This window comes from Streptococcus cristatus (assembly GCF_003943535.1).
Lineage (GTDB): Bacteria > Bacillota > Bacilli > Lactobacillales > Streptococcaceae > Streptococcus > Streptococcus cristatus_L.
Genome location: NZ_RJPU01000002.1, coordinates 402998 through 460668 on the forward strand (window position 1 = coordinate 402998; position 57671 = coordinate 460668).

Annotated in this window: 58 protein-coding genes (2 of these 58 running past the window's edge); 28 read left to right on the forward strand and 30 right to left on the reverse strand. The window is 42.0% G+C overall.

Annotated elements, in window-relative coordinates:
- The 25 genes from D8790_RS05235 to D8790_RS05355 all read left to right on the forward strand — a co-directional run.
- Positions 1-132: the final stretch of an acetyl-CoA C-acetyltransferase gene (locus tag D8790_RS05235; RefSeq protein ID WP_125387827.1), read on the forward strand. The gene continues 1047 nt to the left of window position 1, outside the view; only the last 132 of its 1179 coding nucleotides appear in the window; its start codon lies beyond the left edge, outside the window; its stop codon occupies positions 130-132.
- A 283-nt stretch (positions 133-415) separates the two neighbouring features.
- Complete coding sequence (locus D8790_RS05240; protein WP_005590351.1) at positions 416-1195, forward strand: enoyl-CoA hydratase/isomerase family protein; 780 nt, start codon at positions 416-418, stop codon at positions 1193-1195.
- Between the two features lie 16 nt (positions 1196-1211).
- Positions 1212-1937, forward strand: coding sequence for a CoA transferase subunit A (locus D8790_RS05245; RefSeq protein ID WP_125387828.1), 726 nt, complete (start codon positions 1212-1214; stop codon positions 1935-1937).
- Between the two features lies 1 nt (position 1938).
- The gene (locus D8790_RS05250; protein WP_005590348.1) at positions 1939-2592 is read left to right on the forward strand and encodes a 3-oxoacid CoA-transferase subunit B; all 654 of its coding nucleotides are present in this window, start codon (positions 1939-1941) and stop codon (positions 2590-2592) included.
- 184 nt (positions 2593-2776) lie between these two features.
- Positions 2777-3691, forward strand: a complete 915-nt coding sequence (locus D8790_RS05255) for a LysR family transcriptional regulator (RefSeq protein ID WP_185761911.1) — start codon at positions 2777-2779, stop codon at positions 3689-3691.
- Positions 3692-3703: 12 nt separating this feature from the next.
- Positions 3704-4816 (forward strand): acyl-CoA dehydrogenase family protein, encoded by a 1113-nt coding sequence (locus D8790_RS05260; RefSeq protein WP_125387830.1) that lies wholly within the window; start codon positions 3704-3706, stop codon positions 4814-4816.
- A gap of 3 nt (positions 4817-4819) precedes the next feature.
- A complete protein-coding gene (locus tag D8790_RS05265; protein ID WP_125387831.1) occupies positions 4820-5734 on the forward strand; it encodes an MBL fold metallo-hydrolase in 915 nt (304 codons plus the stop codon).
- A 105-nt stretch (positions 5735-5839) separates the two neighbouring features.
- On the forward strand, positions 5840-6691 hold the full coding sequence (gene ylqF / locus D8790_RS05270; RefSeq protein WP_125387832.1) for a ribosome biogenesis GTPase YlqF: 852 nt from the start codon (positions 5840-5842) through the stop codon (positions 6689-6691).
- Complete coding sequence (gene rnhB, locus D8790_RS05275) at positions 6678-7445, forward strand: ribonuclease HII (protein ID WP_125387833.1); 768 nt, start codon at positions 6678-6680, stop codon at positions 7443-7445. Before ylqF ends, rnhB begins: the two co-directional genes overlap by 14 nt.
- A gap of 29 nt (positions 7446-7474) precedes the next feature.
- On the forward strand, positions 7475-8038 hold the full coding sequence (locus D8790_RS05280) for a sugar O-acetyltransferase (RefSeq protein ID WP_125387834.1): 564 nt from the start codon (positions 7475-7477) through the stop codon (positions 8036-8038).
- A 105-nt stretch (positions 8039-8143) separates the two neighbouring features.
- Positions 8144-8986: a DNA-processing protein DprA gene (gene dprA / locus D8790_RS05285; protein ID WP_125387835.1), complete on the forward strand. Its 843-nt coding sequence runs from the start codon at positions 8144-8146 to the stop codon at positions 8984-8986.
- Between the two features lie 84 nt (positions 8987-9070).
- A complete protein-coding gene (gene topA, locus D8790_RS05290; protein WP_125387836.1) occupies positions 9071-11164 on the forward strand; it encodes a type I DNA topoisomerase in 2094 nt (697 codons plus the stop codon).
- Between the two features lie 60 nt (positions 11165-11224).
- Positions 11225-11725 (forward strand): phosphoribosylanthranilate isomerase, encoded by a 501-nt coding sequence (locus tag D8790_RS05295; protein WP_125387837.1) that lies wholly within the window; start codon positions 11225-11227, stop codon positions 11723-11725.
- Positions 11722-12657 carry a hypothetical protein gene (locus D8790_RS05300; RefSeq protein WP_125387838.1) on the forward strand — a complete coding sequence of 312 codons (936 nt, stop codon included), beginning with the start codon at positions 11722-11724 and terminating at the stop codon, positions 12655-12657. Before D8790_RS05295 ends, D8790_RS05300 begins: the two co-directional genes overlap by 4 nt.
- A 100-nt stretch (positions 12658-12757) precedes the next feature.
- Complete coding sequence (gene trmFO / locus D8790_RS05305) at positions 12758-14092, forward strand: methylenetetrahydrofolate--tRNA-(uracil(54)-C(5))-methyltransferase (FADH(2)-oxidizing) TrmFO (RefSeq protein WP_125387839.1); 1335 nt, start codon at positions 12758-12760, stop codon at positions 14090-14092.
- Between the two features lie 115 nt (positions 14093-14207).
- Positions 14208-15032, forward strand: a complete 825-nt coding sequence (locus D8790_RS05310; RefSeq protein ID WP_125387840.1) for an alpha/beta hydrolase — start codon at positions 14208-14210, stop codon at positions 15030-15032.
- 26 nt (positions 15033-15058) lie between these two features.
- Positions 15059-15799, forward strand: coding sequence for an esterase family protein (locus D8790_RS05315; RefSeq protein WP_125387841.1), 741 nt, complete (start codon positions 15059-15061; stop codon positions 15797-15799).
- Positions 15800-15826: 27 nt separating this feature from the next.
- Positions 15827-16993, forward strand: coding sequence for an ATP-grasp domain-containing protein (locus tag D8790_RS05320; RefSeq protein ID WP_125387842.1), 1167 nt, complete (start codon positions 15827-15829; stop codon positions 16991-16993).
- A 392-nt stretch (positions 16994-17385) separates the two neighbouring features.
- Complete coding sequence (locus tag D8790_RS05325) at positions 17386-18354, forward strand: thiamine pyrophosphate-dependent dehydrogenase E1 component subunit alpha (RefSeq protein ID WP_125387843.1); 969 nt, start codon at positions 17386-17388, stop codon at positions 18352-18354.
- A 19-nt stretch (positions 18355-18373) separates the two neighbouring features.
- On the forward strand, positions 18374-19366 hold the full coding sequence (locus tag D8790_RS05330) for an alpha-ketoacid dehydrogenase subunit beta (RefSeq protein ID WP_125387844.1): 993 nt from the start codon (positions 18374-18376) through the stop codon (positions 19364-19366).
- Positions 19367-19593: 227 nt separating this feature from the next.
- Positions 19594-20637 carry a dihydrolipoamide acetyltransferase gene (locus tag D8790_RS05335; RefSeq protein ID WP_125387845.1) on the forward strand — a complete coding sequence of 348 codons (1044 nt, stop codon included), beginning with the start codon at positions 19594-19596 and terminating at the stop codon, positions 20635-20637.
- A 46-nt stretch (positions 20638-20683) separates the two neighbouring features.
- Positions 20684-22387 carry a dihydrolipoyl dehydrogenase gene (lpdA, locus tag D8790_RS05340; protein WP_125387846.1) on the forward strand — a complete coding sequence of 568 codons (1704 nt, stop codon included), beginning with the start codon at positions 20684-20686 and terminating at the stop codon, positions 22385-22387.
- A gap of 59 nt (positions 22388-22446) precedes the next feature.
- A complete protein-coding gene (gene lplA / locus D8790_RS05345; RefSeq protein ID WP_125387847.1) occupies positions 22447-23436 on the forward strand; it encodes a lipoate--protein ligase in 990 nt (329 codons plus the stop codon).
- A 147-nt stretch (positions 23437-23583) separates the two neighbouring features.
- A complete protein-coding gene (locus tag D8790_RS05350) occupies positions 23584-25593 on the forward strand; it encodes a DUF1430 domain-containing protein (protein ID WP_125387848.1) in 2010 nt (669 codons plus the stop codon).
- A gap of 1 nt (position 25594) precedes the next feature.
- The gene (locus tag D8790_RS05355; RefSeq protein ID WP_125387849.1) at positions 25595-26227 is read left to right on the forward strand and encodes an ABC transporter ATP-binding protein; all 633 of its coding nucleotides are present in this window, start codon (positions 25595-25597) and stop codon (positions 26225-26227) included.
- A 74-nt stretch (positions 26228-26301) separates the two neighbouring features.
- On the opposite strand, the gene xerS is transcribed toward D8790_RS05355, so the two are convergent.
- The 8 genes from xerS to D8790_RS05395 form a co-directional block, all read right to left on the reverse strand.
- Positions 26302-27372 (reverse strand): tyrosine recombinase XerS, encoded by a 1071-nt coding sequence (gene xerS / locus D8790_RS05360; RefSeq protein ID WP_125387850.1) that lies wholly within the window; start codon positions 27370-27372, stop codon positions 26302-26304.
- Positions 27373-27728: 356 nt separating this feature from the next.
- Complete coding sequence (locus tag D8790_RS05365; RefSeq protein WP_221765899.1) at positions 27729-28739, reverse strand: zinc-ribbon domain-containing protein; 1011 nt, start codon at positions 28737-28739, stop codon at positions 27729-27731.
- 11 nt (positions 28740-28750) lie between these two features.
- Complete coding sequence (locus D8790_RS05370; RefSeq protein ID WP_125387851.1) at positions 28751-29029, reverse strand: hypothetical protein; 279 nt, start codon at positions 29027-29029, stop codon at positions 28751-28753.
- 469 nt (positions 29030-29498) lie between these two features.
- Positions 29499-29942: a MepB family protein gene (locus D8790_RS05375; RefSeq protein ID WP_048763855.1), complete on the reverse strand. Its 444-nt coding sequence runs from the start codon at positions 29940-29942 to the stop codon at positions 29499-29501.
- A 53-nt stretch (positions 29943-29995) separates the two neighbouring features.
- On the reverse strand, positions 29996-30784 hold the full coding sequence (locus D8790_RS05380) for an alpha/beta hydrolase (protein WP_125387852.1): 789 nt from the start codon (positions 30782-30784) through the stop codon (positions 29996-29998).
- 60 nt (positions 30785-30844) lie between these two features.
- Positions 30845-32413, reverse strand: coding sequence for a signal recognition particle protein (gene ffh / locus D8790_RS05385; protein ID WP_125387853.1), 1569 nt, complete (start codon positions 32411-32413; stop codon positions 30845-30847).
- 55 nt (positions 32414-32468) lie between these two features.
- Positions 32469-32801 carry a putative DNA-binding protein gene (locus D8790_RS05390; protein WP_005590307.1) on the reverse strand — a complete coding sequence of 111 codons (333 nt, stop codon included), beginning with the start codon at positions 32799-32801 and terminating at the stop codon, positions 32469-32471.
- A 115-nt stretch (positions 32802-32916) separates the two neighbouring features.
- Positions 32917-33615: a GntR family transcriptional regulator gene (locus D8790_RS05395; protein ID WP_125387854.1), complete on the reverse strand. Its 699-nt coding sequence runs from the start codon at positions 33613-33615 to the stop codon at positions 32917-32919.
- 243 nt (positions 33616-33858) lie between these two features.
- Between D8790_RS05395 and guaA the strand changes: the two genes are divergently transcribed.
- Positions 33859-35418, forward strand: a complete 1560-nt coding sequence (gene guaA, locus D8790_RS05400; protein ID WP_125387855.1) for a glutamine-hydrolyzing GMP synthase — start codon at positions 33859-33861, stop codon at positions 35416-35418.
- Between the two features lie 60 nt (positions 35419-35478).
- Here the strand turns inward: guaA and D8790_RS05405 are convergent, their stop codons facing one another.
- The 19 genes from D8790_RS05405 to udk form a co-directional block, all read right to left on the reverse strand.
- On the reverse strand, positions 35479-36459 hold the full coding sequence (locus D8790_RS05405; RefSeq protein WP_125387856.1) for a DUF1002 domain-containing protein: 981 nt from the start codon (positions 36457-36459) through the stop codon (positions 35479-35481).
- Between the two features lie 169 nt (positions 36460-36628).
- A complete protein-coding gene (locus tag D8790_RS05410) occupies positions 36629-37480 on the reverse strand; it encodes an alpha/beta hydrolase (RefSeq protein WP_125387857.1) in 852 nt (283 codons plus the stop codon).
- A 180-nt stretch (positions 37481-37660) separates the two neighbouring features.
- Complete coding sequence (locus tag D8790_RS05415; RefSeq protein WP_125387858.1) at positions 37661-38242, reverse strand: GrpB family protein; 582 nt, start codon at positions 38240-38242, stop codon at positions 37661-37663.
- Between the two features lie 74 nt (positions 38243-38316).
- A complete protein-coding gene (locus D8790_RS05420; RefSeq protein ID WP_125387859.1) occupies positions 38317-39054 on the reverse strand; it encodes a DUF3307 domain-containing protein in 738 nt (245 codons plus the stop codon).
- Entirely contained in the window at positions 39051-39716 is a 666-nt protein-coding gene (locus tag D8790_RS05425; RefSeq protein ID WP_125387860.1) for a SatD family protein, read from the reverse strand. Before D8790_RS05425 ends, D8790_RS05420 begins: the two co-directional genes overlap by 4 nt.
- 91 nt (positions 39717-39807) lie before the next feature.
- Entirely contained in the window at positions 39808-40125 is a 318-nt protein-coding gene (locus tag D8790_RS05430; RefSeq protein ID WP_125387861.1) for a TfoX/Sxy family protein, read from the reverse strand.
- A 147-nt stretch (positions 40126-40272) separates the two neighbouring features.
- Positions 40273-41793, reverse strand: coding sequence for an ABC transporter permease/substrate-binding protein (locus D8790_RS05435; protein ID WP_125387862.1), 1521 nt, complete (start codon positions 41791-41793; stop codon positions 40273-40275).
- Positions 41786-42514, reverse strand: coding sequence for an ATP-binding cassette domain-containing protein (locus tag D8790_RS05440; RefSeq protein WP_125387863.1), 729 nt, complete (start codon positions 42512-42514; stop codon positions 41786-41788). Before D8790_RS05440 ends, D8790_RS05435 begins: the two co-directional genes overlap by 8 nt.
- Positions 42511-43473: a zinc-binding dehydrogenase gene (locus D8790_RS05445; protein WP_125387864.1), complete on the reverse strand. Its 963-nt coding sequence runs from the start codon at positions 43471-43473 to the stop codon at positions 42511-42513. Before D8790_RS05445 ends, D8790_RS05440 begins: the two co-directional genes overlap by 4 nt.
- Positions 43474-43487: 14 nt before the next feature.
- Positions 43488-44252: a nuclear transport factor 2 family protein gene (locus D8790_RS05450; protein WP_125387865.1), complete on the reverse strand. Its 765-nt coding sequence runs from the start codon at positions 44250-44252 to the stop codon at positions 43488-43490.
- 3 nt (positions 44253-44255) lie between these two features.
- Complete coding sequence (locus tag D8790_RS05455) at positions 44256-44693, reverse strand: MarR family winged helix-turn-helix transcriptional regulator (RefSeq protein ID WP_125387866.1); 438 nt, start codon at positions 44691-44693, stop codon at positions 44256-44258.
- A gap of 189 nt (positions 44694-44882) precedes the next feature.
- Positions 44883-45662, reverse strand: a complete 780-nt coding sequence (locus D8790_RS05460; protein ID WP_005590290.1) for an L-threonylcarbamoyladenylate synthase — start codon at positions 45660-45662, stop codon at positions 44883-44885.
- Positions 45663-45761: 99 nt separating this feature from the next.
- Entirely contained in the window at positions 45762-46352 is a 591-nt protein-coding gene (gene leuD / locus D8790_RS05465) for a 3-isopropylmalate dehydratase small subunit (RefSeq protein ID WP_125379510.1), read from the reverse strand.
- A 9-nt stretch (positions 46353-46361) separates the two neighbouring features.
- Positions 46362-47744 (reverse strand): 3-isopropylmalate dehydratase large subunit, encoded by a 1383-nt coding sequence (leuC, locus tag D8790_RS05470; RefSeq protein WP_125387867.1) that lies wholly within the window; start codon positions 47742-47744, stop codon positions 46362-46364.
- 1 nt (position 47745) lies between these two features.
- Entirely contained in the window at positions 47746-48012 is a 267-nt protein-coding gene (locus tag D8790_RS05475) for a DUF1294 domain-containing protein (RefSeq protein ID WP_125387868.1), read from the reverse strand.
- Positions 48009-49046, reverse strand: a complete 1038-nt coding sequence (leuB, locus tag D8790_RS05480) for a 3-isopropylmalate dehydrogenase (RefSeq protein ID WP_125387869.1) — start codon at positions 49044-49046, stop codon at positions 48009-48011. Before leuB ends, D8790_RS05475 begins: the two co-directional genes overlap by 4 nt.
- 12 nt (positions 49047-49058) lie before the next feature.
- The gene (locus D8790_RS05485; RefSeq protein ID WP_125387870.1) at positions 49059-50624 is read right to left on the reverse strand and encodes a 2-isopropylmalate synthase; all 1566 of its coding nucleotides are present in this window, start codon (positions 50622-50624) and stop codon (positions 49059-49061) included.
- A 495-nt stretch (positions 50625-51119) separates the two neighbouring features.
- On the reverse strand, positions 51120-51788 hold the full coding sequence (locus tag D8790_RS05490; protein WP_125387871.1) for a YoaK family protein: 669 nt from the start codon (positions 51786-51788) through the stop codon (positions 51120-51122).
- Between the two features lie 40 nt (positions 51789-51828).
- Positions 51829-52464: a uridine kinase gene (gene udk, locus D8790_RS05495; RefSeq protein WP_005591973.1), complete on the reverse strand. Its 636-nt coding sequence runs from the start codon at positions 52462-52464 to the stop codon at positions 51829-51831.
- A 104-nt stretch (positions 52465-52568) separates the two neighbouring features.
- Between udk and D8790_RS05500 the strand changes: the two genes are divergently transcribed.
- Together D8790_RS05500 and D8790_RS05505 are read left to right on the forward strand one after the other, a co-directional pair.
- The gene (locus D8790_RS05500) at positions 52569-53549 is read left to right on the forward strand and encodes a Gfo/Idh/MocA family protein (RefSeq protein WP_125387872.1); all 981 of its coding nucleotides are present in this window, start codon (positions 52569-52571) and stop codon (positions 53547-53549) included.
- Positions 53542-54630, forward strand: coding sequence for a DEAD/DEAH box helicase (locus D8790_RS05505; protein ID WP_312023747.1), 1089 nt, complete (start codon positions 53542-53544; stop codon positions 54628-54630). The genes D8790_RS05500 and D8790_RS05505 overlap by 8 nt, the downstream gene beginning before the upstream one ends.
- 81 nt (positions 54631-54711) lie before the next feature.
- Here the strand turns inward: D8790_RS05505 and D8790_RS05510 are convergent, their stop codons facing one another.
- The 3 genes from D8790_RS05510 to D8790_RS05520 all read right to left on the reverse strand — a co-directional run.
- Entirely contained in the window at positions 54712-56109 is a 1398-nt protein-coding gene (locus tag D8790_RS05510; RefSeq protein ID WP_125387874.1) for a polysaccharide deacetylase family protein, read from the reverse strand.
- Positions 56110-56198: 89 nt separating this feature from the next.
- Positions 56199-56585 carry a lactoylglutathione lyase gene (gene gloA, locus D8790_RS05515; protein WP_125371444.1) on the reverse strand — a complete coding sequence of 129 codons (387 nt, stop codon included), beginning with the start codon at positions 56583-56585 and terminating at the stop codon, positions 56199-56201.
- Positions 56586-56659: 74 nt separating this feature from the next.
- Positions 56660-57671, reverse strand: partial view of a sensor histidine kinase gene (locus D8790_RS05520; protein ID WP_125387875.1) — the 3' portion only. 368 nt of this gene lie beyond the right edge of the window; 1012 of the gene's 1380 nt are visible here — the last part of the coding sequence; its start codon lies off the right edge, out of view; the stop codon is at positions 56660-56662.

The following is a 57671-nucleotide window of genomic DNA, read 5'->3' on the forward strand; positions in this document are numbered from 1 at the left end:
CCAATCGGTGCTTCAGGTTGCCGTATTTTGGTAACACTTTTGCACGAAATGAAAAAACGTGACGTTAAACGTGGCCTTGCTACCCTTTGTATCGGTGGCGGTATGGGTACAGCGGTCATCGTAGAACGCTAGAATCTAGTTCATTTTTGAAGTTTTCCATTTGCTTCTACTATATAAACAAGTCCTATCGATGAGCTGTTTTTTGCAAACAAGCCTTGATAGGGCTTGTTTTATTTCTCGAAAAATTAATTTGAATATCAAAATTATAAGCTTAGCTTATCGATGTATAAATGATGATTAAGTAGACGAAGTGTGAGAAATGGTATATCATAATAATGTAAGCTCTTACATTTGTAGTTTAAGTATTTGTTGACACCATACTTAGTCATTCAATTTTATAAGTAGGAGCATAAAAATGAGTAAAACTGTTTTATTAGAAGTTAAAAATGGGATTGGATATATCACTATCAACCGTCCTGAAGCTTTGAACGCCTTGAGTTCTCAAGTTTTGGCTGATTTGAATGAAGTTCTTGATCAAGTTGAGAAAAGCGAAGAAATTCGCGTTGTCATCGTAACTGGAGCAGGAGAAAAAGCATTCGTCGCCGGAGCAGACATCAAGGAAATGGATTTGATGTCACCTATTCAAGCCTTTGAATACATGACATTTGCAAATGATACATTTACTCGCCTTTCAGATTTACGCCAACCAACGATTGCAGTCATCAATGGTTATGCACTCGGTGGTGGTATGGAGCTAGCACTTTCAACAGATATCCGTATTGGATTTGAAAAAACAGTGGTTGGCTTCCCAGAAGTTGGCTTGGGTATTATTCCGGGATTTGCTGGTACTCAACGGATGTCTCGCTTGATTGGAACTAGCCGTGCCAAAGAACTTATCTTCACTGCTCGTACAGTGAAAGGTCAAGAAGCCTATGACTTAGGTATTCTTAACAAACTGGTTCCTGCTGAAGAATTGTTGTCTTCAGCTGAAGAATTAGCCGCAGCCATCATGAAGAATGCACCGTTAGCTGTTGAAAAAGCAAAACATGTCATTCAAGTTGGTGCGGAACTTCCTCTTAAAAATGCAATCCGTCTGGAAACAGAAGCAGAAGCCTTGCTTTTCTCTACAGAAGACAAACTAGAAGGAATGCGTGCTTTTGTTGAAAAACGCAAAGCTGTTTTCAATCGTAAGTAAAAGAGGAGGTATCAGCATGAAATCAGTTGTATCATTATCAGAAGCTATTTCTAAAGTCAAATCTGGTGATATTGTTGGAATTTCTGGATTCCTCGGAGTCGGTGAACCTTTTGAATTGATTGAAGAATTAGTAAAACAAAACCAGCAAGACTTGACTTTGGTATCGGTGGTAACATCTCATCCTGGTAAAGAAGTTGGGGTTGGACGACTTTGTGAAAATCACCAAGTGAAAAAATATATTGCAGCCCACGTAGGAACATCTGCAGCAGCTCAACGTGAGTATTTTGAAAAGAAGATGGAAGTCGAATTTACACCGATGGGAACTGTTGTCGAGCGTCTCCATGCAGCTGGAGCTGGCTTAGGAGCTGTCTTGACCCCGACAGGAGTCGGAACAATCTTAGAAAAAGATTATGAAAAAGTAGAGCGTAATGGCCGTGAATACTTGGTCTATGATCCACTTAAAATTGATGTTGCCTTAATCAAAGCGACTAAAGCTGACAAATACGGCAACTTGTATATCGATGGCACTACGAAAAACATTTCCTTGCAATTAGCTCTCGCAGCAGATACTGTTATCGTTGAAGCGAATGAAATTGTTGAAGCTGGCGAAATTCATCCGAATGATATTTATATTCCGGGCATCCTTGTTGACTATGTCGTCCAAAGCTTGACTCCAGAAGAACACCATAAAATGATGGGTGATCTTTGGACAGAGACTAAAAAATTGGCGGGGGTGAACTAATATGAAAGCAAAAGAAATTATTGCAAGACGTGTTGCACAAGAATTTAAAGATGGAGATGTTGTCAATCTAGGATTTGGTATTCCAAACGCATCTGCTGACTATATTCCTGAGGGAGTAAACGTTATTCTTCAGGCCGAAAATGGAGCGCTTCGCTTTGGTGAAACACCAACGAAAGATACTTACAATCCAAACCTAGCAAACTCCGGTGGAGCGCCAATCACTCTCTTGCCTGGAGCAGCATTATTTGACTTACAGACTTCCTTCGCGATCATCCGTGGTGGACATGTTGATGCGACTGTTCTAGGAGCTTTGGAAGTCAGTCAAGATGGTAGTATTGCTAACTGGATTATTCCAGGTAAGTTTGCCCCAGGAATGGGTGGAGCGATGGACTTGTTGGTTGGAGCGAAGCGTGTTATCGGTGCAATCCAGCATACTACTGCTGATGGCCAATCTAAACTTCTGCCAGAGTGTACTTTGCCACTTTCTGCCAAAGGAGTTCTTGATTTAGTCATTACAGAGTTGGCTGTCTTTGGTTTCCAAGATGGTAAGTTCCTCTTGAAAGAGCTTGCTCCCGGTGTTACCCTAGAGGAAGTTCTTGAAAAGACAGCAGGAGAAGTAATTGTTTCAGAAGACTTGAAAACGATGTCAATCTAATAAGGTTAGTAAGCAATTAATCTCCTCTTTCTCTGAAAGTGTGTTACTATGTGTTTATAACAACTTGAGCGATGATTAGTTTTTAATCAGAATACTAGCAACTGGTCATCATGGTTTCGAGGACCAGTTGCTGTTTTATTTATGGCAAATTACCTCGTGAAATTTGAAAGATGGGAGACGAAAAGTGGATATAATTCAAATGACTTACTTTATCAATATCGTCGAATGTGGATGCAATCTTTCTATCGCAGCTAAGAAAATTCATATCAGCCAGTCAGCCTTGAGTCAGTTTGTCACAAATTTTGAATCAACGGAAGGAGTCCAGCTCTTCAATCGTAGAAATGGAAGATTAGAGAGTCTGACGGAAGCTGGTGGTAAGATTTACCGCTTTGCCACAGAGATTGTCAACCGGCATGAAGAGATGCAATCAATGATTCATATGGAAGCTCTTAAACAAAAAGGTACCTTTAACTTGGGCATTCCGTCATTGATTTTACGTGTATATTTTTCTAGTATTTTACCAAAGTTTTTACAAGACAATCCGCAAGTCAACATTCAGGTTACTGAGGATGGAAGTAATGAATTACGTCAAAAGCTGGTTGCAGGGGATCTGAATTTTGCAGTATTAATCGAACCTACCAATCTGGATCCTAAAAAATATGAACAGTATATCATTCAAGTTGATGAATACGTGGCCTATATGGACAAGAATCATCCCTTGGCAAACAAAGAATTGTTGAAATGGAAAGATATCGCTCAGTACGGTTTAGCAACCTTTAATAAATCATTTACAACCTACGATTTAATCACTGAAAAATTAAAGAGTAAAAAGATAAAAGCAAATTTTGCCTATTTATCATCGACATGGGATTTCTTGATAGAGTCAACTTATCAAAACGATATGATTGCACTGTTACCTCGTCCTTTAGAGTATTTTGTCGATAAGAATAAATTCAAGGTTGTGCGCTTTAAGGATCCGGTGCCTTTCAATATTTGGTTCTGCTGGCCTTATAAAGCAAGCTACAATGAGGTAGAAGCATACGTATATGAAGAGCTTTTAAAAGGTTATTATCAGCCTCTTTCTGAGCCACATCCATAGGGGGGAGAATTGATGATGAAGTCCAGTACCAAAACAGCAGCATTGAGTTCATATGTAAATACAGCCATCAGAGACTACATGAAAAATCATGATGAGTCAGTCGACTTTCCTCAGGAGATTTGGGAAGTAATGACGACGGATTTGGATATTTTTTCACCGATTTTGTCAGAAGGCGATCAGGCTTTGGCTTCTGATTTTATCAGCTCTATTCGAATGATTTCGAATGAATTTCCAGCTCTTTCAACTATATTGCTGACCCAAGGTTGTTATGGTGTTTATCCTATTTTGAAATTTGGTACGGGGCAACAGAAAGAGCGTTATCTGGATAAGTTGGTAAAGGGAACTTGTAAAGCAGGTCTTGGATTTTCTGAGTCTAAGCATCTAAATAGTTTGGCAGATTTGGAGACCTATGCGATCAAGACAGAGACAGGTTGGCAACTTTCGGGAGAAAAAGCCAAAGTGTCAAATAGCAGCATTGCGGATATTCTCTTGGTATTAGCTAAAGTAAGGGAAACTGGAAAGCCTGATTCCTACGGCTTCTTCATTGTGGAGACGAATGCCTCGGGTGTGCTCATTGGTGAGCAGATAGAAAAGCAAGGTTTACTAGGACTTCCACTAAGTTCTGTTACCTTAGATAATGTACACCTGCCGGAAACTGCCTTATTAGGCGGAGTCTTGGCTGGAAATGAGCAATTTAATGATATCATAAAGAATATGCAACTTGGCTTGAGTGCGGTTGCTTTAGGAGTTGCCGAAGGTGCTTTTCATAAGGGTCTTGAGTTTGCACGTGTAAAAAGAGGATTCGGCAAGCGATTGATGGATGTTGAGTTGCATCAGTACAAGTTCGCAGATCTGTACAATAAAATTTGTGCTGCAGATGCCTATTTCTCATCCTATCCTAATCAAATAGAAGAAGATTCCAAGTTTGTTGCACGGATAAAGCTATATATGACTAAGGTAGCGCTAGAGGTTACAGATGAAATTCTCCGTCTTATCGGGCCTTTACAAAAATTTGATCATGTGAATATCAAACGCTATTTTAAAGATGCTGAAATTATTGAGAATTATGGACGGTCAGGAAATTCGATCAGAAAAGAAATCGCAGAGAGATGGTTAAAGGAGTAAAAGATGACAGAACTCAAATTACAAGAGTATCAGTTTGGGGAAATGAAGCTGACTTGGTTGCGTGGAGCGGATAAGCTCACAGATGCAGGCACCTTGTTTGGCCCGGTACCAAAGGTTGTTTGGTCACGTTATTATCCAACAACAGAAGAAAATATGATGGCTGAACTGACAGATCCGATTTTGATTCAATACAAGGGGCAGAATTATCTAATTGATGCGAGTTTTGATACGGCTAAGCTTTCTGATAAACAACGCCGTAATCTCGGTATTCTTTCTGAGAGCCGCGTTGAAGAAAGCTTGGCACTCTTAGGATTACAACCAGAAGATATTTCCCATATTTTAATGACGCACATGCACCATGATCACTCTGGCGGTTTGACTAGACTAGATGCAAACAATCAGCTTGTTTCAAAATTCCCAAATGCAAAGATTTTTGTAAATGAGATAGAATGGTACGAAATGCGAAATCCCAATAGTCGGACAAGGGGAACTTATCTAAAGGAAAATTGGGAGCCAATCCAGGGTCAGGTTGAAACTTTTACTGAATATCTGAACGTCATTCCAGAAATTCAAATGGTTCATACAGGCGGTCACAGTAACGGTCACAGCATCATCTTACTGAAACAGGGCGAGGAAACCATGATTCATATGGCTGATTTGGTGCTGACTCATGCTCATCGGAAACCTCTGTGGGTTGCTGCAGTGGATGATTATCCGATGCGTTCAATCGTAGCCAAGGACAAATGGCTCAATGAAGCTTTTGAAAACCACTATAAGTTTTTCTTTTACCACGATCAATTTTTCGCAGTTGCTGAGTTTGATCAGACTGGCGAGGAATTTGTTGATTATGTGACTAGGATTCGTGAACCACGAGTTCCATTCACGGATAAACAGGATCGCAAACCGTCATTTTTATAAGAATAGAGAATCGCTTCTGACAGTTTGAGGGAGCGATTTTACTATTTTATTCTCTATTTTTTTGGTATAATGAGATACTAGAATAGTGTAAGAAAGAGGTTTTTAATGGCAACGATTCAATGGTTTCCGGGGCACATGTCCAAGGCTCGGAGACAGGTTCAAGAAAGTATTAAATTTGTAGACTTTGTGACGATTTTGGTGGATGCGAGATTGCCCTTGTCCAGTCAAAATCCCATGCTGACCAAAATTGTTGGAGATAAGCCTAAGTTGTTGATTTTAAATAAGGCCGACTTAGCGGATCCAAACTTAACCAAGGAATGGCAGGCCTATTTTGAAAGTCAGGGAATCAAAACGTTGGCTATTAACTCTAAGGAGCAATCTGCAGTCAAAAAAGTAACCGAAGCAGCTAAGAAATTAATGGCTGATAAACTAGCTCGCCAGCGGGAAAGAGGAATTCAAATCGAGACTCTGCGGACCATAATTATCGGGATTCCCAATGCTGGAAAGTCAACGCTGATGAACCGACTGGCTGGTAAGAAAATCGCGATAGTCGGCAATAAACCAGGGGTCACCAAAGGTCAGCAGTGGCTCAAGTCCAATAAGGATTTGGAAATTCTAGATACACCGGGGATTCTTTGGCCAAAATTTGAAGATGAAATGGTGGCTTTGAAACTCGCTTTGACGGGAGCTATCAAGGACAATTTGCTGCCCATGGATGAGGTCACGATTTTCGGACTCAATTATTTCAAAGAGCATTATCCCAAGGCATTGCAGGAGCGCTTTAAGCAGCTGGATTTAGAGCTGGAAGCGCCAGATATGATTATGGATATGACCAAAAAACTGGGCTTCAGAGAGGACTACGATCGTTTTTACAGTCTCTTTGTCAAGGAAGTGCGTGATGGGCGCTTAGGTCGCTATACACTGGATACGTTGGAGGAATTGGATGGCCACGATTAAGGAAATCCAAGAGCAACTGGCTCAAGTTTCTGACTTGCAGGATCCGCTTTTTCAGGCTTTAAAGCAGGATGAGCGATGCGGTGTTCAAAAGCTCTTACTCAAGCGCCAAAAAGAAATCCAAGCAGAGCTAGATGAAGACTTACGTCTAGAGTACATGCTACGCTATGAAAAAGAACTATACAGTCAGGGCTTCCAAGTCCTTGCTGGCATTGATGAAGTCGGACGAGGCCCCTTAGCTGGTCCAGTAGTCGCAGCAGCAGTCATTCTGCCCCCTAACTGCAAAATAAAAGGTCTGAATGACAGTAAAAAGATTCCCAAGAAAAAGCATGAGGAAATTTATCAAGCGGTGCTAGATCGGGCTTTAGCTGTTGGCTTAGGCATTATGGATAATCAAACGATTGACCGAGTCAATATCTATGAAGCGACCAAGCTAGCTATGATAGAAGCTATAGCCCAGCTAAAAATTAAGCCAAATTACCTCTTGATTGATGCGATGAAGTTAGACTTGCCCTTGCCTCAGCAGTCCATTATTAAGGGCGATGCTAATTCTCTGTCCATCGCTGCGGCTTCTATCGTAGCCAAGGTGACGAGGGACAAGATGATGGCAGATTTTGATCAGATTTATCCAGGCTATGACTTTGCCCAGAATGCTGGTTATGGTACCAAATTGCACCTGGAAGGACTGGACAAATACGGTATCACACCGATTCACCGCCGAAGCTTCGAACCGGTGAAATCCATGATAAATTTATAAGAAATCCTAATCGTTATGGGGAGACAAGTATGACTAGCGAATACCAAAAAATGAGTGCAGGAGAGAACTACAGCCCTCAAGATCCTGAATTGAGAGCATTGGCTGCTCGCTCGAGAGAGTTTCAGTATCGTTTTAACCAAGAACGAGATGTTGAAAAACGCAGCTCTATCGTCAAGGAGTGGTTCGGTAGTACAGGGGAGAATCTGTGGTTGCATCCAGATTTGGTCTGTGATTATGGAGTTAACATTCACTTGGGGGAGAATTTTTATTCCAACTGGAATTTGACCATGCTGGATGTCTGTCCTATTACTATTGGAAAGAATGCCATGCTGGGGCCAAATTGCCAGTTTCTGACACCGCTGCATCCGCTTGACCCTATGGAAAGAAATTCCGGTATTGAATACGGGGCGCCGATTAAGATTGGTGACAATTTCTGGGCTGGTGGTGGTGTAACCATTCTGCCAGGCGTGACGCTAGGAGATAATGTGGTAGTCGGAGCAGGTGCAGTTGTGACTAAATCATTCGGCGATAATGTAGTCCTAGCCGGCAATCCTGCTAAGATTATTAAGGAAATTCCTGTTCATGAAGAATAGAAGAACTCAACCATTTTCTCAATAATTAATCAAATAAGGAACAAGGAACTGTATTGCAGTTCTTTTTTTGAACTTTTTTACGAATAAGAAAGTGAGGTGATAAAAATGAATAATTTTGAAATTTATAAAATGAAAAAATCTGGCTTAACCAATCAACAGGTCTTAAATATCTTGAGATATGCAGAAAATAAAGAGGGAGAGCTATCTTTGCGAGGTAAGGCCGTCGTTTCTGAGTGCCGCAATCCCGCACTCTTTATGGAAAAGTACAAGCGACTTGATTTACCAGCTTTGAAAGAAGAGTTTGAACGTTTTCCGTCCTTTTCAATCTTGGATGATGTGTATCCTTGGGATCTATGCGAGATTTACGATGCACCGACTTTGCTATTTTATCAAGGAAATTTAAATTTGCTAGAAATGCCTAAGATAGCGGTTGTTGGCAGTCGAGACAGCAGTAAGCAGGGCAATGCTGCTGTGCAGAAAATCATCAAGGAATTGAATAATGAACTGGTTATCGTTAGCGGGCTGGCTCGTGGGATTGATACTGTGGCTCATATGGCTGCCCTGCAAAATGGTGCCCAAACTATTGCTGTCATCGGAACGGGACTAGATGTCTTCTATCCCAAGGCCAATCAAAAACTGCAGGCTTATATTGGCAAAAATCATCTATTGCTGACGGAGTATGGGCCGGGTGAGCAACCCTTGAAATTCCATTTTCCAGAGCGAAATCGTATCATCGCTGGTCTCTGTCGAGGAGTCATTGTGGCGGAAGCCAAGATGCGCTCGGGCAGTCTGATTACTTGTGAGCGGGCAATGGAAGAGGGGCGGGATGTCTTTGCCATTCCAGGGTCCATTTTGGATGGGAAATCGGACGGTTGTCATCATTTGATTCAAGAGGGTGCAAAGTGCATCACATCAGGTTCTGACGTCCTTTCTGAGTTTAAATTTTAAAATAAGTTTTCCTATAGAAATAGTTACGAGTTGACATCTCTCAAAAAATAGTTTAAACTCTATGAGATTTATTTCTTATAGAAGGTGTCTAATTTGGTAACAAAAACAAAGAAAAAGTCTGCGGTCAAGAAGAATCTTGTCATCGTAGAATCGCCTGCCAAGGCAAAAACAATAGAAAAATATCTGGGGCGAAACTATAAGGTTCTGGCCAGTGTTGGGCATATTCGCGACCTGAAAAAGTCTACCATGTCCATCGATTTTGAGAACAACTATGAGCCACAATACATCAATATTCGTGGTAAGGGTCCTTTGATTAACGATTTGAAAAAAGAAGCCAAGAAAGCCAAGCAAGTCTTTCTAGCAAGCGACCCGGACCGCGAAGGAGAAGCTATTTCTTGGCATCTGGCTCATATTCTCGATCTAGATGAAAAAGAGAAAAACCGTGTCGTTTTCAACGAAATTACCAAAGATGCGGTCAAGAATGCTTTTAAAGAGCCACGTCAGATTGATATGGATTTGGTCAATGCCCAGCAGGCTCGTCGGGTTTTGGACCGTTTGGTTGGTTACTCCATTTCTCCTATTCTTTGGAAGAAAGTTAAAAAAGGCCTGTCAGCTGGTCGGGTGCAGTCTGTCGCCCTCAAGCTGATTATCGATCGGGAAAATGAAATCAATGCCTTCAAACCTGAAGAATACTGGACGATTGACGGAACCTTCAAGAAAGGAACTCGTCAGTTTCAGGCTAGCTTCTACGGCATGAATGGCAAGAAGATGAAGCTGACCAACAACGATGAGGTCAAAGAAGTTCTGTCTCACCTCAAGGGTGATGACTTTACTGTCGACAGTGTTGAAAAGAAGGAACGCCGACGCAATGCTCCGCTGCCCTACACGACCTCCTCTATGCAGCAGGATGCCGCTAATAAGATTAATTTCCGAACTCGTAAGACCATGATGGTGGCTCAACAGCTCTATGAAGGGATTAATATCGGTTCTGGCGTACAAGGTCTCATTACCTATATGCGTACCGACTCGACTCGTATCAGCCCTGTGGCGCAAAATGAAGCAGCAAACTTTATTACGGATAAATTTGGTGCTAAATATTCCAAACATGGCAGTAAGGCTAAGAATGCCTCTGGCGCTCAAGATGCCCACGAGGCCATTCGTCCTTCCAGCGTCTTCAATACACCAGAAAGTATCGCAAAGTATCTGGATAAGGATCAGCTTAAGCTCTATACGCTGATTTGGAACCGTTTTGTAGCCAGTCAAATGACAGCAGCAGTCTTTGATACTATGAATGTGAAACTAGAGCAAAACGGTGTCCAATTTGCAGCCAACGGCAGTCAGGTTAAGTTCGATGGTTATTTGGCTATCTACAACGACTCTGACAAGAATAAAATGCTGCCGGATATGGAAAAGGGTGATACCGTCAAACGTGTCAATACCAATCCAGAACAGCACTTTACTCAGCCGCCTGCTCGCTATTCTGAAGCGACTCTTATCAAGACTTTAGAAGAAAATGGTGTTGGTCGGCCGTCTACCTATGCACCGACCATTGAGACTATTCAGAAACGTTATTATGTCAAATTGGTTTCCAAGCGCTTTGAGCCGACAGAATTGGGTGAAATAGTCAACGCGCTGATTGTCGAATTCTTCCCAGGCATCGTAAATGTGAAATTTACAGCCGAAATGGAAGCAAAACTGGATGATGTAGAAGTCGGAAAAGAGCAGTGGCAGAAAGTTATTGACGAGTTTTATCGACCTTTTGAAAAGGAAGTTGCTAAAGCCGAGACTGAAATGGAAAAAATCCAAATCAAGGATGAACCAGCTGGTTTTGACTGTGAGGTCTGTGGCAGTCCAATGGTCATCAAGTTGGGTAGATTTGGCAAGTTCTACGCCTGCAGTAACTTTCCAGACTGTCGTCACACCCAGGCTATTGTCAAGGAGATCGGCGTGACCTGTTCACAGTGCCAGAAAGGTCAAGTTATCGAGCGTAAGACTAAGCGAAATCGCATTTTCTATGGCTGTGATCGTTATCCAGACTGTGATTTCACATCTTGGGACAAGCCGGTTGGACGTAACTGTCCAAAATGTGACCATTATCTGATTGAAAAGAAAGTTCGTGGTGGCGGCAAACAAGTGGTCTGCAGCAATGGCGATTACGAAGAAGAAAAAGTGAAATAGTTATTATTACATAATTTATATTACGTAAAATATTTTCTCCTGAAGAAGAGGAGCAGTTTTATGACAGATAAATTTGCAGAATTTCTAAAAATCGCGTCTCAACTGAACAAGATAGGAATTGTTCCACTGCTGATGGGCTCCTTGGGGCTGGAGCAGGTTACTGGTCAGGACTGGCAGGCGCGGGATATTGATATTCATGTTCATGGTGATGAGCGTGGCTGGGAAGCACCAGACGAAGAGCGTATTTATGATATGGACAAGATCGAGCCCATGATGGGGCGTCTAGGTTATCGTTTAGTCAATCTGCACGAGCACGAATTTCAAAAAGAAGATTTGTCTATTGAATTCGGGGTCATGGAAACCTTGGAGGCATTTTCAGGTGTACCAATAGCTGAACTAACTCGAAAAGAGGTTGATGGTATTGAGTTTTTACTGCCGACTGCGGAGCAATTTTTAGCTATCTACCGAGCTTCTTCACAAGATTCTTACCGAAATGAAAATAACAATCATAAGGATTTTGCTAAGATTGCTTACTTAGAGGAGATGTTAAAAGCAAAGTGATTAAGAAAATAATTAGTGTGCTGTTTTCTATTCTCGCATTATTTATTTTGTCAGCATGCAACAACAGAGTAAATCGTGATTTAGCTAATACAGCAATATCCAATATTCGTTCCGTAGTAGAAGCTGCAGGGTTAGAAGCAGAAGGATACTCGACAGCTGATACCTTTGGTTATCAGGGATCTCCGATTTACATTAAAGGAACGAAACAATTTGTTGATGTCTATGTGGATTTTGAAAAAGATTATGTTGAGAGCACTCCAGTCCTTAAATACAATCCGAGGCTTAAAGAAGTTGAAAAGAAGAAATTCTTTGGTTTTTCCAAGAAAACAGTCTACCGTTTAGAAATGGAGTATGTTTCTGAAGATGACAATTACGATAGACTTGATGAAGCATACAATAAGTTACTTCAAAATGATAGATTGGCTTCAACATATTTAAACGATGATATGATTAGGCAGCTTTATATTAAAAACTCAATTGAATTGGACAAATTTGACTCGAGTTATTCATTGGTGCCCAAAAAAGAATATAGCGGTAATCCGAGAACTCATCTTGAAGAGCAAGAGAAAAGGGAAGCAATTTTGAAGAGGGATGTCAAAGAACTAACTCCGTTAATCAAGAACTTAGACCCAAGTAGAGTCAACAATCTCAATGAAGAGACGCTTGTTCGCAATCGTGATATACTCTTAAAAAGAGTTGCTGATGATCGTTCGACTTTTAGCATTAGAATACGAATCGATATAGATCAGGTACGAAAACAAAACCTACAAGTAACTAATGAAGATATTGACAATTGGACTGATTCTGATTTTGAATACTTACTTGCTCAAATACTTCAAATCGATAAGCTACCTAAGAATACTGAAGTACGTTTTAGTATAAAATATGGAAGCAAACTGAATTGGAAAACATTCAGTTTTGATAAAGAATAATTTTGGAAAGACTTTCAGGAATCCTCCTGTCTGTCTTTTTTACCAGCTTTTTGTTATAATGGTCAGAGTGAAAATCTAGAAATATCCAAGGGAGAGAATCATGTCATCATCCTATATCAATGTTATCGGTGCTGGTCTAGCTGGCAGTGAAGCAGCTTACCAGATTGCTAAGCGTGGAATCCCAGTCAAACTCTATGAAATGCGGGGTGTTAAGTCAACGCCTCAACACAAGACTGCAGATTTTGCAGAATTGGTCTGCTCTAACTCTCTAAGAGGAGATGCGCTGACCAATGCAGTTGGCCTCCTCAAGGAAGAAATGCGTCGGTTGGACTCGGTCATTTTAAGAGCTGCAGAAGCGACTTGGGTGCCGGCGGGTGGCGCTCTAGCGGTTGATAGAGAAGGTTTTTCTAAGATGGTAACGGAGTTGGTGACCAATCATCCATTGATTGAGGTCATTCGTGAAGAAATCACAGAAATTCCGGAGGATGCCATCACAGTCATTGCGACAGGACCCCTGACCAGCGATGCTTTGGCCGAAAAAATCCACGCGCTCAATGGCGGCGACGGCTTTTATTTCTACGACGCGGCAGCGCCAATCATTGATGTCAATACCATCGATATGACTAAGGTCTATCTCAAATCTCGTTATGATAAGGGCGAAGCTGCCTATCTCAATGCGCCAATGACCAAGCAAGAATTTATGGATTTCCATGAGGCTTTGGTCAATGCGGAGGAAGCACCACTTAATTCCTTTGAGAAAGAAAAATACTTTGAAGGTTGTATGCCTATTGAAGTCATGGCTAAGCGAGGCATTAAAACCATGCTTTATGGTCCGATGAAGCCGGTTGGTTTAGAATATCCAGATGACTATCAAGGACCTCGCGACGGAGATTTTAAGACGCCATACGCTGTAGTGCAGCTTCGCCAGGACAATGCAGCGGGCAGCCTTTATAATATTGTCGGCTTCCAGACTCATCTCAAGTGGGGCGAGCAAAAGCGTGTCTTTCAGATGATTCCTGGTCTTGAAAATGCAGAATTTGTCCGCTACGGTGTCATGCACCGTAACTCCTATATGGACTCTCCAAATCTGCTAGAGCAGACTTTCCGCTCTAAGAAACAGCCCAATCTTTTCTTTGCAGGGCAAATGACGGGTGTCGAAGGATATGTCGAATCAGCAGCTTCTGGTCTAGTTGCTGGTATCAATGCCGCTCGACTCTTCAAGGGAGAAGAAGCACTTGTCTTTCCAGAAACAACAGCAATCGGCAGTCTGCCGCATTATATCACTCACGCTGATAGCAAGCACTTCCAACCGATGAATGTCAATTTCGGTATTATCAAAGAGCTAGATGGGCCTCGGATTCGTGATAAGAAAGAGCGCTATGAGAAGATTGCTGAGCGTGCCTTGCAGGATTTACAGCCTTATTTGGATAAATAATCTATTTTCTATCATTATCTAATAAAAATCATTAAAAAGTTAGGAATTTCCTAACTTTTTTGCTTAATTTGTGATATAATAAATAAAAATTTTGAAAATAGAAAGTTTTCTGAAAATGAATAAATCCTATTTCTATCTTGATATGAAAACTCATGAGTTGGTGGTTCCTTACACCAAGCAAAAACGGCGCGTGCGAGTGCTGCTCCCTAAAAATTATGAACAAGATACTAAAAAGACCTATCCTGTAGTCTATTTTCATGATGGACAAAATGTCCTCTATAGCAAGGAGTCTTTCAGCGGGCATTCTTGGAAAGTGATTCCGACAATCAAGCGCAATCCTGATATTGAAAAAATGATAGTCGTGGCTATTGACAATGATGGACCACGACGGATGGATGAGTATTCCGCTTGGAAGTTTCAGGAGTCTAATATTCCTGGTGTCCAGTTTGGCGGCAAGGGCACAGAGTACGCAGAGTTTGTCATGGACGTCGTCAAACCTTTTATTGACGAAAATTATCGGACTAAGCCTGACCGCCAGCATACGACTATGATTGGTTCTTCACTGGGGGGCAATATTACCCAATTTATCGGCATTGAATATCAGGATCAGGTCGGCTGTCTAGGTGTTTTTTCATCGGCCAACTGGCTCCACCAAGAAGCTTTTGACCGCTATATAGAACGCCAGAAGTTGCATCCAGACCAGCGAGTTTTCATCTATGTTGGCACGGAGGAGGCTGATGATACAGATAAGACCCTCATGGCAGGCAATATCAAACAAGCCTATATTGATTCTTCGCTCAGTTATTACCGTCAGCTGATTGCTGCTGGTGTGGAGCTGGACAATCTCCACATCAAAATCCAGTCTGGAGCGATTCACAATGAAGTGGACTGGGCGGAAAACCTGCCCGACTGTTTCCGCTTTATCAGTGAAAAGTGGTAGGAAAAGAAGCTAAAAGGAGAAAACAAATGCATGTAGAATTTTTAAGTCATTGGAGCGGTCATCTGAACCGTGAAATGTATGTCAATCGTTACGGTCATGCTGGTATTCCAGTGGTAGTATTTGCCTCGTCAGGCGGTTCTCACAACGAATATGCTGATTTCGGCATGATTGAGGCCTGCTCTTGGTTTATCGAGGCAGGGAAGGTTCAGTTTTTCACTCTCAGCAGCGTGGATAGCGAAAGCTGGCTGGCGGACTGGAAACATCCCCATGACCGCGCTGAGATGCACCGTGCTTATGAGCGTTATGTCATTGAAGAAGCAATTCCCTTTATAAAACACAAGACAGGCTGGTTTGATCCAATGATGACGACAGGCTGCTCTATGGGCGCTTATCATGCAGTCAATTTCTTCCTCCAACATCCAGATGTTTTCAATAAAGTAATCGCCCTCAGTGGTGTCTATGATGCACGTTTCTTTGTCGGTGACAATTTGAACGACGAAGCCATTTATCAAAACTCGCCAGCTGATTATATCTGGCACCAAAATGATGGTTGGTTTATTGACCGCTATCGGCAGGCTGATATTATCGTTTGTACCGGTTTGGGCGACTGGGAGCAGGATGGCCTTCCTTCCTTCTACACACTGAAAGAAGCTTGCGAACACAAAAATATCCCAGCCTGGTTTGCTGAATGGGGACATGATGTGTCTCATGATTGGATTTGGTGGCGCAAGCAGATGCCTTATTTCTTGAGCCAGTTAAATCTCTAAAATGTTAAGTAGAAAGGAAGTCTTACTATGAATTATATTGTTATTTCACCTTATTATCCAGAAAATTTCCAGCAGTTTACGATTGAGCTGGCTAACAAGGGCATTACAGTGCTTGGTATCGGACAGGAGCCCTATGAGCAGTTAGGCCCAGGCCTCCAGCATGCTTTGACCGAGTATTTCCGTGTTGACAATTTGGAAAATCTGGACGAAGTTAAACGAGCGGTAGCCTTCCTTTTCTACAAACATGGACCGATTGACCGCATCGAATCTCATAATGAATACTGGCTGGAGCAAGATGCCCAGTTGCGGGAACAATTTAACGTTTTTGGAGCCAAGCCGGATGACCTGAAAAAGACCAAGTTCAAGTCTGAAATGAAGAAACTCTTCCAGAAAGCTGGTGTGCCAGTCGTTCCAGGTCAGGTTGTCAAAAAACTATCGGATGTGGAACAAGCAGTCAAAAAAATCGGCCTCCCTCTGATTGCTAAACCAGACAACGGGGTAGGAGCTGCAGCCACATTTAAGATTGAAACAGCCGCGGATGTTGAACATTTTAAGGCTGAGTGGGATCAGGAGACCGTCTATTTCTTTGAAAAATTTGTGACTTCTAGTGAGATCTGCACATTTGATGGACTGATTGATTCCGAGGGGAATATTGTCTTTTCAACAACTTTTGATTACGCCTACACACCGCTAGACCTCATGCTTTATAAAATGGATAATTCTTACTATGTCCTCAAGGAGATGGATCCAAAACTTCGTGCTTATGGAGAAGCCATCGTCCAAGCATTTGGCATGAAAGAGCGCTTTTTCCATATCGAATTTTTCCGCAAAGACGATGATTACATAGCTATCGAATACAATAATCGTCCAGCAGGTGGTTTCACCATCGATGTTTATAATTATGCTCACTCAATCGATCTCTATCGTGGATACGCGAATATTGTTGCGGGGGAACCTTTCCCCGAATCAGACATGGAGCCATTATTCTGCTTGGCAACATCTCGTCGCGCAAGCTCACATTATGCCTATTCAGAGGCGGAGTTGCTAGAGAAATATCGTGATAACTTTAAAGTCAAAAAAGATATGCCAGCGGCTTTCGCAGAGTTGCAAGGTGATTACCTCTACATGCTGACCACTCCAAGTCGGGAGCAGATGGAAGAGATGATTACTGACTTTGGAAAGAAAGCAGAATAATCTTTTATAGTAAATAGCTTCCTTACAACGGTGAACATCCAGTCAGCATATATAATAGTGTTTCGGAAATAGAATGAGAATCTAGTTTTGAATCTATTGAACCATTCAAAAAATCTAAGAATGATAGTTTGTGAAATATTTATTTTTGATTTATCAATCAGCCTATCCATGCGATATGCTGATTTTTCTTTGTGAAAAAATTTGAGCAAAAACTTTGACAGTGCTTTCAATATTCGCTAGAATAGAAGAGAAATAAATAATGCTTATACCCTGTATCATTCGGAATGATAGGACAGCTAGAGCGCTTGGGATATTCATAATATCCTAGTACAACTTAAATAGTTGCAGCTGCCCGTACACTCGATTGAATGGGGTTTTAGAAAGGCAAAGAAATGGCAACCTTAGATAAATCTCTCTTATTAGAGATGTTTCGTAAGATGGAAGAAATCCGTCGTATGGACTTAAAAATTGCACAACTTGTAAAAAAAGGGAAAGTTCCAGGCATGACTCACTTTTCAGTGGGTGAGGAAGCGGCCAACGTTGGTGCAATGTTAGCTTTGAATCCGGATGATTTAATCACTTCTAATCACCGTGGACATGGTCAAGCCATTGCCAAAGGCATTGACCTAAATGGTATGATGGCCGAGATCCTAGGTAAGTACAATGGTACTTGTAAAGGGAAAGGCGGCTCTATGCATATTGCCGATCTGGACGCTGGGAACCTTGGTGCCAATGGTATCGTAGGTGGCGGTATGGGGATTGCTGTCGGTGCGGCTCTTACTCAGCAAATGCAGAAGACAGGTAAGATTGTCGTCTGTTTCTTTGGTGACGGTGCGACCAACGAAGGTGTTTTCCACGAAGCAGTTAACATGGCTTCTATCTGGAATCTCCCAGTTATTTTCTACTGCATTAACAATGGTTATGGAATCTCTGCGGATATCAAGAAAATGACCAATGTGGAACACATCCACGAGCGCAGCGCAGCCTATGGAATCCCAGGCATGTTCATCGAAGACGGAAATAATGTTCTGGATGTCTATGAAGGCTTCCAAAAGGCTGTCGAGCACGTCCGTAGTGGTAAAGGACCGGTCTTGATCGAAAGTGTAACCTATCGTTGGTTAGGACATTCATCTTCTGATCCTGGTAAATACCGCACTCGTGAAGAAGTAGACGAATGGAAGAAAAAAGATCCCATTGAAAATCTTCGCAACTACTTGCTAGAAAATGACATTGCAAGTGAGGAGGAACTAGAAGCTATTCAAACTAGTGTCAAAGAAGCGGTAGAAGCATCTGTCAAGTTTGCAGAAGAAAGCCCATTCCCACCGCTTGAATCTGCTTTTGAAGATATTTACGCAGACTAAAGAGAGGAGAAAAAAGAAAATGGAAACTAAAACAATGTCATTTCGTGACACCATTATCCTCGCTATGTCTGAGGAAATGCGTCGCGATGAAAATGTACTCTTGATGGGAGAGGATGTCGGAGTTTTCGGTGGAGATTTCGGAACATCTGTTGGTATGCTGGAAGAATTTGGACCTGAGCGTGTACGCGACTGTCCGATTTCAGAAGCAGCGATTTCTGGAGCAGCAGCAGGAGCAGCCATGACAGGACTTCGCCCGATTGTTGATATGACTTTCATGGACTTCGCTGTAATTGCTATGGATAATATCGTCAACCAAGCGGCTAAAACACGTTATATGTTTGGTGGTAAAGGGCAAGTTCCGATGACCATTCGCTGTGCGGCTGGTAATGGAGTGGGGTCCGCAGCGCAGCACTCACAATCTCTAGAGTCTTGGTTTACCCACATTCCAGGCCTCAAGGTAGTAGCACCAGGTACGCCTGCTGATATGAAAGGCCTCCTCAAGGCTTCTATCCGCGATAACAACCCAGTTATCATTCTTGAGTACAAGTCAGAATTTAACCAAAAAGGGGAAGTGCCAGTTGATCCAGACTACACGATCCCACTTGGGGTAGGGGAAATCAAACGCGAAGGTACAGATGTAACAGTTGTTACCTACGGTAAAATGCTTCGCCGTGTCATGCAGGCGGCTGAAGAATTGGCAGAAGAAGGTATCTCTGTAGAAGTCGTTGACCCACGTACATTGGTGCCACTTGATAAAGAAATTATCATCAACTCTGTTAAAAAGACTGGTAAGGTTGTTCTCGTCAACGATGCCCACAAAACAAGTGGTTATATCGGAGAGATTTCAGCGATTATTTCTGAATCTGAAGCATTTGACTATCTAGATGCACCAATTCGCCGTTGTGCTGGAGAAGATGTGCCAATGCCATATGCACAAAACTTGGAAAATGCAATGATTCCGACTCTTGAAAGCATCAAAGACGCTATTCGGAAGACATATCATAAAGAATAAGGTATAATAAAGAAAAGGCTTTCTCATGGATTAGATTACATAGATTATTTTATGTAATCTAATCTTGTGTAGAGGTCCTAATAAGTACTTTTAATATTTATATTTAGTGTGGGCTAAAAGCTCGGAAAAAAGATAAATCTCCTTGACTTCATCGAAGTCTGCGTTGATTTCCTATTTTTCGGTCGCTTTTAAACGCCCTTTGTATCATAAATAGAATTGGAGAGGTCATGGCTGATGACAAGCTAAGAGCGACTCCTGCGGCTAGAAAGTTAGCGGATGATCTAGGTATCAACCTCTACGACGTTTCTGGCTCAGGCGCAAACGGTCGTGTCCACAAAGAAGATGTGGAAACTTATAAAGACACAAATGTGGTTCGCATTTCGCCACTTGCAAAACGAATTGCCCTCGAACATAACATTGCTTGGCAGGAAATCCAAGGAACGGGTCATCGTGGTAAGATTATGAAGAAGGACGTTTTGGCCTTGCTTCCTGAAAATATCGAAAACGATACCATCAAGTCTCCTGCTCAGATCGAAAAAGTGGAAGAAGTTCCAGACAATATCACTCCTTATGGTGAGATTGAGCGTATTCCAATGACACCAATGCGTAAGGTTATCGCCCAACGTATGGTTGAATCCTACCTAACTGCGCCGACCTTCACGCTCAACTACGATGTCGATATGTCAGAAATGTTGGCGCTTCGTAAGAAGGTTCTTGAGCCAATCATGGAAGCAACTGGTAAGAAAATTACGGTTACTGACTTGCTTTCTCTCGCTGTTGTTAAGACACTGATGAAGCACCCATACATCAACGCTTCATTGACCGAAGACGGCAAGACCATTATCACTCACAATTATGTCAACCTTGCTATGGCTGTGGGAATGGATAATGGCTTGATGACACCTGTTGTTTACAATGCTGAGAAGATGAGCCTTTCAGAGTTGGTTGTAGCCTTCAAGGATGTGATTGGACGTACCTTGGATGGCAAATTGGCTCCAAGTGAACTGCAAAATTCAACATTCACAATCAGTAACTTGGGAATGTTTGGTGTTCAGTCCTTTGGTCCTATTATTAACCAACCAAATTCAGCAATCCTCGGGGTTAGCTCAACAGTAGAGAAACCTGTAGTTGTAAATGGCGAGATTGTGATTCGTCCAATCATGAGCCTTGGATTAACGATTGACCACCGTGTCGTAGATGGTATGGCTGGTGCTAAGTTTATGAAAGACTTGAAAGCCTTAATTGAGAACCCAATCTCAATGTTGGTTTAAATAATACAGTATTTATTTTTAGAGATATAGATAAAGGAAGTAAGACATGGCCTTAGAAGTAATTATGCCAAAAGCCGGCGTGGATATGACAGAAGGACAAATCGTCCAATGGAATAAAAAAGTCGGAGAATTTGTAAAAGAAGGAGAAATCCTTTTGGAAATCATGACTGACAAAGTCAGCATGGAATTGGAAGCCGAAGAAGATGGCTACTTGATTGCCATCCTAAAAGGAGATGGTGAAACGGTCCCTGTAACGGAAGTCATTGGCTACCTTGGTGAAGAAGGGGAGAACATCCCAACTGCTGGAGCTACAGCGCCAGAAGCTAGTCCTGTACCTGCAGCTAGTGCTTCAAACGACGATGGTAAGAGTGATGATGCCTTTGATATCGTTGTGATTGGTGGTGGTCCTGCTGGTTATGTGGCAGCCATTAAAGCAGCCCAACTCGGTGGTAAGGTTGCCCTTGTTGAGAAATCAGAACTCGGTGGAACCTGCTTGAACCGTGGCTGTATCCCAACCAAGACCTACCTTCACAACGCTGAAATCATCGAAAACATCGGTCACGCAGCAAACCGTGGTATCTTGATCGAAAATCCTAACTTCACTGTAGATATGGACAAACTCCTTGAAACCAAGTCTAAGGTTGTAAACACCTTGGTAGGTGGTGTTGCTGGTCTCCTTCGTAGCTACGGAGTTACTGTTCATAAGGGAATTGGTACAATCACTAAAGACAAGAATGTCTTGGTTAATGGCTCAGAATTGCTTGAAACCAAGAAAATCATCCTTGCTGGTGGTTCAAAAGTCAGCAAGATCAACGTTCCTGGTATGGAATCATCACTCGTGATGACCAGTGATGACATTCTTGAAATGAACGAAGTACCAGAAAGCCTCGTAATCATCGGTGGTGGGGTTGTCGGTATCGAACTCGGCCAAGCTTTCATGACATTTGGTTCAAAAGTAACTGTTATCGAAATGATGGACCGTATTGTTCCAGCTATGGATGCGGAAGTATCTAAGAATCTTCGCTTGATTTTGGAACGCAAAGGCATGACTATCTTGACAGGTACAAAACTCCAAGAAATCATCGAGGAAAATGGTCAACTTCGTATCAAGGTTGAAGGAAAAGACGATATCATCGCAAGTAAAGCTCTTCTTTCAATCGGTCGTGTTCCAGACCTTGAAGGAATTGGCGATGTTGAGTTTGAATTGGATCGTGGACGTATCAAAGTCAATGAATACATGGAAACTTCAGTTCCAGGTATCTACGCACCAGGTGACATCAACGGTACTAAGATGTTGGCTCACGCAGCCTTCCGCATGGGTGAAGTTGCCGCTGAAAATGCCCTTAAAGGAAATCATGCTGTTGCCAAACTGAACTTGACTCCTGCAGCTATCTACACTCTTCCTGAAGTAGCAGCAGTAGGTCTGACTGAAGAACAAGCACGTGAGAAATACGATGTAGCCATCGGTAAATTCAACTTTGCTGCGAACGGCCGTGCTATTGCATCAGATGCGGCTCAAGGTTTCGTAAAAGTTATCGCTGATAAGAAATACGGAGAAATCCTTGGTGTGCACATCATTGGTCCTGCAGCTGCAGAATTGATCAACGAAGCGTCAAGTATCATCGAAATGGAAATCACTGTTGAAGAAATGCTCAAGACCATCCACGGACACCCAACCTACTCTGAAGTGATGTACGAAGCATTTGCAGATGTTCTAGGAATGGCAATCCATTCACCTAAGAAAAAATAAAACGAAGATAGTTCAGACTGGAAAGATATTTTCCAGTTTCTATCGTATAAAGGGATATCATGAAATACATTATCAATCATTCAAACGACACTGCCTTTAATATCGCCTTGGAAGAATATGCCTTTAAACACCTACTTGATGAGGATCAAATCTTCCTTCTTTGGATCAATAAACCATCTATCATTGTCGGACGTCACCAGAATACTATTGAAGAAATCAATCGTGATTATGTTCGAGAAAATGGCATTGAGGTAGTCCGCCGTATCAGTGGTGGTGGAGCTGTTTACCATGATTTAAACAACCTCAACTACACGATTATTTCAAAAGAAGATGAAAACAAGGCCTTTGACTTCAAGAGCTTCTCAACTCCCGTTATCAACACCTTGGCTCAACTCGGTGTTAAAGCTGAGTTTACAGGCCGTAACGACCTTGAGATTGATGGCAAGAAATTCTGTGGAAATGCCCAAGCCTATATCAATGGGCGTATCATGCACCACGGTTGCTTGCTCTTTGACGTTGATTTGTCAGTCCTAGCAAATGCCCTTAAGGTTTCAAAAGATAAATTTGAGTCAAAAGGGGTTAAATCTGTCCGTGCCCGTGTAACCAATATTATCGATGAATTGCCAGAAAAAATCACAGTTGAAGAATTCCGGGATTTGCTATTGGAATACATGAAAAAAGAGTATCCAGAGATGACTGAATACGTCTTCTCAGAAGAAGAATTGGCTGAAATCAACCGCATCAAGGATACCAAGTTTGGAACTTGGGACTGGAACTACGGAAAATCACCTGAATTTAACGTCCGTCGTGGAACAAAATTCCCTAGTGGTAAGGTCGAAGTCTTTGCCAATGTTATCGAGTCAAAAATCCAAGACATCAAGATTTATGGTGACTTCTTTGGTATCGAAGACGTCGCAGCAGTAGAAGATGTCCTTCGTGGAGTGAAATACGAACGCGAAGATGTCCTCAAAGCACTGGAAACAATAGATATTACCCGCTACTTTGCCGGTATTAGCCGTGAAGAAATCGCTGAAGCAGTGGTGGGATAAAATCATAAGAGATTCGCTTTTGCGGATCTTTTTTTAAACTCATTTTTACCTATAGATAGTTTCTAATATATTGCTTTCATGGTATACTATAGATGGATTAAGTCATTTGAAAGGCTTGAAGTATCTCTCTTTAGAAAGTGTGATCTTATGAAACGAGTCTTTATTATCTTTTCTAATCTTTTTGTCACCAGCTTTCTTCTTTGGATTGCCTTTATTTCCCCAAATACGCTCATCTATCGAAGCCTCCCTGTGGTAGGAGTTCTTAAACAAGAAAGAGCTGTCACCTATGAGGAGCTTTCAGCCAACTTAGATCAGTTAGCAAAGGAAAGCAGTAGTGTAATCGCTCGTCAGATTCAACAAACGGATGCTGAAGGTCAGGTCAAGTTCTCCTATGATCTCTACGGAGAGGGAGAGACTCCAAAGGGGATCAAAAAAGCAGAGAAAGAAGTCGCTTCTAAGGAAAGCTTACTTACCAATTACTATATCCTATCAGGGAAGTTACCACTCGAAAAGTTGACTCAGAAACTCCATGAACTTGGTTTTTCAAAGACTTTCATGAATAAGCCTAATCTCTTGCAGAATTTTATGGCATTTTTTGGATCTGGTTCCCAATCCTTAGCCTTGGTTATTTTTATTCTTAGCTTTAGTGCATTGGCCATTATTCAAAAAACACTTGAATTGAGGAGTGCAGGGATTCGTTACATTGGAGGGATGAGACGGTACCAACTCTTTGGACGTTCTCTCATGGAAGACAGCAGAGAGTTGCTTTTAGGATGTATTGGAGCCAGTGCCTTAGGATCCATTTTGATTTATTGCTTACAATTAACCCCCTTTGCCTATTCCTTCATTATTTCAAGTAGTATCATTTATAATACGCTCTTGCTCATCGTATCTGCTCTCCTGTCCTTTATATTTGCATTCAGCATCCAGACGGTGCACTTGGTTAGCCTTTTAAAAGGGAAAATTCCAGTAAAAAGGATTTTAGTTTTTCTCTTTACCTGTCAATTTCTCGCTGTTGCTCTCATTGGCCTTGCTATCCATCGGGTCAGTATCTATGGTTCTGTCTGGCAGACTTACCAAGAGGGGAAAGTGGCTTGGTCTAAAGAGACGAATTGGGTTCAAATTGGTGTAAATCGGGAGGATTTTTCACAGAATACAAACAAAGAGACGCAAATTGAAAACAGAGCCAAATGGACTAAGCTAATCGAGTCTGGCATTGAAAAAGGCGGTCTCTTGGTCTATCATCAGCTCGTATCTTTTAATTCAAAAGGCCTCATGAACGATCCTAGAACAGGGAGAACTCTTTCAATCACAGATTACGATCCTCTTGCCAATAGCCTATATGTCACTCCAAATTACCTCGATATCCAAAGGATCTCGGTTTCCCCTGAGGAAAAAGAGCGCTTGAATCACTTGCAAGCTGGAGAATTTGGCCTCTTGCTCCCTGAAAAGTTGAAGGGTCAAGAAGAGGAGTTGAAAAAACGCTATGAAGATTATCTGACTCCTAGAGATGAACAAGGAAAGAGCCAGTTACCCATGAAAGCACGGGTGACCTATCTTCCTAACAACCAAAAACGCTTTATTTACAACAATACACCTATGAACTATCAGCAATTCTTGACCGATCCGATTTTGGTTGTTGTTCGACCTAAAAGCTTTGGTGGCTACGACAATCCTTATTTCTCTCAACTCAATTCTTATCTGTATTTTGATGGACTTGAAAAAAGCAAGAAGCTAGTAGCTGAGCATGGGCTTGAAAAAAACGTAAGTCAATATGACTATGCAGCAGCTGTCTATCAGCAGATGATGCAATCCATTCAATTAGAGAACCTCATGGCCATTGCTGGCGGTATCTTCGGAATGGCGACCTCCATTCTACTCTTTAACACCATGAATTTCCTCTATTTTGAAGAGTTTAGAAGACCGATATTTCTGAAGAAGATTGCGGGTATGGACTTTTTGAAAATTCACCAAAGCATGCTCGTATCAGAGATTGTCATGCTGCTATTAGGTAGTGTCCTGATTTTCTTTCTCACACAGGAATGGTGGATCGCTCTCATCACGCTCTTATTATTTGCGACCAATGCATGGCTGATTCTTCTTTACCGCTCGCATAAAGAGGACCATTTCTTGCCCATTATTCTGAAAGGAGCCTAATATGATTAAAATAGAACACCTGATAAAATCATTTGGAGAACGGACTGTCTTTCAGGATATCAATCTGCAATTTGAAGCAGGAAAGGTCTATGCGCTAATCGGAAATAGTGGTTGTGGCAAGACAACCCTACTCAATATTCTAGCCAAACTAGAACCTTATGATAAGGGGAGCATCAGCTATCGAGGGCAAGAGCTTAAGCAAATCAAACCTCATCACTTTTTCAAAAATGAATTAGGCTATCTCTTTCAAAACTTTGGTCTTCTTGAAAACGAAACCGTAGCTGCCAATTTAGAACTTGGATTGATTGGTCAAAAATCGACTAAACAAGAGAAGAAGCAGCGAGAAGAAGAAGTCTTAGAAAAGGTGGGATTGGATTATCTCACACTCAATCAAAAAGTCTATGAATTATCAGGCGGAGAAGCGCAACGTGTCGCCTTGGCCAAAGTCATCCTCAAGGATCCTCCCTTGATTTTAGCAGATGAACTGACTGCAGCACTCGATCCGGAAACTTCACAAGAAATTATGAACTTACTGTTATCATTGAAAAAGCCAGACCGTTTGATGATTCTTGCGACACATAACCCAGCGATTTGGGAAAAGACCGATGAAGTGATTCGGTTAAATACTAAATAAGTAAGTAAAAATACTCTACGATTTTTAATCGTAGAGTATTTTCTGTGTTTCTGTCATAACTTAAATTATGTAAACTATAGTTTATCCAAAGCATTCTTTTGTTCATCATTGACAATGTGGGTGTAAAGGTCAGTGACTTGTGTACTAGCATGCCCTAGCTGGTGACTGACGAGAACTTGAGATTTGGTTGCATCGTATAAACGTGTAGCAAGCGTATGGCGGAGTTTGTGAGGTGTCACTCGCACCTTGAAGTCCTCAGAATACTTGGCCACCATTTTTTCGACACTAGAAGCATCGATTCGATTAGGAGTACCACGGTATTCAGTCAAAAAGAAGGCTGTATCTGTCTTTTCGGCCTTGTATCGTTTGCTTCGAATGTTCAGATATTCCTCTAAATAGGGTTTAGCAAAAGCGGCAACGTTGACAGAGTCCCTTTTCCCGCCTTTTCTTGTCACTTCGATGACCATCATTTTGAGATTGATGTCCTTTAGGTCCAGATTGACAGCTTCAGACAGACGAACACCAGAGGCTAGCAGCAAGGCAATGATGGCTAAATCTCGTTCTTTGTTCTTGTTGAAGGAAGATAGGGCGCGATTAGAGAGCTTCTTAGGGTATTCCGTATCGATATACTGGAGGAATTCCTCGGTTTCATCCCCTAAAAAGAGCTTCTGCTTAATATTCTCTGCACGAGCGGCCAGAGTCTCCTTTTTCTTCTTAGTAGCAACTTTTTTCATCACATTTCGATAGAAGTAGGGCTCACCCTGCTCGTTTTCAACTTCCTCAGTCAAATATTTGTAGAGGCTGGACAAAGCTGAAAGAGTCCGATTGATGGTTGTCTGGGAAACACCGTTTTGGGTCGTATTAGCATTGAGAAGCGGCCGCTCTCGCAGATACAGAATGAAGGCTTCCATGTCTTTCTTGGTCATATTTTCCAAGACCGAGAGAGGAATCTCAGCAATCTCTGAAGCGTCAGATATACCAGAGTCTAAAACCCAGCGAAAAAATCGATCGTATTCTTTAAGATATTCATACAAGGTCGTAAAACTATAAGGTACTGCCAGCTTGGATTGGTAGTATTCTAGAACGTACCAAGGCATAATCTGCTTCAGTTTATCAATTCGTTCCAATAAAATCTCGCGTTTCATTCCATCTTCCTCATGATTTTTCTATAAAAGAAGTATAACATATCTAGGTGTATTTTTCAAGAAAATTATAGTTTTTCGGAAAGATGTTAGAGGGAAGTAATAGTCCATAACTAAAAAAAATTTTTCCGCCAAAAATTGAAAAAATGTACTTTATTTCACAGTAAACTGAATTTTTTTAAAACCAAAACTTCCACTAAAAATGAACATTATTAAAGTGAAAACTGAAATTTTTCCATTTGTACATTTTGTGAAAATAAATTCGATAAATCAAATAAACCTCGTGTGTGTACTTCCTTTAAAATTTTGTTATCACAATTCTCTGCATCATAAAATGCCTGTAATGATAGATAGGATTTTTACTTAAATGGAACAAAATGCTCTCGTTTACGTCTACGACCTTTACAAATAATGCATGGTTCCATGTTACGTTTTTCAAATAGAACTCTTTCCCTGATCAATTTTTTGTATCTATGATTAGGATTGTTTTGGCACTTCCACCAAACTCTAATTAGACTTTTACCTGTTACTCTTTCCGGATTCGCAAGCAGTATATTGTTTAGATAATCCCATTCGCTCATTAGATGTGGATGCGTTTCTTTTAGATTATTTTGAACTGCAGGAATTATCTGATCTGTGCAATTTGGACAAACATTATCTGTACTAGGTGGATTACTCTTCAGATATCGTTCTAAAACAACATTGAGTTTTTCTCTGAAATTACAATAACATGTATTACAATGCCAAAGATAGCGTTTATTAGATTTAGTATCTATTACTATTTCTTCCGTAGAAACATTATTCTCAACATTCCACATACTATTCAAGTCAGGATAAAGATCTAGTAACGTGTTTAATCCCTTTAAGGGTTCTTTGTTACTACAATAAGGGCAACTATTTTTTACTTCCCGCCGTCTAGGAATCGAGCATAGGTATTCACCATGACAGTTGGAGCAACACCACCAATATTTTTTAGTCTCAATGTCTGTTTGTGCAAGGAAAATAGGCATTTTATTTTTCTCGCTCCACTCTTCAACCAAAATTGGTTCGTTGTGAAACGCATTGTTTTTGAAAATACTAGTTACCCACTCACAAAAGTTAGGGCAAGTTTGAAAATTCCAATTGCCTAGTTCAGTTCTTAAAATCATTTCCTTAGGACTACAATCAAATTCGATACCACAACAAGGGCAGACCCAACTTACCAAATCATTAATTACTTGTCTTGTCTTGTCTTGTCTTGTCTTGTCTTGTCTTGTCTTGTCTTGTCTTGTCTTGTCTTGTCTTGTCTTGTCTTGTCTTGTCTTGTCTTGTCTTGTCTTGTCTTGTCTTGTCTTGTCTTGTCTTGTCTTGTCTAATGATTGTACCATCATTCTCTCCTTTGTCAAGCGTTTTTTTTCTGAATTAGGTGTAAAACTTTTTGACCTTTTTCAGTAATTGCATACTTACCACGTTTGTTTTGATAAGGACAAACATACTCTCCCTCAATCAAATCACGCAATAATCTATTTGTTTTTAGTTTTGACATGTGGTTGATGTCAGCTATCTCTTGTTGAGATAGGGAGATATAATAATCGCCTTTCACTTCGACTTGATTCTCCTTCAGAGACTTTAACAGTCGAAAAGTATCATTAGCGAAAGGTTCAAGAGTGAATTCAACCATAAGCAGCCCTCCTAACTTAATTATTATATCACAAAAATAAAATGACTAAAAGGACATATTAGTACACCATAATATATATTCTAAAATTTTTTCCACTAAGAAAATAATAAAAACAAGTCATTTTTAGCACTTTCTGGTATCAGTGACTGGGTTTATTGCGATTACAAAACAATTTGGGACTATTAGTCAATTACCATTCTCTAATTCTATAAATATCTCACCCATACTCATCCTTTTCTTTCAAAATATACATTTACTATTCCATCTTTAGTACCTCCATCGACACAAACGTTGTACATTATTCTTTCTTAAAATAATGTACAAAACAAAAATAAAGTACATTTTTTAAACAGTGTACTTTATGTTTCTAATTCAGTTGTATCAAGGGTTTAACCCTTATTAAGTCAAATGTACAAAAATTTTCAGTTTTGAATTGAGAAACTAAACTCTGTCTTGTTTTACCTAAAATTTATTCTTCTAATTCGATTTTTTGAAAATAATCCAGTTGCCATTTTTGTGTTGCCCGAGCTGCTTTATTTAAATTGCTGCACCAGGACGGATAAAACCGCATAGCCATTTTTCCTTTACAATCCTTTGTAGAAAGAATTTTTTTACTGATAGCCACCTCTTTGGGAATTATAAATATACCGCAATGACGGTCGTCGATGACGACAATAACCAGTTCATCTCCCAAGTCCTCATCGCTATAAGGAATATTCTTGTTGTCTTGGCCTTTTTTCCAAAAGACTGTAAAGTAGCCTTCTTTTTTGGGTGTTTTCTTTGCCAAACGGCATCTTTTATATTCTTGATCATCCTTTGGCTTAATCAAAATGTTTTCATAGTCTTCATTCCATCTTTCATTTATCAGATCAAAGTCACCATAATACCTATGAAGAATGTCTGTCATTTTCATTGTTTTATTGTCTTTCTAAATTTTTACCGAAATAAAATTATGTAATATAATTATTAGAATAAAAACTCCCGAATTAAATCAATGACTTGATCATTTTGCGGCAGAGATGAATGATGTGCAGTCTTACCTGTGATGACGACCTCTCTGTGCGAAGCGATCTTTCCTTTATAAATCAAGCTCCCAGCTTCTACACTGCTTCTATGGACAATACCATCGCCATCTCGGAAAAATATTCCCAAAATTGACAAATGCTGCAGGTTCTTAGGAAGTTTTCCCTGGTTGGCTACAAAGTCATCTAGCATCGCAACTCGATGATTGAGATTTTTCTTGTTCAGATTATAAGGACTGCCAATAGTCAGGAGCTTTTCCATCCCCAACCCTGAATGGTTTGCTAGGTATTGCTGCAGGAATACTGTATAAACTAGTCCGCCATTAGAATGTCCCAGTCCTTTAAAGCTGTTAAAAGAGTACTTTTCTTGCAAAACAGTTATGGCAGCGTTGAACATAGCAGCCTGCTTCTTGATATTTTTGTAACCATCGCGATTATTCTGAAAACCAACCACGAAAATGGGGGTTCTGTCCTTTCGCTTCAAATGCCCACGATAAGTTATATGCCCGTCATTCCAGACTTTAATACGAACCAGACTATGATGCGGATGTTGATTGCGATTGAGCTTTTTAACCATTCGATTAAAACGATTCTCTGTTGCTGAACTGCCCGGAATCATGATAATTGGCTGAATATCAACTTTGCTAAAGGGCAGATGACTGATGGGATGAGAAGTGAGTTTCGCTTGTATGTCGTTATAAAGCTGAATTAGGTACTTAATAAACTTTTTCATTTCTTTTTCCTAAGTGTATAAAACAAGTTACATAAAATAAATTATGTAACTTGTTTGCAATTACTTCCGTTTTTTCTTGTTTTTCTTCATTTGCTTGGCCATTTTATTCATGCTGCGGCGCATGAGAAATTCTCCCGCTTTTCCTTTGAGGCCACCGCCGAAAAGTTGACTCATATCTGGCATACCTGCTCCGCCTAAAGCAGATAAATCAGGCATACCGCCTTGGCCCATCATGCCTTCTAAAGCTGACATATCAGGCGTGCCACCCGGCATATTTTTAGGCAGATTGTTAGGATTGAGCCCCATCTGTTTCATCATTTTGTTCATATCTCCAGATAGGACGCCCTGCATCATCTGTTTAGCTTGGTTAAAGTCTTTGATAAACTTATTGACTTCGACAAAGCTATTACCAGAACCAGCCGCAATCCGACGACGACGACTTGGGTTGAGCAGGTCTGGATTTTCCCGCTCTGCTGGTGTCATAGAAGATACGATGGCACGTTTACGGGCAATTTCTTTTTCATCCACTTTGATGTTTTTAAGAGCAGGATTATTGGCCATACCTGGCAGCATCTTGAGCAATTCTTCCATAGGGCCCATGTTCTGCACTTGGTCCAGCTGGTCGATGAAATCGTTGAAATCAAAGGTATTTTCCCGCATTTTTTCAGCCATTTCAAGAGATTTCTTTTCATCATACTCTTGAGCGGCCTTTTCAATCAGGGTCAACATATCCCCCATACCGAGGATACGGCCAGACATACGGTCTGGGTGGAAGGTTTCGATATCAGTAATCTTTTCACCGGTACCAGTGAACTTGATTGGTTTGCCAGTAATCTGACGGACTGACAGAGCTGCACCACCACGGGTATCCCCATCAATCTTGGTCAGGATAACCCCAGTTACTTCCAGCTGATTGTTAAATTCACGGGCTACATTTGCTGCTTCCTGGCCGATCATGGCATCGACAACCAGCAGAATTTCATTTGGCTGTGCTAAAGCCTTGACATCAGCTAGCTCCTGCATGAGTTTTTCATCAATTTGTAGGCGACCAGCCGTATCAATCAGGACATAGTCGTTGTGATTAGCCTTGGCTTGCTCCAAACCTTGACGGACAATCTCTACTGCTGGAATTTCTGTCCCCAAGGCAAAGACTGGCACATCAATTTGTTGTCCCAGTGTTTTCAGCTGATCAATAGCCGCTGGACGGTAGATATCCGCCGCAATCATCAAAGGACGAGCATTTTCTTCTTTCTTGAGTTTATTGGCCAATTTACCCGCAAAGGTCGTCTTACCAGCCCCTTGCAAACCGACCATCATGATAATAGTCGGAATCTTTGGGGACTTGATAATCTCGGCAGTATCAGAACCTAGAATGGCTGTTAGCTCTTCGTCTACGATTTTGATGATCTGTTGAGCTGGATTGAGCGTGTCAATAACTTCGTGTCCAATAGCTCGCTCACGAATCTTTTTAATAAAGTCTTTAACAACAGGCAGGGCAACGTCAGCCTCCAAGAGGGCAAGACGAATCTCCTTGGTCGCTTCCTGGATATCACTCTCAGAAATTTTGCCCTTTCTGCGTAGGTTTTTAAAGACGTTCTGTAAGCGTTCAGTTAAATTTTCAAAAGCCATAAATATTTCTCCTCTTAATTATCAAATGATGGAAATGGACAGGTTTCTATCCGTTTTATTCTCGGTTATCAATGCTGGACAAAACCGCAAGTTGCTCCTGTAAATAGGGATCATCAGGATATTTCTCCATAATCTGATCGAAAATCTGACTTCTGACGATATAGTCAGAGTACATGTGCAGTTTCATTTCGTAGTCTTCCAGAATTTTCTCTGTCCGCTTGATATTGTCATAGACAGCTTGGCGGCTCACGTTAAACTCCTCGGCAATCTCAGCAAGGCTGTAGTCATCCGCATAGTAGAGCTCAATATAGTTCATCTGCTTGTCGGTCAGCAAAGCCGCATAAAACTCAAACAGAGCATTCATTCGATTTGTTTTTTCAATTTCCATAAAGAATATTATACCAAATAATCCCTTTAAACTCCACTCTTTCGGTATATTTGAAAATAGAGAATTATAAAAAACTGCCGACCGACAGTTTTATAACATAATTTAAATTATGTAATCATTTGTTTTCTAAATAAAATTCAAAGCGTTCGCCGACATACTGGCTTTTTACATACTCAAAGGCCGTTCCATCATCAAAATAAGAAACCTGTGTTAGCCCTAAAATAGCGTGACCACGGGAAATTCCTAGATATTTAGCGATCTTTTCCTTGGCCAAACGGGCGTAAATGGTCTGCTGGGACTTGCCGATTTTATAGCCGTGCTCTTGTAAGGTCTGGAAGAAATGGCTGGTCACTTCTTCTTTTTTGAAATTCTTTATAAATTTCTCTGGAATTGAGGCAACTTCATAGACCACTGGGATATCGTCAGCGTAGCGAACCCGTTCCATGCGGATGATGTTCTCTGTCTTATGAATGCCCAGCTTTTCGACTTCTCGCTCGCTAGGCAGCGTCCGACGGTAGGAAATCAGCTGGCTGGATGGTATTTTCCCTTGAGACTTCATAATTTCTGTAAAACTAGTTGTTCCACGCATTTTTTCCTGAACGCGTGTACTAGCAACATAAGTCCCGCTGCCGACTCGACGCTCTAGCACCCCTTCCTCCACCAGAAGCGTAATAGCTTGGCGCAGGGTCATTCTGCTGACCTCGAAAGTTTCAGCAAGATCACGTTCACTTGGTAAACGCTCGCCAATCTCCCAAATACCTTCGTCAATATCTTTTTTTATTTGATCATGTATTTTCACATAAGCAGGTAACATCAATAGCCCTCTTTTCTGATTTTAAGCAGCTTTTTTATACATTTATTGTATTATCAATTAGTTTAAAAGTCAAACTAAATATCAATCAATGTAGGGAAATCCTATTTTATTACCATTTTTTAGACAAAAATGCTCTCACTTTTCAGTTATTTTTACTTGCAGCTAGTCCTATTACCTTGGAAAAATTCGATTTTTGTGATAAAATGATGGGAAAAAGATTACTTCTTTTAAGAAAGGGAAAAGATGACAACTACAACTGAATTGCAAGATGTTGAAAAAATCATCGTGCTTGATTACGGCAGCCAGTACAATCAGCTGATCTCACGTCGCATCCGTGAAATTGGTGTATTTTCTGAACTCAAGAGCCACAAGATCACAGCGGATGAAGTCCGTGCTATCCGTCCTGTTGGGATTATCCTTTCAGGTGGGCCTAACTCGGTTTATGAAGAAGGTTCATTTGATATTGACCCAGAGATTTTTGAGTTGGGGATTCCAATTTTGGGAATTTGCTACGGTATGCAGCTTTTGACTCATAAATTAGGCGGGAAAGTGTTGCCAGCAGGTGATGCCGGCAATCGTGAATATGGTCAATCCAAGCTGACTCGTGCTACTTCTCTTCTTTTTGAAGGCACACCAGATGAGCAGCTTGTCCTGATGAGCCACGGTGATGCGGTAACAGAGATTCCTGCAGATTTTGTCCGTACTGGTACATCTGCAGACTGTCCTTTTGCATCTATTGAGAATCCTGACAAGAAAATCTACGGAATTCAATTCCACCCTGAGGTTCGTCATTCTGAGTACGGTTACGATATTCTGCGCAATTTTGCTCTCAATATCTGTGGCGCTAAGGGCGACTGGTCTATGGATAACTTCATCGATATGCAGATTCAAAAAATTCGTGAAACAGTCGGCGACAAACGTGTCCTGCTCGGCCTATCAGGTGGTGTTGACTCTTCTGTTGTAGGCGTCCTCTTGCAGAAAGCTATCGGCGATCAATTGATCTGTATCTTTGTAGATCACGGTCTTTTGCGCAAAGGCGAAGCAGATCAGGTCATGGATATGCTGGGCGGCAAGTTTGGTCTTAATATCGTTAAAGCGGACGCAGCGAAGCGTTTCCTTGACAAACTTGCTGGTGTATCTGATCCAGAGCAAAAACGTAAAATCATCGGAAACGAGTTTGTCTACGTCTTTGACGATGAAGCCAGCAAACTGAAAGATGTAAAATTCTTAGCTCAAGGAACTCTCTATACAGACGTTATCGAATCTGGTACTGACACTGCTCAAACGATCAAGTCTCACCACAATGTTGGTGGTCTGCCAGAAGATATGCAGTTTGAGCTGATTGAACCTCTAAATACACTCTATAAGGATGAAGTGCGTGCTTTGGGTACAGAGCTTGGTATGCCTGATGAAATTGTATGGCGCCAGCCATTCCCAGGTCCTGGTCTTGCTATCCGTGTCATGGGTGAAATAACAGAGGAAAAATTGGAAACCGTCCGCGAATCAGACGCTATTCTCCGTGAAGAAATTGCCAAGGCTGGTCTTGACCGCGATATCTGGCAATACTTCACTGTCAACACTGGCGTTCGTTCAGTAGGTGTTATGGGCGACGGTCGGACTTACGACTACACAATTGCCATTCGTGCTATCACTTCTATCGATGGTATGACAGCTGACTTTGCCAAGATTCCTTGGGATGTTCTGCAAAAAATCTCTGTTCGTATCGTCAATGAAGTTGACCATGTTAACCGCATCGTCTACGATATTACCAGCAAACCACCTGCAACTGTTGAGTGGGAGTAACAAATATGCAAAAACCAGCTAGAATTTAGCTGGTTTTTAGTTGCATTTTTTTAGACAGTCTTATTGACCTAGCAACCCCTTAAAGAAATTGACGATTGCATTCCAGATATTGCTGAAGAAATTACCGCCATCTTCAAGAAGTCCGTTTGCGTCAAAGTTAAGGTTGATATTATTGAATGTGTCACCAGCCTTTGAAACAATACTGTTTTTCAAGTCGGTGAGAGTTTTTGTGAAATCAGAATTTGTGATGACTCCGCTGTTTGAAAGATTGACAGCAAAGTTAATAATCAGATTGATTTGGTCAGCTGTGACGGAACTGCTAAGACCGTAGTTTTTCAGTGTTTCTTCAACGATTTTACGGACATCAGCTTCTGTCAAATTGCTATTATGCTTTTTAGCATTAGCAACAGCTGTTTTAATATCTGTCAGAGCCACATTCAGCTTATCAGCATCGTAACCTTCCTTGCCCTGGTTCTCAGCATTGATATTTGAAAGTGCGGATAATTCTTCCTGAGCCAGATCTTTATTTTCCTGGGGAACGCTTGCTCCATTTTCCTCCAGCGAGTAATAGATACCAGCCAGGGCGCTTTCTCCAGTTACAGGGATCGGTGCTGCTACTGTGATTTCTGCATGCTGTACGCCCAAGGTGACTGCTGCATTACGATACATATCTTCTGTAACTTTGGTGATATTCTGCGGCGTAACAATCTTAACTTGAAGTGGCTTCTTGTTACCCAACTTCTTAATCTTAACAGAAGAATATAGCTGTAAACTAGGATCATTTGCCACATTCATAATCTTTGAATAGACATCAGGTGTCATTGTCTTCAGAGGTTTAGAATCACTCGATGCATTGTAGCCTAAGAGCTGAAGCGTTTGCTCTTTTTGACTGTCATCCAAGGAATAGCCCAAGACATACTCAGGCTGAACATAGGTTTCGTCAATGACTTTTTGGACGTTTGTGTCAGCCGTTGCTGTGGATACGGTAAAGAGCGTAGCTAGAAAAGCTCCTGCCGTTAGTAATGTTTTCTTAAATTTCATTTTACTCCTCAATCTATCTCTAAACAATAAGGTTTTAGAGAAGTTTCGATTATAATCAGCGGATTGCGCCGTCATACTAAATTAGGAAAGGAAAACTTTCCATAGAACAAAATAGTATAAAATGCTTAAAGTTTTCTTATAGACAGAGAATAGCCTGCATTTCTTAAAATTATTTGCTCCAAAGAAAATCAATCAATAATCTATCGACTTCTGGATTTTCATGTAGCTGGCTATGCTGAGCCAGAGGACCAGTCACTCTTTTTTCCTGATAGGACTTGGCATTGTCAATTACAAGATACTTGAGACTGCGAGAAGAAACGTTTAAGACGGAACCATCTGATTGATTTTTAAAATCTCCATAGATATTAAGCACATCCACTTGATCTTGCGGATAAATTTCGCGCAAGCCCAGAAGTTTTTGATAGCTATCACTCATGGCGCTAGGTTCCCCTGTTTTGGAATCTAGAATGGTCAAATTAGCTGGCAAATCCATGCCCTCCAAACCATTGACATGATTGGCAATATTTACCTGCTTTTGTAGTTGTGGAAGTTCTTCATTTTGAGCGTGCTTCAATAGGTAAAATAAAATAGACATATTTCCCATAGAATGTGCAACAAAATTCATCTTTTTAAAGCCATACCTTGCTTGCAACTCTCTAACAACTGCTGCCGCATACTCTCCATCCTGAACATAGTTGGCATTTCGATTGTCCTCGAACTCAACCATAACAATTGGATTAACAGCATTTTTCGGAATATCTCCTTTAAGAGTTACTTGAGCGTGACGATCAACTGTAGCTGTGATGATGGTTTGAGTAACTCCAGCTTTTCTGGCCGCTTCTGCCATATGCTTTTCAGCATTAGCACTCGATCCATAACCGTGGAAAAACAAGGTAGGTGTGCTTGACTGAATATAGTCTCTACTATTTAATCCTTTGGTTTGCCGATTGTAGATTAGAAATAAACTAACAAGAGCAATGAACAGAAAAGTTGAGAGTGCTATGATGGACCGTTTACTCATTTTCCACCTCCTATCTTGTATGGATCGTATTATAACATTTCTAATAGCCTTAAACAACTAAAGAAAACAGTGTTCTATTTAAAAAGAATTAACGAGAATTCAATATGTGTTAAATCGAATATATTTTGTTTTTATTCGTATTAACTTGAATAAAAAATCATCGCGCCGAGAACTATCATGTTATTCAATTTTATCGTCATACCTTCTCTTATAAAGCCTTTTGGCTTTTTGCGTGTACTGCCTGATGAAATCAGTTTTAGCTTCTGTATAGGCATCACGATTGTGCTCGTACTTTTTCCATAAGGTTAATTTTAACTTCTCGTAGTCCTTAGCGACAGCTGGATGATCTTTCAGATAGTCTCGGAAATAGAGTTCATCATTGTCTCCGTAGTAGCGCAAATGCAAGTGAAAAACGCGTTCAGCAAAACCTTGCAGTGTATAGCCCTTGTTAAAAGACATGCGGGCTTCTGACTCTGACATAAGCAAGTAACCATGCTCCAGCAATTTTCTCTTGATGCTCCCCATATCTTCACTTCGAGGAATTTCTAAAAGAATATCAATAATCGGCTTAGCCCATATCTCCTCAATAGATGTGGAGCCAATATGATGCATTTCATACAACTGATTTACTGGCAAAAAACTTTGTATTCTTCTGCTTTCCTCCTTATACCAAGCTGCCCAATCCTTATTGTGCTCCTCTAAGAAAATCGGGAACAACTGCCATAATTCTTCTAAAGACATATCTTCTAATTTTTTGGACATGTGCCTTCTCCTTTCTTTATAGAAAATAAGAATCAAAGTAAAGACTGGGAATCCTATCCCAGCCTCAGTTTTTATTACCAATAAAGCAAGCCATAAGTCAGTAAAACGCTGATCATGCTAAAGAGCGAGCCAATCAGGTAGTATTCAGCAAAGGACTGGCTTTCTGAAATCTTATTATAGCGGGCAATAGACTTAGCCGTAAAGACTAGCCCAATGGCAGTAAACTGCCCGAAAATAAGAGAAAGTCCCATAATCAAGCGCTCCAAAATCCCAATCATGGCACCAGCCCCCGCAATAGTCTCCCCACTGTCTTCTCCTGCCTGATACTTACTGAAGAAGAGTTTAAAGAGGATATTAATTGGCTTACCAGTAAGTACGAAGAAAAAGAGAGCCTGCAGCATGAGATAACGCTCAGACAGCCAATTAGGAACTGGAATTTGCTGCTGCCCTAAGAGAAAATAAAGAGCAAAAATACTAATCAGATGCAAGATCTGATCCAGTATAAAGGCAAGCTTTTGAGCATGATGCCGGACAATCGATGAATTCAGCCTATACTTCAAGAAGTCAATAAGTGCATGACTGAGCCAGACCAAGCCGAAATATAGCAGATACTTAGGTAGGATGAGCCCCAAGAGCAATAAGGGCAGCAGAACAACTCCCAAGTGGAGAATCAAAAAATTCAACCGCTGGCTTTTAAGGTCGGCCAATTTCTGACTTTGAAGCTGAAAATCAGCTAGTACATGAGCCAGCAAAGTCAGTACAAGAATCGGATTCTGCATGAAAAATTCTGAAAATCCCATAAAATTTGTCATTGTTCAGCCTCCTTTGCTGCCTGTAGAATCATTCTCATAGCTAAACGGCGATTTCTCAGATAGATCTTCAGACCAGACGACTTGAGTCGCTTACTAAGCGCACTGGGACTAATCTGCAACAGCTCTGCTATTTCTCCATGAGAAAAATTTTCATCATAGATATATTCCATGAGCATCCGCTCGAGTACTTCTCTCTGGCTAGCATTCCACTTGCTCTGGATAAAGGACGCAGCTGCCAGCACTGTATTTACCGCCTGACTGAGCTCTTCATCTCCTAAGGATACAGCGATGCGGCTGCTGCCATAATCATTTTTCTCATGGACTGCGTTAATAGCTGCGCGTGCCCTCCAGTAGGCCGGACCGTCCGCACCAATACTCTGCTCCCGATTGATATCCGTCACAATCTCTCCCAGACCAAGTCCAAAGCGAATCGGATGAGGAAAGCCCAAGGCAATCTGATCAAGGAGCTGCATGATCTCTGGATTAGGCCGTAGCAAAGCTTGGAACTCATCTCCAGTCGTTACCGTGAAAGGTGACACCAGACAATCCCGATAATCCTGATTTAGCACCGCCATCATGTCCTGCAGGTCCTTCTGCGCCTGCTTACGATTTTTCAGCTGTTTGGATTCTATTAAATCTCCAATAAGAGCAATATAAAGCATACCAAACCTCCTTTAAGTCCATTATAAAGGAAAATTTTAAAAATGTCTATTTAAACGGCAACTTTTTAGAATATCCATTGTAAAGGAAAGACTATTTTTTCTTTTTAGGTACTGGTAAGGCAGGGTAGGCTGCTTCAATCAGATTACAGAGAAAGGCAGCATCTTCTACTTCTTCTATACGAAGCATCGGCTTTGCGCCTGGATAAGGAGTTTCATAGACTGGATTTTCCAAAAGATCGAGAGCTGGCTGGACTGACTTGAGAAGCAAGCGATTGTCATAAATCCCGCCGAATAAGCGACCCCGATAATAAAGCAAATACTCTCCCATCATCTTGCGAAAGCTAATTTCTTGGCCTAAGCCCTGCAGCTGCTTCAGAATAAAATCCAAATATTCTTGACTAGATGCCATCGAAACACCTCCATGAATTGATACTTTATTATACCAAAAATGGATGAAGATTTCCTGACTAAGAGATCAACTCATCTCCTTCCATCCTTAGTCTGTCTATTCTCAAGTAAGCAAAAAAGCTAGACTTTACAAGTCCAACTTTTTTGCTTATTTTTTTAAAAGTCCTTCCTTGACCAGAAAGTCACGCGCGACATTTTCGGCCTTTTTACCTTCAATGCCAACTTGATAATTCATCTGACTCATCTGGCTTTCCGTGATTTTGCCAGCCAGCTTATTGAGAATACCTTCCAATTCAGGGTGTTTTTCTAGCAATTCAGCCCTCAGGAGAGGCGCCCCTTGATAAGGAGGGAAAAGATGTTTATCGTCTTCTAAAACTTGTAAATCATAACGCGCAAGTTCTGCATCAGTCGAGTAGGCATCCGTGATTTGAATATCACCCGACTGGATAGCTTGGTAGCGAAGGGCTGGCTCCATGGTCGCTACATTAAGATTAAGGCCATATAGAGATTGCAAACCCTTGTTTCCATCTTCACGGTCGTTAAATTCTAGGGTAAAGCCCGCTTTGAGTTTATCCTGAACCGCCTTAAGGTCAGAAATTGTTTTAAGATTATATTCTTTGGCGATAGTCTTTGGAACTGCAATTGCATAGGTATTCTGATAGGCCATGTGATTGAGCAAGACTAGATTGTCCTGTTTTTTGATTCCATCACGTGCTACTTCAAAAACTTCTTCAGCATCATTGCTGACCTTTGGAGCAGGGTGCAAGAGGGTTCCGGTAATCGTCCCAGTAAACTCAGGATAGATATCAATATCGCCCTTTTTCAGGGCTTGATAAAGGAAGTCTGTCTTCCCAAAATTAGGTTTGACTGTCACAGTCATATCCGTATTTTCCTCGATGAGGAGTTTATACATGTTCATAAGAATTTCTGGCTCTGGCCCCAATTTCCCAGCAATAACCAGACGATCCTTCTCCTGCTTGGGAAGCAGACTCGGTGTGTAAGACGCGCCGAGTCCGAGTATTAAGACAGCAAAAGCTGTAAATACAGTCCGAAGCTTAGCCTTTTCCATCCATTTAAGGAGACTGTTGAAAAGAATAGCTAAAACTGCAGATGAAATTGCTCCAATCAAGATTAGACTGGCATTGCGACGGTCAATTCCTAGAAGGATAAAAGAACCTAATCCACCAGCTCCGACAAGGGCTGCTAGAGTTGCTGTTCCGATAATCATAACTGTTGCCGTCCGAACTCCTGAAACGATGACAGGCATAGCTAGAGGCAGTTCAAACTTTTTGAGTCGTTCCCACTTGGTCATCCCAAAGGCGATTCCAGCTTCTTCTAAACTAGGATCAATCCCATTCAAAGCCGTGACAGTATTTTCTAAAATCGGGAAAATAGCATAAATCACCAGAGCAGTCAGTGCTGGCAGTGTACCAATCCCCATGAGAGGGATAAAGAGTCCCAGCAAGGCCATTGAAGGAATGGTTTGAAAGATTCCCGCAATTTGCAGCACCCAATTGGCTACTTTTTTATGACTATGTAGATAGATAGCGAGCGGAATGGTCAGTAAGATAGCCACTAGTAAGGTCAGAAGAGACAGCTGGAGGTGTTGCCCTAAGGCTGCCAACCATTCGCCAAAGCGCTCCTGAAAGGTAGAAATCAAATTAGCCATGTTGCACACCTCCAAACAAATCTGCTATGAAGCTGGTTGCAGGTGCAGATAAGATTTCCTCAGGTGCCGCCACTTGACGAATCTCCCCGTCCTGCAGAACAGCAATCCGATTCCCCAACTTTAAAGCCTCATCCGTGTCATGGGTCACAAAGATTGTTGTCATCCCAAACTGGTCATGGATACTCTTGGTCAAGCTCTGCAATTGCTTACGCGAGATGGCATCAAGAGCAGAAAAAGGCTCGTCCATCAGCAGGATTTTGGGTTGGGCGATAATGGCACGGACAATGCCCACCCGCTGCTGTTCCCCACCTGACAACTCACTCGGTAGTCGATGAGCATAGTCAGCTGCTGGCAAGCCTACTAGCTCCAGCAATTCATCAGTCTTCTGCTGAATATCTGCCTTGCTCCAACCTTTCATCTCAGGAATGAGAGCGATATTTTCTGCCACTGTTAGATTGGGAAAGAGGGCAATTGCTTGTAAGACATAGCCAGTAGAAAGACGCAGCTCACGCTCATCATAATCCTTAATCCGCTTATCATCCATATAGATATTGCCATCTGTTGGCTCTAAAAGACGGTTGATCATCTTGAGCATGGTTGTCTTACCGGACCCAGAAGGACCCACCAAAACCATAAATTCACCATCCTCAATCTGTAGGTTGACATCTCTCAAGACATCCTTTTCTGTATAGCGTAGCGCTACATTTTTATATTCAATCATTTCTTCTCCTTATTTATTACGATAACCTTGCCAAAAGACTGACTACTTTCCAGATAAGCATGAGCGTCCTGGATTTGCTCAATAGAAAGTACTTTTTCAGGTCGTACGTCTACCTGATAACGCTCCACAAAATCCACCAAAGCTTGTAGCTTGCTTTGAGAAACATTTCCAGAAGCAAAGGTAGTCAAGTAGAGATTGCGGTAAAGCAGTTCAATAGGGTCAAAGTCTGGAATGGTCCACTGACCGCCCAGCAAGCCACAAGAACAGATCATACCACCATCTGCCGTACGAGCAAATGTATCGAGAATAGCACTCGGACCGACAAGATCTAGGACCTTGTCAAACTGCTCTTCCGTTTGCAAAACGCCATCCTTATCCAAAATCACCTGGTCAAATCCTGCCTCTTTTAGTTGCTTTTCCTTGCCCAGACTACGGCTACTTCCCGCTAAATAGACATTTGGAAATTGCCCTTTGAGAAGCTTTGCAAAAGCAATCCCAACACCACTAGTCGCCGCCCGAACCAGAACTCGGTCTCCCTCCTCAATCTTGAGATTGAGATAAGAGCCAAATGCCGTGTAGTAGGTTTCAGGCAGAGCGATTAAACTTTCCAAAGCAAGCTTTGTCCTCACAGGATAAACCTGTTCATCCGGTAGCAAAACATACTCAGCATAACCACCATCAAAAGCACGCCCCATTTCTCCCATGATGGAAATGATTTGCTGCCCGACCTGCAAATCGGGACGATTGGTCTCCTCTACAAGTCCCACACATTCAATTCCTAAAATCCGTGGAAATTGAACGGAGAGCGATAGTCCTTGACGAGTAAAGATCTCGCTATGGTTGATTCCAAATCCTTGTACCTTGACCAAGGTCCAACCTTCTTTAACAGTCGGTTTTGGAACTTCCACAACCTGCAGAACTTCTGGTCCTCCGGCTTCCTTAACAAGCACAGCTTTCATCTTAGTATCTCCTTTTAAAACTTCCCTCGATTGGTCAAGTCTTCTACCTTAGGCATGACTTCTTTATTGTCCCAATGCTCCACAATCAAGCCATTCTCCAAACGGAAGATGTCATACTGAGCATAAGCAACCCCATCGATCTGAGTCTGCCCATAGCTGACCACATAGTTTCCTTGTCCCAAAAGCTGGAAAACAAAGTCAAAAGAAACCCCGTGCTCAGCTACATAGTCTTTATAAGCCTGACTTCCTTGTCCAATCTCATGATTATGCTGAATCAAATCGTCCGCCACATAATCACTCCATTGCTCTAGCTCCCCATTTTGAAAGATTTCTGTCAAGAAACGACGAACTGTTTTTTTATTAGCCACTGTCTGCTCGAGGTCTGTCACTTCAAAATCCCCAAAAATCTGGTCTAACTGTCCATTTTCGGGAGCGCGATAGTAGTCAATGACATCCCAATGTTCCACGATGCGTCCAGTCTCATCCGCACGGAAAGTATCCGTCGTCACCCATTGAGCTTCCTCGCCATTGAGATATTGGTGAACATGGACGAAGACTAGATTGCCGTCTTCAATGGTGCGAACAATCTTCATCTCACGCTCGGGATAGCGCTCAAAGAAATTTGCAAAGAAAGCTGCAAAACCTTCTTTCCCATCTGGCACTCCTGTCGAGTGTTGAATGTAGGTGTCCCCTACTGACTTAGCTTGAGCCTCGGCAACACGTCCGTCTTGAATGGCGTGAATGTATAGATTATGTGCATTTTCAACTTGTTTTGACATGATTTAAGCTTCTTTTTCTTTTAAATTTGTTAAGATGCGTTCCTGATAACTTTCAAACTGACGAATTTCTTCCTCAGAGAAGCCTTTGTAAAAAATCGCATCCAACTTTTGACTGACACGATGGCCAACTTCTTTCTGGGACCAACCTTGCTCCGTCAACTTGACATATTTTTTTCGCTTGTCTATTCCACATGGACTGATGGTGATCAGATTTTGCTCCTCAAGCTTCTTAATCATGGTTGTTAGCGTATTATTAGCCAGTCCTGTCGCCAGCGTAATGTCTGTCGCCGTAGCGCAACCTGTCTCACTATTCCATAAAACTGTGAGAATCTTGCCCTGCTCACTCCGATAAAGAGCCTCAGGATCCTGACTCAGTAACTTTTGAAAAATCCGCCCATTCAACAAACGAATATGATGGGCAACTAAATGACTATCTTTCATAAAACCTCCAATTTATTTCTATATCGAATTGTTTTTCATTTATTGTAACACCCGATGTTACACTTGTCAAGAATTTTGTTCTATTTAGAAATAATTTTAAATTGGATAAAGATCTTTAAACTCAAAGTTCAAAACAAAAAGCCCAGTGTAAAGAGGAAATCCCTCTCCCACACTGAGCTTATTTTTATCTTAGTAATATTCGCCCTGACGGTAATCCCATGAGTTAAAGGTATCGGACAGGTGCATCATGATTTTGTCGATGTCCAAGCCTTTGCGGATGACCACTGGTGCTGGTGAGATGGAACGTTGCCCACCTTGTTCTGGAATCAGTTTTCCATCTTTATCCACCATAGAGACCATAACGCCTTGCTCGTAGCGAGTTTCAATGGTCTTGTCTGGCTGGATAGAGGCTACATAGTCATCTGCTTCAATAACCAAATCAACAGCATTTTCGATGCGCTCTCCAATTCCTTCTACCTTGCCGCGGTTTCCTTTACCGGATGGGTTGGCTGAGGAAGCATAAACCATCTTGCCTTCTTCCCAAAGCTTAGCTGCCAGCTGTTCGCCCGCCTTACCAAACTTAATAACAAAACAGCTAGTGCCACGAACATCTGTCATCAGCTCTTCCCGACCGTCACCATAGGCTTTGAGCTTTTCAAAAGCTTCTGGCTTCCATGGAAGGATACAACCCAAGAGGATATCTTCATCCCAATGCTTTTGATAAAAAGCTTCAATTTCCGGATTTAGCTGCGCTAAAGCACGAAGCTCATCCATACTGCCACAGAGGACAACACCTGGCTTATTACGGTTACGGGCCTTAGCTTCGAACTTACGCTCCAAACCTGCCTTATCACTAGTCATAATGATGTAACCCACCTTGGTCGGGCAAACGATACAGCCGCCATCGCCTTTCAAGATGTCATAACCTTCTTGTGAAAGAGTTCCGTTCCATTGAATGTGTTTTGTCATAAGTTTCTTCCTTTTCTATTAAATTAAGATTTATTTTACCATATATTTTTATCGGAGACAAGGTTTTTTCAGAATTTTCTCAATATAGCAAAAATAAGGTTACTGCCAATAAGATGGACGATTTTTTTCATATTCTGTAATCAAATCCTCATACTGGAGTGTAATACCGATGTCATCCAGACCGTTGAGGAGCTTGTGCTTCCATTCTCCATCAATGTCAAAGGAGAATTCTCCCACTGGTGAAAAAATCTTCTGCTGCTCCAAATCCACCGTCACTTGATCCGTCGGCTTCAGATTAGCCAAGGCTTGCCGCACTTCAAGAGGCTGGACGATAGGCAGCATACCGTTATTTAGCTCGTTATTGTAGTGAATATCCCCGAAAGATCCAGCAATAACTACCTTAAAGCCATAGTCAGCCAAGGCCCAGGCAGCATGCTCCCGAGAGGAACCAGCCCCGAAATTATCCCCTGTAATCAAAATAGTCGCCTTGCGGTACTCCGGTCTGTTAAAAACGAAATCAGGATCTTCGGTGTACCGATTGTCCAGATAGCGCCATGCGTACATGAGGTACTTACCAAAGCCTTTTTTATCAATCAACTTGAGAAACTGCTTGGGCAAAATTTGGTCCGTATCGATATTATCGTTCATGAGAGGGACTGTTGTCCCCGTGTAGATTGTAAATTTTTCCATAAAACTTCCTTACTGGACCTCCGGTAGTTGGCGTACGTCTACGAAGTGCCCGGCAATAGCTGCCGCTGCTGCCATGGCAGGACTGCAAAGATGGGTTTTAGCACCAAATCCCTGACGATCCTCAAAATTCCGATTACTGGTCGAGGCACAGTGAACTCCGTCTGGCACCTTGTCTGGATTCATTCCCAGGCACATGGAACAGCCCGGATCGCGCCACTCAAAGCCTGCATCCATGAAAATCTTATCCAGTCCCATCTTTTCAGCAGCCCGCTTAACCGGACGAGAGCCTGGTACGACGATGGCTGTCAGGTTGGGAGCAATGTGCTTACCAGCGACGAACTTAGCTGCCAGCTGCAAATCGCTGAGTCTGGCATTGGTACAGGATCCGATAAAGATATAACCTAGGTCAATATCTTCTGCTTTCTTACCCGGTGAGAGATTCATATAATTGTAGGCCCGCTCGTCGTTCATGTCACGGATTTCTGGGAAAGCCGCGCCAAACTCTACTCCCATAGAAGGATTGGTCCCCCAAGTCACCATAGGTGCCAGCTGGGAGACATCCATCTCAATGACCTTATCATAGACAGCATCAGGATCACTGACCAGAGTCTTCCAATCGGCTACCGCCGCATCAAAATCCTTGGGAGCGCCCGGCCGCCCTTTAACGTAATCATAAGTCTTCTGATCAGGATTCATAATGCCCATCTTGGAGCCAAACTCTATGGACATATTGCAGATGGTCATGCGCTCTTCCATGGTCAAATGATCAATGGCATCACCGGCATACTCAACCACATAGCCAACACCTGCAGCTACACCGTATTTGGCAATCAAAGCGAGGATGAAGTCCTTGGAATAAACACCTTTAGGTGGCACTCCGGTAAATTTGACCAGCATTTTCTTGGGTTTGACTTGCCAAATGGTCTGCGTGGCAAAGACGTGCTCCACCTCTGAAGTACCAATTCCAAAAGCAATAGCTCCAAAAGCTCCGTGAGTAGCCGTGTGACTATCGCCACAGACGATAAATTTGCCCGGCTGAGTCTTGCCCGTTTCTGGCCCAACCATATGAACAATCCCCTGCAGTTCTGATCCGTGAGCCGCATGCTCGATGCCAAAATCCTTGACATTCTCAGAAAGTTTATCAATCTGAGCCTTGGAAATCACATCCCGAATATCATAGATATTGACCGTAGGAACATTATGGTCAAAAGTTCCAAAAGTTAAGTCCGGTCGTCTAACCTTGCGGCCCGCATCTCGAAGTCCTTGAAAAGCCTGAGGGCTGGTTACTTCATGAATATAATGCTGATCCACATACATAAGCTGGGGTTGACCTTCTTGGCCTGTTATTACGTGTCTTTCCCAAATCTTATCAAAAATTGATTTTCCAGCCATACTAGCTTCTCCATGTGTAATACAAAATTCCGATTTCCACTATTATTCCGCAAATCCAAGCCAACCAGAAATACCATTTTCTGGTCTTGTGGTGAAAGAGGCGACCGCCTAATAAAGCGCCCAAACCTCCGGCTGCCAATGCTGACAAGAGCAAGGTCTTCTCCGGAATGCGGTAGTGATTTTTCTTAGCCTTTCGCTTATCCCAGCCATAAAGCAGGAAAACGATAAGGTTCCATAGCAGGCAAATACCTGTTAATATCCATTTCATAAGTTATTGATAATGGCCTCCGTCATTTGAGCTGTCCCCGCCTGACCACCCAGATCTCGGGTTAAAATCCCTTGAGTCAAAGTCTTTTCAACCGCTGCTTCAATCGCCTCTGCAGCTTCAAGCTCTGCAAAACTATCCCGCAGCATCATGGCTACAGAAAGGATCATACTGATAGGGTTGGCAATGCCTTTCCCTGCAATATCTGGAGCAGAACCATGGATGGGCTCATAAAGACTTGGTCCAGCCGCCGAATGACTGGCCGATGGCATAACTCCCAGCGTCCCTGACAAGACACTGGACTCGTCTGAAAGAATATCCCCAAAGAGATTTTCTGTTACCACAACATCAAACTTAGCAGGATTGGTGATCATGAGCATCGCAGCGCTGTCCACCAGCTGGTGCTCCAAGGTCACATCTGGATAATCCTTGACCACCTCATCTGCTACTCTGCGCCAGAGTTTGGATGTCGCTAGCACATTTTGCTTGTCAATACTGGTCACGCGCTTTCTGCGACCACGCGCAATGTCAAAGGCCTTACGGACAATCCGCTCTACCTCTTCATAGCTGTAGTCGTTAATATCACGCGCGGTTCTATTCTCCAAAATATGCTCACCAAAGTAAATCCCACCCGTCAGCTCGCGCACGACCACGAAATCCACACCAGCAATTCTTTCAGCCTTCAAAGGCGACAAATGCTTAAGTGCATCGAAAATCTTAACTGGACGGATATTAGCATAGAGCTTAAGTTCCTTGCGAAGAGCGAGCAAACCTTGCTCAGGACGAACTGGAGCATTATCATACTGGGGACTGCCAATAGCTGCTAAGAGAATAGCATCCGCCTCCTTGGCCGCTGCCAGAGTTGACTGAGGCAGAGGATGACCTTCCGCATCAATACCAGCACCTCCAAAAGCTTTCTCCGTGATATGATAAGTAAAACCCAACTTGTCCGAAACAGCAGCCAGCACTTGGAGACCAGCCTCCATGATTTCTGGGCCGATACCGTCACCCGCCAGAGCTACAATTTCTTTTGTCATAGTCGCTTCCTTCTAATTATTTGCAGGCAGATCGTGGTAGGATACCTGACGGCCGATTTCACCAGCATTTTCCTTTTGCACAAAGGTATTGGCATGGATATAGGCAATGGCGCTGGCCTTAAGAACATCAAAGTCAATACCAGAGGAGTTGAAAATCGTATCTGTGTCCGTATTTTCAACGGCTACCAAAACACGAGCCTGAGAGTCAATTCCGTCCGTCACGGCCTCAATATTATATGCTAAAAGTTGAACTGACTGGTTAAAGAATTGGTCAATGGCATTAAAGATAGCTTCGACACTTCCCTTGCCTTCTGCCACACAGTTGACTGTCTCGCCGTCGCCATTAACCAGCTGCACATCTGCTGTGATGGTATGATCGTCATTGGTCGTCAGCTGCAGATCATTAAAGTGGAAGCCTTCTGGATTTTCAACTGTCGTTCCAGCGATCAAAGCCCGAATGTCAGCGTCCGTGACTTCGTTTTTCTTATCCGCCAAGACTTTAAACTTAGCAAAGAGCTCATTAATTTCAGATTCTTCAAAGTCCAGAGATAGTTCTCTAAGCTTTTCAACAAAGGCGTGGCGGCCAGACAGCTTGCCAAGCGGAAGTGAATTGCTCTTGACTCCAACCAGCTCTGGTGTGATGATTTCATAGGTCAGTGGATTCTTAAGAACGCCATCCTGATGGATACCAGACTCATGAGAGAAGGCGTTGCCACCAACAACCGCCTTGTTCTTAGGCACTGGAATACCTGAGAAGCGGGACACCAACTCAGAAGTGTTGATGGTTTCATTAAGAACAATATCTGTTTCAACTTGATAATAGTCCTTGCGAATTTCCAAAGCAACTGCTACTTCTTCTAGCGCAGCATTACCAGCACGCTCACCAATACCGTTAATAGTGCCTTCCACCCGTCTAGCTCCGTATTTGACCGCAGACAGGCTGTTAGCTACCGCCATTCCCAAATCATCGTGACAGTGAGGACTATAGATAATCTCACGATCTGTTTGGACATTGTCAATCAGATGCTTGAAGATATTGCCAAACTCTTCTGGCGTAGTAAAGCCGACTGTGTCTGGAATGTTGATGTAGCTAGCACCTGCATCAACTGCTGTCTGGACAACTTGAAGCAGGAAGTCCAGCTCTGTCCGTGTTGCGTCCTCAGGTGAAAACTCGACAATCTCAAACTTGGAGCGAGCATAGGAAACGTGCTCCTTAATGGCTTCTAAAATCTCTTCCTTGGACTTTTTCAGCTTGAACTCTCTATGAATGGGGCTGGTCGCAATGAAAACGTGAATCTGCGGATGTTTGGCATCCTTGAGTGCCTCGTAGCAGGCGTCGATGTCCGATTTAACCGAACGCGCCAAACCAGTGACAGAAGCTTTAGTGATGACTTTAGCAATCTCTTGCACTGCCGCAAATGAATCTGGACTAGCAGCTGGGAAACCAGCTTCAATAGCAGAAATTCCCCATTTTTCTAGTTGCTTAGCAATGGCAACCTTTTCCTTAATAGAGAAATTCACTCCCGGTGTCTGCTCACCGTCCCGAAGGCTGGTATCAAGAAACTCAACTTTTTGCATAGACTTTCCTCTTTCTTTATCGTTTAAAATAGCTATAAAAATCAATGAGAGATACAACTATGAAATTATCTTTTCGCAGTATATCCTAGCAAAGATTTTCGTGAAGAATAAAATAAAAACATCTCGCTGGAAACCAAGCGAGATGTTGATTTACTCCCGCTTGGTAAGCCAAACAGGACTAATGCTTTCGCACTAGCCCGAGTAACGCAACAACAAAGCAAAGTTTGAAAATTGAGTTGACTTCATGTTTGACTGACTCCTTTTGAAATGTTATTGATTAGTATTTTAGCACAGTATCATTCGGCTGTCAACAGATAATTCGATATTTTCTGAAAATTTTTAATATGCTGGATTATTTTGTGTCCTTATTACTATAAATGCGAAAAAGAAAAAGAAGCAGGCCAGCTCCTCCTTCTAGTATTATATTATTTCTCTCATTTCTCTTCTTTTAACAATTTACTAATCAGGCTTCTTCTTTCCTAAGCCATTTCGTCTTTATCTTCGTACATACTGAACCAAGTGGAACATCATGAAAGTAAATAGAATTCCTGCAACGATCCAAATGGTTCGTAAGGCATAAAATTGGAGCAGATAAGTCGAAATAATGGCTCCTATGACAAAGCTTCCTAACAAAGCAACAAAGAAAACACCCTCTTTCAAGTATGGTTTTTCCTGCGTTCGCACAAAATTTCCAAAAGCCACCATCGTTTTCTTGATATTTCCTGTCATAAAGGAATTATTGTAGACTATACCATCTACTTCGCCAAAAGCTGTCGCAACGACTCCCATACAGAAAGCAATCGGAGGAACAATTAGCATATTTGGCACAGTACTTGGCATAAAACCTACCAGAGTACAGATGAGCACCATTGGTGAAATGCTACTTACTCGCCATATTGACTGCTCAAAAAAGGGGCGGAAAATTGTTATCAGAAAAATCCCCAGCATAAATGCTAGCATGGTAGCCAGTTTGACTTCAATCTCTCCAGTCTTGTGATGAATCAGCTCAACGGACAAAAAGACGACGTTTCCTGTCTGGCCCGCAACCAATGTACCCCCGCGCTCCATGAAAGTGTAAGCATCCACGAAACCTGCGCAAAAAGTCAGCAGACAGGCAAAAAACTTTGATCGAGAATGGAATTCCCTTTTGACGAACTTTCTCATAATTTACCCAAAAAGTCCAGTGTAACACCAGACTTCCTTTCTATCCTTCTCTAGCTTCCTCCAAAATCTTTTCAATCTTGGTGGTAATCAAATCAATCGCCACTTTATTAGAAGCGCCCTCTGGAATGATGACATCCGCATAGCGCTTGGTTGGCTCGATAAACTGATGGTACATAGGCTTTACGACACCCAGATACTGCTCAATGACACTATCCAAACTGCGTCCGCGCTCTTCCATGTCCCGCTTAATCCGACGAATAATCCGCACATCATCATCAGTATCGACGAAAATCTTGATGTCCATCAAATCGCGGAGGCGTTGATCTTCCAAGACCAAAATTCCCTCTACAATGAAGACATCCTGCGGTTCCTGACGATAGGTTTTATTGCTGCGCGTGTGCTCCGTATAATCATAGGTCGGGATGTCCACTGGACGGCCAGCCAAAAGCTCCTTGATCTGCTCAATCATGAGGTCTGTATCAAAAGCAAAAGGATGGTCATAGTTGGTCTTAACCCGCTCCTCAAAAGTCAAATGAGACTGATCCTTGTAGTATGAATCATGCTCAATCATGGAAATCTTTTCATTAGGAAAATGATCTAAAATAGCCCGAGATACACTGGTTTTTCCCCCACCAGATCCACCTGTAACACCGATAATAATAGGTCTGTTTTGCATTGTTTTCTCCATTACTTGTTATCTTATCTATTTTACCTCAATTCATGATATAATGAAAGGGTGAATCAAGAAAAATTCAGGAAAATCATTTTAAAGGAGAAAGTATGTTACGACTCGGTATCATCGGTACAGGAAGCATTTCCCACGAGTTTATCAAAGCAGCTCAACTAAGTGGCGAGTATGAGTTTACAGCTGTTTATTCAAGAACCTTGAGTGCCGCAGAGCGTTTTGCGCAAGCTTATAAAAACGTCGCACTCTACACCGATATGATTGAATTCTTATCTGCCGACCTAGATGTGGTTTACATCGCCAGTCCCAATAGCTTCCACTTCAACCATGCCAAGGTAGCCATTTTGGCTCGAAAACATGTCATTGTTGAAAAGCCGGCTGTATCAAGGCCTGAAGAATGGCAAGAATTGGTCAAGCTGGCGGCTGAACATCAGGTTTATATCTTTGAGGCAGCCAGAAACTACCACGAAGCAGCTTTTACAGTCATTCAGAACTTTCTAAAGGACAAGAAAATCTGGGGAGCTAATTTCACCTATGCCAAATATTCCTCAAAGATGGAAGCCCTGCTGAGTGGACAAGAACCCAATGTTTTTTCTGCTAAATTCTCAGGCGGTGCTCTAATGGATTTGGGAGTCTATACGCTTTATGCAGCTGTCCGGCTGTTTGGTGCCCCACAAAGCGTCTGCTATACAGCACAACAACTACCAAATAGCGTTGATCTCAACGGTTCTGGAACTCTGATTTATCCTGATTTTCAGGTTCGTATCCAAGCTGGAAAAAATATTCATAGCCAGCTACCAGCTGAAATCTATACGGACCAAGGCACTCTGACCCTAGATGGTATCGAGTTTATCCGCTCTGCCATTTTCCAAAAGCTCAATGGAGAGACGGAAAGTCTAGCTATCCGCCAAGCAGAACACCAAATGCTGGAAGAGGCTCAGGCTTTTGCTCGTGTCCTTAAAGGAGGCCAGGAAGAACTTTATAGCGACTATCTGCAGGCTGCTGCTACTGTGCATGAGTGCATGTTTGCCATGAGAAAAGATGCTGGCATTAGATTTGAGGTTGACCATGATTAAAGAAACATTTCCAACAGTTTGGCAGGAACAGCTAAATCAGCTCGGTTTTGCTGAACTGACTGCTATCCAAGAAAAAATATTCGAGCCCATTTCTCAGGGACGGACGGTGCTAGGCATCAGTCCGACCGGTACGGGCAAGACATTGGCCTATCTCTTTCCTATTTTATTGAAGTTAAAGCCTAAAAAAGCGCAGCAGCTTTTAATTTTAGCTCCAAATACAGAGCTGGCGGGACAGATTTTTGATGTTTGTAAATCTTGGGCGGAGCCTTTGGGCTTGAGTAGTCAACTCCTCCTCTCTGGTAATAGTCAGAAAAGACAGATTGAGCGACTCAAGAAAGGTCCTGAGATACTGATCGGTACACCAGGTCGGATTTTTGAGCTCATTAAGCTCAAGAAAATTAAGATGATGAATGTTGACACTATTATTCTGGATGAATTTGACCAGCTTCTCAGTGATTCCCAGTATGCGTTTGTTGATAAGATTCTGCATTATGCACCGCGGGACCACCAGCTGATTTACATGAGTGCTACAGCTAAGTTTGACCAAGAGAAGATCGTCGAAAATACCTTGCGCATCAGCATTGACGACCAGACTTTGGACAATATCCAGCACTTCTATATGCAGGTGGAGAAACGTGATAAGGTTGAACTCTTGCGCAAACTATCCAATGTAGAAGAATTTCGTGGACTAGTTTTTTTCAACAGCTTGTCAGATTTGGGCAGCGCCGAAGAAAAGCTTCAGTACCGAGGAGCTAGTGTGGTCTCTCTAGCCAGCGATGTTAATGTAAAATTCCGCAAGGTCATTCTTGAGAAATTTAAAGATTACGATATCACGCTCTTGCTGGCGACTGACATAGTTGCGCGTGGCATTGATATTGATTCTCTAGAGTGCGTGGTTAACTACGAAGTGCCGCGCGATCTGGAAACCTACACCCACCGTTCTGGCCGAACAGGTCGCATGGGCAAGGAAGGCTATGTCATCACTTTCATCAGTCACCCAGAAGAACTAAAAGATCTCAAAAAATATGCCTCTGTCCGAGAAATCATCTTGAAAAAACAAGAACTGTATGTGTGTCCTTAAGCAAGAATTACGGTCATCAATATTTTTATTTGATGGTAGCAAAGCAAAAAGCATTGGAAATATTAAATTTCCAATGCTTTTTTAATTTCTGCTGTAATAGATCTGATGTGGTTGAAGCTGATTTTCTAATAGTTCATCAACTGTCACCAGAGTATAGCCGTTGTTCTTGAGATAGTCAAGGACGCTTGGCAGAGCATCGATGGTCGTCTGATGAATATCATGCATGAGGATAATAGATCCCGGATGGGTCTTCACGATCTCCTGCATAATAGCCTTTGTATTACGCGTTTTCCAGTCGAGACTGTCCACGCTCCACATAATAAAGGACTGATCGACAGCATTTTGAACCGTAGAGTTGATGGCTCCGTAAGGCGGTCTTGTGATCATAGGTCGGATACCAGTCGCCTTATAAATGGCTTCCTGAGTGTCTAAGATTTCCTTTTTGGATTGATTCAGAGGTAACTTGGTCAAATCTGGATGGCTCCATGTATGGATGCCGAGCTGATGGCCCTCATCAAGTACACGTTTAGCCAGTTCTGGATTAGCAGCAACATTTTGTCCCACCATAAAGAAGGTCGCTTTAGCATTGTAGCGTTTCAGAATTTCCAAGGCCTGAGGAGTCGTTTTACTATCGGGACCGTCGTCAAAGGTCAGAGCCACCATTTTCTCATGACGCTTGGTTTCATACTGCTGGTAAGCTTCCAAATCAGCTCCCTGCAAATATTCCGGACGGATTAGGTCATAAAAACTAGACAGAGGCACTGTCAAGCTCGTCACACCGTTGATTTCTTTGGTCAGACGAATGGAAAATAAACTTTCCTCATAGTGAAAATTCCACTGGCTCAGCTCTATTTCACGGAGGGCGTTTAAAGCTGCTGTTTGCTGACTTTCCTCCACCTGTCTAAAGGTTAGCTGACTGGTCAACTCCTTCAGGAAAATTTCTTTGGCAGCTTCTGGATTTTGAAACAGCTTGTCTAAAGTGACCGCTGCCCCTTCTTGATTGATATAAGTCGAGGCTACTTCTCTTGCCTCCTCAGACTTGATGTCTCTTTTTGAGATGCTGTAATCTTTTCGCTGAATGACTACTTCCTTGGTATTGGCCAGACTAGTTGACTTTTCTTCCGTGTAGTAAAAGGTCAAAGCCGTCAAGTTTTCCTTCTGCTTTTTGTCATCTGAAATGCTCTGACTGTCCTGCAACATTTTATCTTTGACACTTTGAAGCGGCTGCCCATTCATCAGAGGATAAAAAGCTGCCACATAATGGCTGCCAATTCTCCCAGCCTGCTTTTCGGCATTGTCAGCATGTTCTTGCTCTTCCTTGGCAATCACTTCTGTAACCTTTTTCTGGAAATCCCTTTCTTGAAACATTTCATGGATTCGCAGTCCACCAAAAATAAGAAGTCCTAAAAGAAGCAGATTCAGAAGACTGAGAACCAGTCTGTATTTTCGACTGCGCTTCCTTCTATGTTGTCTTTTCATCTATTATCTCCTAAGCTATTGTCCTAAAATGATTCTAATGTTAAAAAACTTGTATCTTACAAGTGCTAAAATACAAGTTTCACCTATTTTTAAAGACTTTTTTCTCGAATCACTTCAACCTTGTAGCCGTCAGGGTCTTTAACAAAATAATAATTTGGCGGATTGCCTGGCAGCCCTTTTGGCTCAGTCACTTCATAGCCCTTAGCAGCATGCTCAGCGTGCAAACCTTCCAAATCAGGCGTGCTAAGAGCAATATGAGCAAAGCCATCACCGATTACATAAGGTCCGTGGTCATAATTATAAGTCAATTCAAGCTCATAATCATCGCCATCCAAACCAAGATAAACAATGGTAAAAGCATGCTCTGGAAAGTCCTTGCGGCGCAATTCCTTAAAACCAAATGCGTCTTCATAAAAGGCAATCGAAGCCTCTAAATTTTCCACTCGTAAACAAGTATGCAACATTTTTGATGTCATAGTTGTACCTCTCTCATTTCTTTCTTTTATTATACCGCAAAAGCAGTCAAATTTGAAATAATATGAAAATTTTTTCAGCTTTTGCTAATTCGTTTTCTAATATCTGACCTAAGGGGAACTTTGATTTCAAAGATGGTTCCACGCGGTTTGTTGTCTTTGACTGTAATGGTTCCTTTTAAGGCGTCTACGATTTGTTTCGCCAAGGATAGTCCTAGTCCAAATCCACCTTTTTGACGAGTCCGTGCCTTATCCACCCGATAAAAACGATCGAAGACTTTTTTCTTGTCATCGCCCGCAATCCCTGGACCATTGTCAGAAATACGCAAGGTCAAGCTCCGATCATTGGCGGAGGCCACGAAATAGATCTCTCCATCTTCTTCTGTGTATTTGATGGCATTATCAAAAAGGATGGTCATAACCTGCTTAAGCAAGACCTTGTCTGTCGTGATTGATTTTGAAACTAGATTTTTGAAATCAAAGACCTTGTCGCTTTCCTCCGCAATAATAGCATAGTTAGAGAAAGCTGTCGTGAAGAAGTCTGGGGTGACTTCGCCGTATTCTGGCTTGATACCGTCATCGCGCCGAGCTAGGTTGAGTAAGTTGGTCGTCAACAGACGCATATTTCGCACTTCCTCTAAACTAGATGCGATGCTCTCACTAGACTCCATAATCGTGGCTTCAGGCTTGCGAAAGAGAGATTCCAGACGATTTTGCAGCACAGCCAAAGGAGTCCGCAATTCGTGGCTAGCATTTTCAACAAAGGATTTCTGCTTCTGCATGCTGTCCAAGAGAGGCTTGACACTCATCCGAGCCAGATAGATACTGGCAATCAAGGAAATCCCCCAAAAACTAATCATGACAATGGCAATCAGCTTTTCATGCTTTTCGCTAGTCTGCTCCAGCTGGCTGATGCTGGTCATGACAACTGCGTATTTGACATTTTCAATTTCATCATTTGGATCAATGTCAAACATGTAGGCCCGATAACTTTCGACCTGTCCATAGCTATTAGTTAGTTGTATTTGCTTGATCTGATTAAGAAAGCGTTTGTTAAATTTAATCGCATCAAAGTTTAAAAAGCTATTT

What these genes read in the sequence shown, in the direction of transcription:
- D8790_RS05240 (WP_005590351.1), top strand. Translation starts at nt 416, where the DNA reads ATGAGTAAAACTGTTTTATTAGAAGTTAAAAATGGGATTGGATATATC.
- D8790_RS05245 (WP_125387828.1), top strand. Translation starts at nt 1,212, where the DNA reads ATGAAATCAGTTGTATCATTATCAGAAGCTATTTCTAAAGTCAAATCT.
- D8790_RS05250 (WP_005590348.1), top strand. Translation starts at nt 1,939, where the DNA reads ATGAAAGCAAAAGAAATTATTGCAAGACGTGTTGCACAAGAATTTAAA.
- D8790_RS05260 (WP_125387830.1), top strand. Translation starts at nt 3,704, where the DNA reads ATGATGAAGTCCAGTACCAAAACAGCAGCATTGAGTTCATATGTAAAT.
- D8790_RS05265 (WP_125387831.1), top strand. Translation starts at nt 4,820, where the DNA reads ATGACAGAACTCAAATTACAAGAGTATCAGTTTGGGGAAATGAAGCTG.
- ylqF (WP_125387832.1), top strand. Translation starts at nt 5,840, where the DNA reads ATGGCAACGATTCAATGGTTTCCGGGGCACATGTCCAAGGCTCGGAGA.
- rnhB (WP_125387833.1), top strand. Translation starts at nt 6,678, where the DNA reads ATGGCCACGATTAAGGAAATCCAAGAGCAACTGGCTCAAGTTTCTGAC.
- D8790_RS05280 (WP_125387834.1), top strand. Translation starts at nt 7,475, where the DNA reads ATGACTAGCGAATACCAAAAAATGAGTGCAGGAGAGAACTACAGCCCT.
- dprA (WP_125387835.1), top strand. Translation starts at nt 8,144, where the DNA reads ATGAATAATTTTGAAATTTATAAAATGAAAAAATCTGGCTTAACCAAT.
- D8790_RS05295 (WP_125387837.1), top strand. Translation starts at nt 11,225, where the DNA reads ATGACAGATAAATTTGCAGAATTTCTAAAAATCGCGTCTCAACTGAAC.
- trmFO (WP_125387839.1), top strand. Translation starts at nt 12,758, where the DNA reads ATGTCATCATCCTATATCAATGTTATCGGTGCTGGTCTAGCTGGCAGT.
- D8790_RS05310 (WP_125387840.1), top strand. Translation starts at nt 14,208, where the DNA reads ATGAATAAATCCTATTTCTATCTTGATATGAAAACTCATGAGTTGGTG.
- D8790_RS05315 (WP_125387841.1), top strand. Translation starts at nt 15,059, where the DNA reads ATGCATGTAGAATTTTTAAGTCATTGGAGCGGTCATCTGAACCGTGAA.
- D8790_RS05320 (WP_125387842.1), top strand. Translation starts at nt 15,827, where the DNA reads ATGAATTATATTGTTATTTCACCTTATTATCCAGAAAATTTCCAGCAG.
- D8790_RS05325 (WP_125387843.1), top strand. Translation starts at nt 17,386, where the DNA reads ATGGCAACCTTAGATAAATCTCTCTTATTAGAGATGTTTCGTAAGATG.
- D8790_RS05330 (WP_125387844.1), top strand. Translation starts at nt 18,374, where the DNA reads ATGGAAACTAAAACAATGTCATTTCGTGACACCATTATCCTCGCTATG.
- D8790_RS05335 (WP_125387845.1), top strand. Translation starts at nt 19,594, where the DNA reads ATGGCTGATGACAAGCTAAGAGCGACTCCTGCGGCTAGAAAGTTAGCG.
- lpdA (WP_125387846.1), top strand. Translation starts at nt 20,684, where the DNA reads ATGGCCTTAGAAGTAATTATGCCAAAAGCCGGCGTGGATATGACAGAA.
- lplA (WP_125387847.1), top strand. Translation starts at nt 22,447, where the DNA reads ATGAAATACATTATCAATCATTCAAACGACACTGCCTTTAATATCGCC.
- D8790_RS05350 (WP_125387848.1), top strand. Translation starts at nt 23,584, where the DNA reads ATGAAACGAGTCTTTATTATCTTTTCTAATCTTTTTGTCACCAGCTTT.
- D8790_RS05355 (WP_125387849.1), top strand. Translation starts at nt 25,595, where the DNA reads ATGATTAAAATAGAACACCTGATAAAATCATTTGGAGAACGGACTGTC.
- xerS (WP_125387850.1), bottom strand. Translation starts at nt 27,372, where the DNA reads ATGAAACGCGAGATTTTATTGGAACGAATTGATAAACTGAAGCAGATT.
- D8790_RS05365 (WP_221765899.1), bottom strand. Translation starts at nt 28,739, where the DNA reads ATGATGGTACAATCATTAGACAAGACAAGACAAGACAAGACAAGACAA.
- D8790_RS05370 (WP_125387851.1), bottom strand. Translation starts at nt 29,029, where the DNA reads ATGGTTGAATTCACTCTTGAACCTTTCGCTAATGATACTTTTCGACTG.
- D8790_RS05375 (WP_048763855.1), bottom strand. Translation starts at nt 29,942, where the DNA reads ATGAAAATGACAGACATTCTTCATAGGTATTATGGTGACTTTGATCTG.
- D8790_RS05380 (WP_125387852.1), bottom strand. Translation starts at nt 30,784, where the DNA reads ATGAAAAAGTTTATTAAGTACCTAATTCAGCTTTATAACGACATACAA.
- ffh (WP_125387853.1), bottom strand. Translation starts at nt 32,413, where the DNA reads ATGGCTTTTGAAAATTTAACTGAACGCTTACAGAACGTCTTTAAAAAC.
- D8790_RS05390 (WP_005590307.1), bottom strand. Translation starts at nt 32,801, where the DNA reads ATGGAAATTGAAAAAACAAATCGAATGAATGCTCTGTTTGAGTTTTAT.
- D8790_RS05395 (WP_125387854.1), bottom strand. Translation starts at nt 33,615, where the DNA reads ATGTTACCTGCTTATGTGAAAATACATGATCAAATAAAAAAAGATATT.
- guaA (WP_125387855.1), top strand. Translation starts at nt 33,859, where the DNA reads ATGACAACTACAACTGAATTGCAAGATGTTGAAAAAATCATCGTGCTT.
- D8790_RS05405 (WP_125387856.1), bottom strand. Translation starts at nt 36,459, where the DNA reads ATGAAATTTAAGAAAACATTACTAACGGCAGGAGCTTTTCTAGCTACG.
- D8790_RS05410 (WP_125387857.1), bottom strand. Translation starts at nt 37,480, where the DNA reads ATGAGTAAACGGTCCATCATAGCACTCTCAACTTTTCTGTTCATTGCT.
- D8790_RS05415 (WP_125387858.1), bottom strand. Translation starts at nt 38,242, where the DNA reads ATGTCCAAAAAATTAGAAGATATGTCTTTAGAAGAATTATGGCAGTTG.
- D8790_RS05420 (WP_125387859.1), bottom strand. Translation starts at nt 39,054, where the DNA reads ATGACAAATTTTATGGGATTTTCAGAATTTTTCATGCAGAATCCGATT.
- D8790_RS05425 (WP_125387860.1), bottom strand. Translation starts at nt 39,716, where the DNA reads ATGCTTTATATTGCTCTTATTGGAGATTTAATAGAATCCAAACAGCTG.
- D8790_RS05430 (WP_125387861.1), bottom strand. Translation starts at nt 40,125, where the DNA reads ATGGCATCTAGTCAAGAATATTTGGATTTTATTCTGAAGCAGCTGCAG.
- D8790_RS05435 (WP_125387862.1), bottom strand. Translation starts at nt 41,793, where the DNA reads ATGGCTAATTTGATTTCTACCTTTCAGGAGCGCTTTGGCGAATGGTTG.
- D8790_RS05440 (WP_125387863.1), bottom strand. Translation starts at nt 42,514, where the DNA reads ATGATTGAATATAAAAATGTAGCGCTACGCTATACAGAAAAGGATGTC.
- D8790_RS05445 (WP_125387864.1), bottom strand. Translation starts at nt 43,473, where the DNA reads ATGAAAGCTGTGCTTGTTAAGGAAGCCGGAGGACCAGAAGTTCTGCAG.
- D8790_RS05450 (WP_125387865.1), bottom strand. Translation starts at nt 44,252, where the DNA reads ATGTCAAAACAAGTTGAAAATGCACATAATCTATACATTCACGCCATT.
- D8790_RS05455 (WP_125387866.1), bottom strand. Translation starts at nt 44,693, where the DNA reads ATGAAAGATAGTCATTTAGTTGCCCATCATATTCGTTTGTTGAATGGG.
- D8790_RS05460 (WP_005590290.1), bottom strand. Translation starts at nt 45,662, where the DNA reads ATGACAAAACACATTCAATGGAACGGAACTCTTTCACAAGAAGGTTAT.
- leuD (WP_125379510.1), bottom strand. Translation starts at nt 46,352, where the DNA reads ATGGAAAAATTTACAATCTACACGGGGACAACAGTCCCTCTCATGAAC.
- leuC (WP_125387867.1), bottom strand. Translation starts at nt 47,744, where the DNA reads ATGGCTGGAAAATCAATTTTTGATAAGATTTGGGAAAGACACGTAATA.
- D8790_RS05475 (WP_125387868.1), bottom strand. Translation starts at nt 48,012, where the DNA reads ATGAAATGGATATTAACAGGTATTTGCCTGCTATGGAACCTTATCGTT.
- leuB (WP_125387869.1), bottom strand. Translation starts at nt 49,046, where the DNA reads ATGACAAAAGAAATTGTAGCTCTGGCGGGTGACGGTATCGGCCCAGAA.
- D8790_RS05485 (WP_125387870.1), bottom strand. Translation starts at nt 50,624, where the DNA reads ATGCAAAAAGTTGAGTTTCTTGATACCAGCCTTCGGGACGGTGAGCAG.
- D8790_RS05490 (WP_125387871.1), bottom strand. Translation starts at nt 51,788, where the DNA reads ATGAGAAAGTTCGTCAAAAGGGAATTCCATTCTCGATCAAAGTTTTTT.
- udk (WP_005591973.1), bottom strand. Translation starts at nt 52,464, where the DNA reads ATGCAAAACAGACCTATTATTATCGGTGTTACAGGTGGATCTGGTGGG.
- D8790_RS05500 (WP_125387872.1), top strand. Translation starts at nt 52,569, where the DNA reads ATGTTACGACTCGGTATCATCGGTACAGGAAGCATTTCCCACGAGTTT.
- D8790_RS05505 (WP_312023747.1), top strand. Translation starts at nt 53,542, where the DNA reads ATGATTAAAGAAACATTTCCAACAGTTTGGCAGGAACAGCTAAATCAG.
- D8790_RS05510 (WP_125387874.1), bottom strand. Translation starts at nt 56,109, where the DNA reads ATGAAAAGACAACATAGAAGGAAGCGCAGTCGAAAATACAGACTGGTT.
- gloA (WP_125371444.1), bottom strand. Translation starts at nt 56,585, where the DNA reads ATGACATCAAAAATGTTGCATACTTGTTTACGAGTGGAAAATTTAGAG.